The following is a 55,148-nucleotide window of genomic DNA, read 5'->3' as shown; positions in this document are numbered from 1 at the left end:
CGCCTCTCCTGCCGACAATCCGTACGAAGAGCCCCGTTCGGGGCGGCTGACCGCCTGGGGCAACGCCCTGCTCGCCGGGCTGGTGCCGCCGGACGACGCCGCCGCCGCGGTCCAGGGCGCCGACGAGAGCCACCGGGTGACCGGCCTGCCCGGGGACGGGCCGGCGGACCGGCACGGCCTCACCTGGGCGCTGGGGCGCCTGCGGGTGCTCGGCGCGAAGGGCCTGCGGCTGGCGCTGCCGTCCCCCGGCCACCCGCTGGGGCTGACCGGCCCGGCGGCGTTCAACGAGCTGGCGCTGGGCGCGGGCGAGGCGGTGCTCGCGGTGGGCGTGCCGCTCGGGCTGGTGCCGGAGGTCACCGTGTACGGCCCGGAGGGGGACCGCTCGGCCACCGTGCTGTGGCGCTGCGCCGAGGTCGGCGACACCCCGCCGGCCGACGTCCCCTCGCTGCACGAGGCCGAGCGGGAGCTGGCGGACGGGCTGCGCGAGGCGACGCTGCTGCTGACCCGGCTGGACGTGGCCGGCGCCGGGCCCGGGGCGCTGCGCGCCCTGGAGGCGTACCGCCGGCGCGGGCACGCCGAGCTGCTGGCGCCCGGTTACCCGCCGCGCGCGGTGCGGGTGCTGGAGTCGGCGCGGCAGGTGTCGGCGCTGCTGGCGATCGCCGCGGACGGGCACGGCGCGGCGGTGAGCGCCTCCGAGATGGCGGCCCGGCAGTCGGTGCTGGCGCCGCTGCGGCGCACCGCCCGGCGGGCGCAGGTGTCGGCGTACAACGCGCTGGTGGACGAGCGCGAGGCCCGCTAGGCGCTGCCGGGGCCGGCCTCGCCGTTGCGGACGGCCCAGAGCGCGGCCTGGGTGCGGTCGGCGAGGTCCAGCTTCATCAGGATGTTCGACACGTGGGTCTTCACCGTCTTCTCGGACAGGTGCAGGCTGCGGGCGATCTCCCGGTTGGAGCGGCCGTCCGCGATGTGGCCGAGCACCTCGCGCTCGCGCTCGGTGAGGGTGCCGCCGCGGCCCTGCGGGGCGCGCGGGCCCTCGTCGGAGAGCAGCGCCTCGGCCAGTTCGGGCTGGAGCAGCACGTGGCCGGCGTGCACCGAGCGGATCGCGCCGGCCAGTGCCTCCGGGTCGACGTCCTTGTAGACGTACCCGGCGGCGCCGGCCCGCAGCGCGGGGACCATGGTGCGGTGCTCGGTGAAGCTGGTGACGATCAGGATGCGGGCGCGGCTGCCCTCGTCCTTGAGGGTGCGCAGCGCCTCGATGCCGTCCACGCCGGGCATCTTGAGGTCCATCAGGACCACGTCGGGGTCGAGTTCGCGGGCCCGGTCGACGCCCTCGGCGCCGTCGGCGGCCTCGCCGACGACCTCGATGTCGTCCTGGACCTCCAGGAAGGTGCGCAGTCCGCGCCGGACCACCTGGTGGTCGTCGACCAGCAGGACGCGGATCGACGGCGTGCTGTCAGGCACCGGGGACCTCCATCTCGACGAGCGTCCCCCGGCCGGGGGCGGATTCCAGGGTGAGGGTGCCGCCCACGGCGGCGGCGCGGTCGCGCATCGAGGCCAGGCCGAGGTGGCGGCCGGCCCGGCGGACGGTGTCGGGGTCGAAGCCCCGGCCGTCGTCGCGCACCCGCAGGACGGCGCCGCGCGCGGCCGTCCCGGCCAGGGTGACGGTGACCCGGCGGGCGCCGGAGTGGCGCAGCGCGTTGTGCAGCGCCTCCTGGGCGACGCGCAGCAGCGCGGCCTCCTGGGCGGGCGGCAGGGCGCGCACGCCGTCCGCGGCGTAGGCGAGGTCGGCGGTGTGGGCGCGGTCGAGGAGCTGCACCTGGGAGGCGAGGGTGGCGCTGAGCCCGTCCTCCTCCAGGGCGGCGGGGCGCAGTTCGACGACGACGGCGCGCAGTTCGTCGGCGGCCTCGGCGGCGAGCCGGGCGACTTCGGCGAGTTCGGCGCGGGCCCGGGCCGGGTCGCGGTCGACGAGCTTGGCGGCGGCCTTGGCGGTGAGGCGCAGCGAGAAGAGCTTCTGCGAGACGGCGTCGTGCAGGTCGTGGGCGATCCGGGCGCGTTCGCCGGCCAGGGTGAGTTCGCGGCTGCGCTCGTAGAGGCTGGCGTTGGTGAGGGCGAGGGCGGCGTGCGCGGCGAGGATGCGCAGCAGTTCCTCGTCGTGGTCGGTGAACAGGCCGCCGCCGCGCTTGTTGGCGAGGAAGATGACGCCGATGACGGGGGGTTCGTCCTCGGCGGCGTCGGTGTCGAGGATCGGCATCCCGAGGAAGGCGTCCATCTCGGGGTGGGCCTCGGGCCAGCCGCCGAAGGCGGGGGCCCGGCGGACGTCGGCGAGCCGGGTGGGGACGGTCTCGTGGAGCATCTTGGCGAGCACGCCGTGCTGGCGGGGCAGCGGGCCGATCGCCCGCCACTGCTCGTCGGTGATGCCGTCGACGACGAACTGGGCGAAGCCGCCGTGGTCGTCGGGCACGCCGAGGGCCGCGTACTCGGCGTCGAGCAGTTCGCGGGCGGAGGCGGTGATGCGGCGCAGCACCTCGCGGACCTCCAGGTGGCGGCTCATCGCGAGCAGGGCGCGGCTGACGGCGGCGATCCCGGCGAGCGGGTCGCAGGCGGGCAGCGGGTCGTCCTCGGGGCCGGGGCCGCCGGTGGTGCTGGGCATACGGCCAAACTACCGCCGCCGCGGGGGCGGTCGCGTCCGTCCGGGGCCGCCCCGGGTGCGGGTCCACAGGCCTAGGACCTGCGGCCCAGGAGGCCCGCGAACGCCGGAAGGCGGCCCTCTCCACGGTGGGGAGGACCGCCTTCCGGCGAAGCGACGAACCGGGCGTCAGCCCTTCTGCATGACCTCGGGCTCGTGCCGGCGCTGGAGCCGGGTGACGATCACGCCGATGACGACCGAGATGGCGATCAGCGCGGCCGCGTCGATCGACCACTGGGCGACGCTCTGGTGCCACAGCGGGTCGTACTTGGGGTGCTCGAAGTCCTTGTTCCAGGGGCCCATCAGCTTGGAGAGGTCGAGCGTGGTGGCGACGATGCCGGTGCCCCAGCGGGCGGGCATCAGCCAGGCGGCCTGCTCCAGGCCGGGCTTGCTGAAGATCTGGAACAGGCAGCCGGTGAAGACGACCTGGACGATGGCGAACATGACCAGCAGCGGCATGGTCTTCTCGGAGGTCTTGACCAGGGCCGAGATCATCAGGCCGAACATCATCGCGGTGAAGCTGAGCAGGATCATGCCGATGGTCATCTCGATGATCGGCAGGTTCTTGACCAGCAGGCCGTGCTGGGGCAGCTTGCGCGGCAGGAAGCCGACGGCGGAGATGATGGCGCCCTGGATCACGCTGAACACGCCCAGCACGATGATCTTGGACATCATGTACGCCGAGCGGGAGAGCCCGGTGGCTCGTTCTCGCTCGTAGATCGCCCGTTCCTTGATGAGTTCTCGGACGGAGTTGGCCGCGCCGGAGAAGCAGGCGCCGATGGCCATGATCATGATGATCGTCGCGGCGCCGCTGTTGAGGTGCAGCTGGGTCTTCGGGTTCGCCGCCAGGCCGGCCTCGTTGGGGACGAGCACGCTGACCGCGCCGATGACGGCGGGTAGCAGCACCGACAGCGCGAGGAAGCCGCGGTCGGAGGCGAGGACGGACATGTAGCGGCGCATCAGCGTCCACAGCTGGGAGCCCCAGCTCTGCGGCTTCGGCGGCTTGACGGCCTCCTGGGCGACCTGGGCGTGCTGCACCTCGCCGGCCTCGACGGTCGGCGCGGAGTACTGCTGGTAGTGCACCGAACCGCGGTAGCGGCCGGCCCAGTCGTGGTCCGGGTAGTTCTCGAAGGCCTGGAAGACGTCCGCCCAGGTCTCGTAGCCGAAGAAGTGCAGGGCCTCGTCCGGCGGGCCGAAGTAGGCCACCGAGCCGCCCGGCGCCATCACCAGCAGCCGGTCGCAGAGCGCGAGTTCGGCCACCGAGTGGGTGACGACCAGGATGGTGCGGCCGTCGTCGGCGAGGCCGCGCAGCATCTGCATGACCTCGCGGTCCATGCCCGGGTCGAGGCCCGAGGTGGGCTCGTCCAGGAAGATCAGCGAGGGCTTGGTGAGCAGCTCCAGGGCGACCGAGACGCGCTTCTGCTGGCCGCCGGAGAGCGCGGTGATCTTGTTGTCGGCGCGCTTGTCGAGGCGCAGCTCGTACAGCACCTCGTCGATCCGGGCGTCGCGCTCCTTCGCCTCGGTGTCGCCGGGGAAGCGCAGCCGGGCCGCGTACTTGAGGCCCTTCCGGACGGTCAGTTCGCGGTGCAGGATCTCGGACTGCGGCACCAGGCCGATCCGGGAGCGGAGCTCGGCGAACTGCTTGTAGAGGTTGCGGCCGTCGTACAGCACCTCGCCGCGGTCGGCCGGGCGGTAGCCGGTGAGGGCGCGCAGCAGGGTCGACTTGCCGGAGCCGGAGGGGCCGATGACGGCGACCAGGGACTTCTCCGGGAGGCCGAAGCTGACGTCGTTGAGCAGGACCTTCTTGCCGCCCTTGTGCTCGACCTCGACGGTCAGGTGGCGGGCGGAGAAGGAGACGGCGCCGTTGTCGACGAACTCCTGCAGCTGGTCGCCGACCAGCTGGAAGCCGGAGTGGCCGACGGTCAGCCGGTCCTGCGGGCCCATCAGCTGACGCTGGACCCGCTGGCCGTTGAGGTAGATGCCGTTGTGGCTGCCGAGGTCGACGATCTCGTAGCGGCCGTCCGGGAGTTGGCGCAGCTCGGCGTGGTGGCGGGAGACCTGGAGGTCGGACACCACGATGTCGTTGTCGAGCGCGCGGCCGATCCGGACGGTCCGCATCGCGGCGGTCAGGTTGCGGATGACGGTCGGCTGCGGGCCGCCGCCACCGCGCTGCGGCGCGGACGGGAAGCCGTCCTGCGCGAAGGGGTCCGGCGTGAAGCCGGGCTGCGGCTGCCCCGGGTACCCCTGCTGGTGCGGGAACGCACCGGGCTGCGGCTGCGGCTGGTACGGCTGCTGGGGGGCCTGCGGCGCCCAGTTCTGCTGGACCGGCGGCTGCGCGTCCGGCACCGGCCCGCGGCTGGTGACGGCCTCGTGCACGGGGGTCGCCTGCGGGGCGGCGGCGGCCACGGGGGCGGAGAAGGCGAGCCGGGGGCCGTTCTCCGGGTTGCCCAGGTTGACCAGCGCACCGGGGTACAGCTGGGCCTGCATGGTGCGGGCGCCGGCCACGTACGTGCCGTTGGTGCTGCCGTGGTCGTCCAGCTGCCAACCGCTGCCGTTGAAGCTCATGGTCCCGTGGTGCCAGGAGACCCTGGCGTCGTCGAACGGGAAGTCCGACTGCGGGTTGCGCCCGATGGTGTAGGACCGCCCGGGCTCCAGAGTCCGCTGCTGTCCGTTGATCTCGATGACGAGTTGCGGCACTTCTTGCCTGCCCCGCTCTCTCGGTTCCCCCGATTTGTGGCCCCCGCCGGGGGTGCACTGTCCTGAAACTGACGGAGGAATCATTCCAGCCCGCCGACCTCGGGTGAAAGTCACCCCGGGTGACTGTGACCAGGCTGCTACCGAGGTGCCGGTCCGCGACGTGGGACGGGTGCCCGGGGGCCGCCGGCCGGCGGGTAGCGTGGGAGACACCATGAACGCATCGCCCCTGGCCGCTGAGCCCCTCCCCGCCGCCCAGCCCCGGACCTCGGACGAGCGCACCCTGCTCGTCAAGGTGTTCGGCAAGGACCGCCCCGGCATCACCGCCGGCCTCTTCGCGACGCTGGCCGGTTTCGGCGTCGACGTCATCGACATCGAGCAGGTCGTGACCCGTGGCCGCATCACGCTGTGCGCCCTGGTCACCCCGCCGTCCGCGCCGGGAGCCGAGGGCGGCCTGCGGGCCACCGTGCACCGCTGGGCGGAGGAGCAGAAGCTGCAGGCCGAGATCCTCTCCGGCATCGGCGACAACCGGCCGCGCCGCGAGGGCCGTTCGCACGTGACGGTGCTCGGCCACCCGCTGACCGCGGCCGCGGTCTCCGCGCTGACCTCGCGGATCACCGCGGCGGGCGGCAACATCGACCGCGTCTTCCGGCTCGCCAAGTACCCGGTGACGGCGGTCGAGCTGGCCGTCTCGGGTGTGGCCCCCGAGGAGCTGCGGGCGGAGCTGGCCCAGGAGGCGGCCACCCAGCGGGTGGACGTCGCGGTGGTGGCGGCCGGCCTGGAGCGCCGGGCCAAGCGCCTGGTGGTGATGGACGTGGACTCCACGCTGATCCAGGACGAGGTGATCGAGCTGTTCGCCGCCCACGCGGGCTGCGAGCAGGAGGTCGCCGAGGTGACGGCGGCGGCGATGCGCGGCGAGCTCGACTTCGCCGAGTCGCTGCGGGCCCGGGTGGCGCTGCTGGCGGGGCTGGACGCCTCGGTGACGGAGAAGGTGCGCACGGAGGTCCGGTTCACGCCGGGGGCGCGCACCCTGATCCGTACGCTGCAGCGGCTGGGCTTCCAGGTGGCGATCGTGTCCGGCGGGTTCACCCAGGTCACCGACCACCTGGTGGCGGAGCTGGGGCTGGACTTCGCGGCCGCCAACACCCTGGAGGTCGAGGACGGGAAGTTCACCGGCCGGGTGGTCGGCGAGATCGTGGACCGGGCCGGCAAGGCCCGCTGGCTGGCCCGGTTCGCCGAGCAGGCGAAGGTGCCGCTGGAGCAGACGGTGGCGATCGGCGACGGCGCCAACGACCTGGACATGCTGAACGCGGCCGGGCTCGGGGTGGCGTTCAACGCCAAGCCGGTGGTGCGGGAGGCGGCCCACACCGCGGTGAACGTGCCGTTCCTGGACACCGTGCTGTACCTGCTGGGCATCACCCGCGAAGAGGTCGAGGCGGCCGACTGCGCGCCGATCGAGTAGCGGCGCCGGACGTACGTGAGGGGCGCGCGGATCGGATCCGCGCGCCCCTCACGTATGGTCCGAGGATCCCCCCGTACGGCCCGAGGACCCTCCCGTACGGCCCGGGGGTCAGTCCTGCGGCGTGTGGTACGAGACCAGCTCGGCCACGCCCGGCTCGACGCCCTTCCAGGAGCCGCTGAAGCTGAGCACCGCGATCGCCGCGGTCGGGAAGCCGCCGAGCCGCAGCCGCTCCAGCGCGTCGCGGTCGCCCTCGTCCCCGGCCAGCACCTGGGTCAGCCCGAGCACGCCGGGGTTGTGGCCGACCAGCACCACGTCGGCGTACTCCTCCGGGACCTCCTGCAGGACGGCGATGATCTCGCCCGGGCTGGCCTCGTAGATGCGGTCCTCGTACACCGTCCTGCGGGCCCGCTTGGGCAGCTCGTGCGCCGCCAGCTTCCACGTCTCCCGGGTGCGCAGGGCGGTGGAGCAGAGCACGAAGTCGGGGTTGATGCCGGAATCGGCCATCCAGCGGCCGGCGTCCGGGGCCTGGTGGCGGCCCCGGTCGGCCAGCGGCCGCTCGTGGTCGTCCACGCCGTTCGGCCAGTCGGCCTTGGCGTGGCGGAGAACGATGATCCTGCGGGGCGTTTCGGCGCTCATACCCAGCAAGCTTGGCAGAAAAGCCGCCGGGCGGCGCGATGCTCCCGGATGCCGCCACCCGCGGGGGCGACGGGTGCCATCATGCGCCGTTCACCGGCGCGTCATCCGGACGGTGGCGGCCGGTCAGCCCATCGCGTCGGCGACGGAGGCGACGATCGCCACCAGCACCACGATGGCGGCGAAGACGAGGGCGATCCGGCCGAGCTGCTTGCGGCCGTCGGTGGGGTTCGGGTCGAGAACGGGCATGTCCGGGATTCTCCCATCCCGAACACGCCCGCCCGTCGTCGGCCCACGTCCCTTGGCCAGCCCTTGACCGTCAGCCCTTGACCGTCAGGCCCTGACCGTCAGGCGTTGACCGTCAGGCCCTGACCGTCAGGCGTTGGCCCGAGCGACGGGGAGCACCGCCTCGTCCTCGATGTGCCGGGCCCGCGCGGCCCGCAGGCCGAACAGCATCTGCGGCACCAGCAGCAGCGCCAGGAAGCCGAGCGGCCAGTACCACTCGCCGGTGACCTGGTAGATCCGGCCGATCAGGATCGGGCCCGGGATCGAGATCAGGTAGCCGACGCCCTGGGCGAAGACGGACAGCTGCGCCACCCCGCCGGCCGTCCGGGCGCGCAGCCCGATCATGGTCAGCACCAGCGGGAACGCGCAGTTGGACAGGCCCACCAGGACGCACCACAGCCAGGGCACCCCGGCCGGGGCGAGCGCCAGACCTGCGTAGCCGGCGACGCCGCAGGAGGCCAGCACCACCACGAACAGCCGCTGGTCGCCGCGCCGGGCGGCCAGGTTGGGCAGCACGAAGGACACCGGCACGCCGATGACCATGGTGACCGCGAGCAGCGCCCCGGAGGTGCCCTTGTCGATGCCGGCGTCCTGGAAGATCTTCGGCAGGAAGCCCATCACCACGTACGCGCCGGTGGCCTGCAGGCCGAAGAAGCAGGCCAGCGCCCAGGCCGTCCGGCTGCGGGTGATCGGCAGCCTGGTGTGGGCGGCGCCGCCGGGGGCCCGCTCGCCGCGCTCGCGCCGGACGACCAGGACCACCAGCCACAGCACCAGGGCGAGCGCGCCCAGGGCGGCCCAGGCGCCGAGGCCGTAGCGCCAGTCGCCCCCGAGCGCGTTGGTCAGCGGCACGCTGACCAACGCGGCCAGCGCGGTGCCGGCGGACAGCGCCATGGAGTACAGGCCGATCATCGGACCGACCCGGTCCGGGAAGTACCGCTTGATCACCACCGGCAGCAGCACGTTGGAGACCGCCACCCCGGCCAGCGCGAGCGCGGTGAGCAGCAGGAACACCGCGGTGCCGCCGGCGAAGGAGCGGGCCACCACGCCCGCCGTGATCGCGGCCATGCCGGCCGTGATCACCGCGATCGGGCCGATCCGGCGGGCCGCCGCGGGGGCGAGGAAGCCGAACAGCGCGAAGCACAGCGAGGGCACGGCGGCGAGCAGTCCGGCGAGCGTCGGGTTCATCCCGAGGTCGGCGCGGACCTGGTCGAGCAGCGGCCCGAGGCTGGTGACCACGGGGCGCAGGTTGAACGTCGCGGCGGCGATCGCGACGGCGAACAGCCAGACGCCGTACTTGGCGGCGGCGGAGGAGGAGGCAGGAGCGGAGGAGACGGGAGCGGAGGAAGCGGGCCGCTCGGTCTGCGGCCGGGCCCCGGCCCGTGCGGAAGCGGTGGTGTCTGCTGCGGGAGGCATGTGGGCCATCATAGAATGATGGGATGAATTGACGCACCTTTGAATTGGCATGATGGGCGGACCGCCCGTCCGCCGCCATCCCCCGGCCATCCCCCGGACACCATCCACCCGGCCCCACCCGAGCCGTAGCCGCAAGGAGACTTCCGTGGCGCTGTCCTCGCCGAGGCGCACCCCGCTGTCCGACCAGGTGATCGCCCAGCTTCGCGCCCAGATCACCTCCGGGGAGTGGCCGGTGGGCTCGCGCATCCCCACCGAGGCGGCCCTGGTCGAACAGCTCGGGGTGGCCCGCAACACCGTCCGCGAGGCCGTCCGCGCCCTCGCCCACAACGGGCTGCTGGACATCCGGCAGGGCTCCGGCACGTACGTCCTCGCCACCAGCGAGCTGGCCGGGGTGATGCACCGCCGCTTCTCCGACGCCGACCCGGCCCAGGTCGCCGAGCTGCGGGCGACGCTGGAGACCGCGGCGGCCGGCCTGGCCGCCGAGCGCCGCAGCGAGCGCGACCTCGTCGTGCTGGACGCCGCGCTCGCCCGCCGCGAGAACGCCTGGCAGTCGGGGGACGCCGAGTCCTTCGTCCAGGCCGACGCCGCCTTCCACCAGGCCGTCGTCGCCGCCGCGCACAACGACGTGCTGCTCGCCGTCTACTCCGACCTCGGCGAGGTCACCCGGGAGCACCTGCGCCAGGACGTCGGCCCCGAGCTGATCGCCGAGCGCTACGTCGGCCACGACACCATCCTGGAGGCCATCCGGGCCGGTGACGGCCGGCGCGCCTCGGTGGAGGCCGGCCGCGCCATCGGCGCCTGCGCGGACGCCTGACGGAGCCCGCGCCCGGCCGACGCCCGCCGGACGCGCGAACGCCGCTGCCCGGCACCCCCTGCGATCAGGGGTGCCGGGCAGCGGCGTACGGGCGGGGCGGGCGTCAGGCGCCGATGGCGTGCAGACCGCCGTCCACGTGGACGATCTCGCCGGTGGTCTTCGGGAACCAGTCCGACAGCAGCGCGACGATGCCGCGGCCGGCCGGCTCCGGGTCGCTCAGGTCCCACTTCAGCGGGGAGCGGTGGTTCCAGGTGTCGGCCAGCTCGGTGAAGCCCGGGATGGACTTCGCGGCCATCGAGCCGATCGGGCCCGCCGAGACCAGGTTGCAGCGGATGTTCCGCTCGCCCAGGTAGCGCGCCAGGTACCGGTTGGTCGACTCCAGCGCGGCCTTGGCCGGGCCCATCCAGTCGTACTGCGGCCAGGCGAACTGCGCGTCGAAGGTCAGGCCGACGACCGAGCCGCCGTCCTGCATCAGCGGCAGCAGCGCCGTGGTCAGCGACTTCAGCGAGTACGCCGAGACGTGCATCGCGGTGGCCACGGACTCCCACGGGGTGTCCAGGAAGTTGCCGCCGAGCGCGTCCTGCGGGGCGAAGCCGATCGAGTGGACGACGCCGTCCAGGGTCGGCAGGACCTCGCGGACCTGGTCGGCCAGGCCGGCCAGGTGCTCCGGGTTGGAGACGTCCAGCTCCAGCACCTTGACCGGCTTCGGCAGCTTGCGGGCGACCCGCTCGGTCAGGCTCGGGCGCGGCCACGCGGTGAGGATGATCTCCGCGCCCTGCTCCTGGGCGAGCCGGGCGGTGTGGAAGGCGATGGACGACTCCATCAGCACACCGGTGATGAGGATGCGCTTGCCCTCGAGGATTCCACTCATGATCAGTGACCCATGCCCAATCCGCCGTCCACGGGAATGACGGCTCCGGTGATGTACGCGGCCTCGTCCGAGCTGAGGAACCGCACGGTCGAGGCGACCTCGGCGGGCGCCGCGTAGCGGCCCAGGGGCACGCCGGCGACGATCTCCGCGCGGCGCTCGTCACTGAGCACGGCGGTCATGTCGGTGTCCACGAAGCCGGGGGCGACCACGTTGACGGTGATGTTGCGCGGGCCGAGCTCGCGGGCCAGCGAGCGGGCGAAGCCCACCAGGCCGGCCTTCGACGCGGCGTAGTTCGCCTGGCCCGCCGAGCCGGACAGGCCCACCACGGACGAGATCAGGACCACGCGGCCCTTCTTGGCCCGCATCATCAGCTTGGAGGCGCGCTTCACCACCCGGAACGCCCCGGTCAGGTTGGTGTCCAGGACGGACGTGAAGTCCTCCTCGGACATGCGCAGCAGCAGGGTGTCGTTGGTGATGCCCGCGTTGGCGACCAGCACCTGGACCGCGCCGTGCTTCGCCTCGATCTCGGTGAAGGCGGCGTCGACCTGGGAGGCGTCCGTGATGTCGCAGCGCACCGCGAGGACGTCGTACTTGGCCAGCGCCTCGGGCACCTCGCCCGAGCGGCTGGTGATGGCGACCTTGTCGCCCGCCTCGGCGAAGGCCTGGGCGATCGCGAGGCCGATGCCCCGGTTTCCTCCGGTGACGAGAACCGAGCGGCTCAACGATCCACCTCTCTCCCCTGGGTCTGCGCGTACGTCGGAATGCGTACGCAGTCTGTGACGCTATCGGGCGCCCGGCGACGGCGGCGCATCGGGCTCCGACAGCGCAGCACCGGAGGAACTGTCGCAATCCGACAATCCCGGCCACCGCGGCCGACTCCGCAGGTCGGCGCCCCGAAGGGTTGCGCGGACGCCCCTTTCCGGCCACTCTGCCGGGAACAACACGGACGGGCGCACCCGTTGCCCCCGTGGTGCGGACCGACCCGGGACCGACCGCACCGCCCCCGAAGGCGTCCCGGCGAGCAACGAAGGCAGCGCCCATGACCAAGGCCCGGCCCGGGAGCACCCACCGACCCGCACGACTGCTGGCCCTGACCGCCCTGGCGGCAGGCCTCGGCGCGGCCGCCTGGTCGCTGCGCGACCTGCCGGCGGCGTTCGGGCGGCGGCCGGACGCCGAGCGCGAGGAGCGCGTGCGCGACTCGCCGCAGTACCGCGACGGCGCCTTCCACAACGCCCCCTCGACGCTCGCCCGCGCCTCCGAGGCCCCCGGCTTCGACGCCGGCACCGCCCGCCGGATGCTGTTCGAGCGCGGCGGCCGGGTCCCCGCCCACCCGGTGCCGACCGTCCGCCCCGCCCCGACCCCCGGCCCGGCCCCCGAGGGCGTGCGGATCACCTGGTACGGGCACGCCTCCGCGCTGGTCGAGCTGGAGGGCTTCCGCGTCCTGCTCGACCCGATCTGGAGCGACCGCTGCTCCCCCGCCGCGCACGTCGGCCCCAAGCGGCTGCACCCGGTGCCGGTGGAGCTGGAGGAGCTGCCGCCGGTCGACGCCGTGCTGATCTCGCACGACCACTACGACCACCTCGACATGCCCACCGTCAAGCGCCTGGTGCACACCCAGTCCGCGCCGTTCGCGGTGCCGCTCGGCATCGGCGGCCACCTGCGCCGCTGGGGCGTCCCCGAGCACCGCATCATCGAGCTGGACTGGGACGAGACCTGCACCCTGGGCGACCTGGTGCTCACCCTCACCTCGGCGCACCACTTCTCCGGCCGCGGCCTGACCCGCAACACCACCCTGTGGGGCTCCTGGGTGATCGCCGGCCCGAACCGCCGGGTCTTCTACACCGGCGACTCCGGCTACTTCGAGGGCTACGCCCGGATCGGCGAGCAGCACGGCCCGTTCGACGCCGCGCTGGTGCAGATCGGCGCCTACGACGCGGCCTGGGCGGACATCCACATGACCCCCGAGGACGCCGTGCTCGCCCACCGCGACCTGCGCGGCGGCCTGCTCGTCCCGGTGCACTGGTGCACCTTCAACCTCGGCCTGCACCCGTGGGCCGAGCCGGTCGAACGGCTGCTCGCCGAGGCCAAGACCCAGGCCGTCCCGCTGGCCGTCCCGCGCCCCGGCGAGCGGGTCGACGTGGACAACCCGCCCGAGCTGGACGGCTGGTGGGAAACGGTCAGCTGACGAGGTCCGAACCCCACGGGCCGGCCGGCCGAAATGTGCTGGCCGAATACCCGGTGGACGGGAAATGATGCGGTGCGGGCACCCCTGTGCGGTGCCCGCACCGCCACCCCCGCGACCTGGGAGCCCGATTGCCTCCGACGACTCCTGCGGCCGACCGCGCCGTCGACCCGCTGTTCCTCGCCCTCCCGCTGCGCGCCCTCGCCGACGCCGCCCTCACCCGGGCCCGCGAACTCGGCGCCGCGCACGCCGACTTCCGGCTGGAGCGGGTCCGCAGCGCCTCCTGGCGGCTGCGCGACGCCCGCCCCGCCGGCACCTCCGACAGCCTGCAGCTCGGCTTCGCCGTCCGGGTGCTGCTGGACGGCGCCTGGGGCTTCGCCGCCGGCGTGGACCTCACCCCGGGGGCCGCGGCCAGGGTCGCCGAGCAGGCCGTCGCGGTGGCACGCCTGTCCGGCGGGATCAGCCGGGCGGCCGGCGCCACCGAGCGGGTCGAGCTGGCCGACGAGCCGGTCCACCGGGACGTCACCTGGGTCTCCGCGTACGAGGTGAACCCCTTCGAGGTGCCCGACGCCGAGAAGACGGCGCTGCTCGCCGAGTGGAGCTCCCGACTGCTGGCCGCGGAGGGCGTCTCGCACGTCCAGGCGAGCCTGCTGACCGTCCAGGAGAACAAGTTCTACGCGGACACCGCCGGCACCGTCACCACCCAGCAGCGCATCCGGCTGCACCCGGAGCTGGAGGCCACCTCCGTCGACGAGCGCACCGGCGCCTTCGACACCATGCGCACGCTGGCCCCGCCGGCCGGCCGCGGCTTCGAGTACCTGACCGGCACCGGCTGGGACTGGGACGCCGAACTCGCCGAGCTGCCCGGCCTGTTGGCCGAGAAGATGAAGGCCCCGAGCGTCCAGGCCGGCCGCTACGACCTGGTCATCGACCCGTCCAACCTCTGGCTGACCATCCACGAGTCGATCGGCCACGCCACCGAGCTGGACCGCGCGCTCGGCTACGAGGCCGCCTACGCCGGCACCTCCTTCGCCACCTTCGACCAGCTCGGCTCGCTCAAGTACGGCTCCGAGCTGATGCACGTCACCGGCGACCGCACCGCCGAGCACGGCCTGTCCACCATCGGCTACGACGACGAGGGCGTCGCCACCCAGTCCTGGGACCTGGTGAAGGACGGCATCCTGGTCGGCTACCAACTCGATCGCGGCATGGCCAAGTTGAAGGGCTTCGAGCGCTCCAACGGCTGCGCCTTCGCGGACTCCCCGGCGCACGTGCCGGTGCAGCGGATGGCCAACGTCTCGCTCCGGCCCGCCGCCGACGGCCCCGACACCACCGGGCTGATCTCCCAGGTGGAGAACGGCCTGTACATCGTCGGCGACCGCTCCTGGTCGATCGACATGCAGCGCTACAACTTCCAGTTCACCGGCCAGCGCGCCTACGCCATCAGGAACGGCGAACTCGCCGGCCAGGTCAAGGACTTCGCCTACCAGGCCACCACCACCGACTTCTGGGGCTCGATGGCCGCGGTCGGCGGCCCGCAGACCTACGTCCTCGGCGGCGCCTTCAACTGCGGCAAGGCCCAGCCCGGCCAGGTCGCCGCGGTCAGCCACGGCTGCCCGTCCGCGCTGTTCCGCAACGTCAACGTGCTCAACACCCAGCAGGAGGCGGGTCACTGATGACCGACCTGACCGCGAACCGGCCGCACGAACTCGTCGAGCTGGCGCTCGGCCTCTCCCGCGCCGACGGCTGCGTGGTGATCGCCGACGAGGAGTCCACCGCCAACCTGCGCTGGGCCGGCAACGCCCTGACCACCAACGGCGTCACCCGGGGCCGGCGCCTCACCGTGATCGCCACCGTGGACGGCGCCGAGGGCACCGCCTCCGGCGTGGTCTCCCGCGAGGCCGTCACCGCCGAGGACGTCGAGGCCCTGGTGCGCGCCGCCGAGGACGCCGCCCGCGCGGCCGGCCCGGCCGAGGACGCCCAGCCGCTGGCCGCCGACCGGCCGTCGTCCCCGGACTTCACCGAGCCCCCGGCGGAGACCTCGATCGAGGTGTTCGACGCCTTCGGCCCGGCCCTCGGCGAGGCCTTCGCCCGCGCCGCCGCCCAGGGCGAGCTGCTGTACGGCTTCGCCCGGCACGAGATCACCAGCAGCTACCTGGGCAGCTCGACCGGCCTGCGGCTGCGCCACGACCAGCCCACCGGCATGGTCGAGATCAACGCCAAGACGGCCGACCTGTCCGGCTCGGCCTGGGCCGGCGCCGCCACCCGCGACTTCACCGACGTCGACGTCGCGGCCCTGCACGCCGAGCTGACCAAGCGCCTCGGCTGGGGCGCCCGCAAGGTCGACCTGCCGGCCGGCCGCTACGAGACGCTGCTGCCGCCCTCGGCCGTCGCCGACCTGATGGTCTACCTCCACTGGTCCTCCGGCGGCCGGGACGCCCACGAGGGCCGCACCGTCTTCGCCAAGCCCGGCGGCGGCACCCGGATCGGCGACAAGCTCAGCGCCCTGCCGCTGACCCTGCGCTCCGACCCGCGCGAGGAGGGCCTGGAGGCCGCGCCGTTCGTGCTCGCGCACTCCACCGGCGGGGACGTCTCGGTCTTCGACAACGGCCTGCCGATCGAGGGCACCGAGTGGATCCGCGAGGGCGTGCTCAACGACCTGGTCACCAACCGCCACGCGGCCGGCCTCACCGGCCTGCCGCTGCGCCCGCCCGTCGACAACCTGGTGCTGGAGACGGCCGACCAGGCGGCGGCGCCGACGCTGGACGAGATGATCGCCCGCACCGAGCGCGGCCTGCTGCTCACCTGCCTCTGGTACATCCGCGAGGTGGACCCGGCGACGCTGCTGCTCACCGGCCTCACCCGGGACGGCGTCTACCTGGTCGAGAACGGCGAAGTGGTCGGCGCCGTCAACAACTTCCGGTTCAACGAGTCCCCGGTCGACCTGCTGAACCGGATCACCGAGGTGGGCCGCACCGAGCGCTGCCTGCCCCGCGAGTGGAGCGACTACTTCACCCGCACCGCGATGCCACCCGTGCGTGTCGCGGACTTCAACATGAGTTCGGTCAGCCAGGCCTCATAGCCACTGGCCAACGGGGGGATACGAGAGACATGACGGACGAGAAGCGCGTGGTCAAGGTCAGCAAGATGCTGTCCCGCATCCTGCGGCACGAGCCCGAGCGGGTCGGCATCGAGCTGGACGAGGCCGGCTGGGTCCGGGTCGACGTGCTGCTCACCGCCCTGGCGGCCAAGGGCAACCGGCTGACCAGGGCCGAGCTGGACCACGTCGTGGCGACCAACAACAAGCGCCGCTTCGGCTACTCCGCGGACGGTCTCTCGATCCGCGCCAACCAGGGCCACACGGTGGCGGTCGACCTCGGTCTGGCCGCCGCCGTGCCGCCCCCGGTGCTGTACCACGGCACCGCCGACCGCCACCTGGCGTCGATCTTCCACGAGGGCCTGCGCCCGATGGCCCGCCAGGACGTCCACCTGTCGGCGGACACCGAGACGGCCACCCGAGTCGGCGCCCGGCACGGCCGCCCGGTGGTGCTGACCGTCAACGCGGCCGCGATGACGGCGAACGGCCACGAGTTCCGGCTCAGCGATAACGGCGTCTGGCTCACCGACGCCGTCCCCCCGCAGTACCTCTCCCGGCGCTCGTAGGGCCCCCGCACACCCGACCGGGTGGGCGCCGCCCACCCGGTCTCGTCGCCGCACCGCCCCCGGCGTACCGTGAGGAAGTCGTGCGGCGAGGCGCGCGGACGCGTGGACGAGGGCGGTTGAGACATGAGCAAGAACGGTGGCGAGGTCTACCGGATCACCGGGGCGCGCAGCAGCCTCAGCGAGGACGTCCGGGGGCGGCAGCGCCGCTACGTCGTCTCGATGCTGCTCCGCACCGTCTGCGTCCTGCTCGCCGTGGTGCTGTGGGACGTCCAGCGCTGGCTGGCCTTCGGGGCGCTGGCGGGCGCCGTGCTGCTGCCGTACTTCGCGGTGCTGGTCGCCAACGCGGGCCGGGAGCGGGCCCCGGGTCTGCCGAGCACCTTCGACATCCCGGCCGACACCCCGCTGATGCTCGGCCCCGGCGGAACCGGTGGGGCGGGTGGGACGCCTGCGACGGCCGGTACGGGCGGGGCTCAGGGGGCGACCACCGATTCTTCACAGGACGTGAGCTGACTGCCCGTTTTGCACGGTTCTCTCCCGGCTTGAACCGCCGAAAGCTCAGAATAACCTCAGATTAATCATGCAGGACCTCCCCATCCGAGGCCCTCGGCGTGACATACTGCGTACGCGCTCCGCATCCCCCGTCGGAGCGACGGACCGACGCCGGGCGGCTCCCCCCGTGGCTGCCCGGCGTCGCCATGCCCGCAGCCTGACGGGCCGGGGGCGCGTGACAGACTGGCGGTGACGACGCACCCGCCAAGCACCGAGGACGGCCCCCGATGGACACCCCGATCTGCTCCGCCAAGGGCTGCCGGGCGGACGCCCGGTGGGTGCTGGTGTGGAACAACCCCGCGCTGCACACCCCGGACCGCCGCAAGACCTGGCTCGCCTGCGACGAGCACCGTGAGCACCTGTCGCAGTTCCTCGGCGTGCGCGGCTTCCTCAAGGAGACCGTCGCCTTCGCCGACTGGACGCCGGAACCGTCCGGGAGCTGAGCGCGGACGAACCGGATGAGCCGGACGAGCGGACGAACGGGGCGAACTAGCCGCCGATCGCCGACATCGGCCGGTCGGGCTGGTGGAACTCCGGGTCGTCGATCCCGGCGCCGGCCTTCTTGCCCCACATCGCCGCGCGCCACAGCGCGGCCAGTTCGGCGTCGTCCGCCCCCGAGCGCAGCGCCGTCCGCAGGTCGGTCTCCCCGGTCGCGAACAGGCAGTTGCGCACCTGCCCGTCCGCGGTGAGCCTGGTCCGGTCGCAGGCCCGGCAGAACGGGCGGGTGACGGAGGCGATCACGCCCACCCGGCCCGGGCCGCCGTCCACCAGCCAGCGCTCGGCGGGCGCCGCGCCGCGGCTGGCCGAGGGCTCCGGGGTGAGCGCGAAGCGGGCGCGGAGCAGGTCCAGGATCTCCCCGGCGGTGACCATCGAGGAGCGGTCCCAGCCGTGCTGGGCGTCCAGCGGCATCTGCTCGATGAAGCGCAGCTCGTAGCCGTGCTCCAGGCACCAGGCCAGCAGGTCGGCCGCCTCGTGGTCGTTGACCCCGCGCATCAGCACCGCGTTCAGCTTGACCGGCGCCAGCCCGGCCGCCTCGGCCGCGGCGAGCCCGTCCAGTACGTCCTGGTGGCGCCGACGGCGGGTGAGGGTGTGGAAGACGTCCGGGTCGAGGGTGTCCAGCGACACGTTGACCCGGTCGAGCCCGGCCGCGCGCAGCGCCGCGGCCGTCCGGGCCAGGCCTATGCCGTTGGTGGTGAGCGACAGCTCGGGGCGCGGCTCCAGCCGCGCGCAGGCCTCGACGATGCCGACCAGACCGGGCCGCAGCAGCGGCTCGCCGCCGGTGAAGCGCACCTCCCGCACGCCCAGCTCGCGCACCGCGAGGGAGACCAGCCGGACGATCTCCTCGTCGGTCAGCAGCTCGGGCTTGGCCAGCCACTGCAGGCCCTCCTCCGGCATGCAGTAGGTGCACCGCAGGTTGCACCGGTCGGTCAGGGAGACCCGAAGATCGACGGCCTGCCGACCGAACGTGTCCAGCAGCACGTAGACCCCTTCCCGAGAAATGCGACCGGCCCGGCCACCGTCGACGGCGGGGCCGGGCCAGCATAGTCATCGCGGAACGATCAATGGGCGCCCAGTCCGGTCAGCGAGCGGACCTCCAGTTCAGCGTACTTCGCCGGGTCGGGCTGCTGGCGGGACAGCAGGGTGCCGATCCACCCGGCGAGGAAGCCGACCGGGATGGAGACCAGGCCGGGGTTCTCCAGCGGGAACCAGTGGAAGTCGCTGTCCGGGAAGAGCGAGGTCTTGGCGCCGGAGACGACCGGGGAGAAGACCACCAGCACCACCGAGGTGATCAGGCCGGCATAGACCGAGCTGACCGCGCCGGCGGTGGTGAACCGCTTCCAGAACAGCGAGTAGAGCAGGGTCGGCAGGTTGGCCGAGGCGGCCACCGCGAAGGCCAGGGCGACCAGCGCGGCGGCGTTGAGCTTGTCGGCGTAGAGGCTGAGCACGATGGCGACGGCGCCGATCACCACGGCGGCCCACTTCGCCGAGCGCACCTCCTCCTTCTCGGTGGCCCGCCCGCGCCGGATCACGTTGGCGTAGATGTCGTGCGCGAAGGAGGCCGAGGAGGCCAGGGTGAGCCCGGCGACCACGGCGAGGATGGTGGCGAAGGCGACGGCCGAGATCACCGCGAGCATGATCGCGCCGCCGGTCGTCCCGGCGCCGCCGCCGAGCACCTCGGCGAGCTGCGGGGCCGCGGTGTTGCCGGAGGCGCTGGCGGCCTTGATCTCCTTGGAGCCGACCAGCGCCGCCGCGCCGAAGCCGAGCGCCAGGGTCATCAGGTAGAAGACGCCGATGATGCCGATCGCCCAGAGCACCGACTTCCGGGCCGCCTTGGCGGTGGGGACGGTGTAGAAGCGGACCAGGATGTGCGGCAGGCCGGCGGTGCCGAGCACCAGCGCGATGCCGAGGCTGATGAAGTCGAGCTTGGAGGTGTTGGTGGCCCCGTACTTCAGCCCGGGTTCCAGGAAGGCCTCGCCCTTGCCGCTCGCGGAGGCGGCCGCGCCGAGCAGCTCCGAGGGGTTGAAGTGGTACTTGGCGAGCACCAGGACGGTCATCAGCCCGGCGCCGGCGATCAGCAGCACGGCCTTGACGATCTGCACCCAGGTGGTGCCCTTCATGCCCCCTATCACCACGTAGACGACCATCAGCGCGCCGACCGCGACGACCGTCCAGCGCCTGGCGGCGTCCCCGCTGACCCCGAGCAGCAGGGTGACCAGCGTCCCGGCGCCGACCATCTGGGCGAGCAGGTAGAAGATCGACACCACGATGGTGGAGACGCCCGCCGCGGTGCGCACCGGGCGCTGGCGCATCCGGAAGGCCAGCACGTCCGCCATGGTGAAGCGGCCGGAGTTGCGCAGCGGCTCGGCGATCAGCAGCAGCGCGACCAGCCAGGCGACCAGGAAGCCGATCGAGTAGAGGAAGCCGTCGTAGCCGGACAGCGCGATGGCCCCGGCGATGCCGAGGAAGGACGCGGCGGACATGTAGTCGCCCGAGATGGCCAGGCCGTTCTGGAAGCCGGTGAAGCCGCGGCCGCCGGCGTAGAAGTCGGCGGCGCTGCGGTTCTGCCGCCCGGCCCAGACGGTGATGACCAGGGTGGCCAGGACGAAGACCCCGAACAGGGCCATGGTCAGGCCGCGGTGCTCCGTGGCGGAGCTGGCGAGCTCGGTCATTCGGCGGACTCCCGGGGGGCGTGGACGACGGCTCCGTGCGCCTCGCGGATCGCGGTGGCGGTCGGGTCGATCCGCCGGTCCGCGTAGCGGGCGTACCAGGCGGCGATGGCGAAGGTGGTGGCGAACTGCAGCAGCCCGAGCACCAGGGCCACGTTGACGTGCCCGACCACCTTGGCGCCCATCAGCCCGGGGGCGTAGCAGGAGAGCAGGACGTACAGCAGGTACCAGAGCACGAATCCGATGGTGACGGGGAAGGCGAAGCTCCGGAACGAGCGCCGCAGCGTGCGGAACTCCTCGCTCCTGTCGATGAGTTGGACGTCCGTGGGGGTCGTGGTGATCGGCGGCGAATCCACTCTTACTCCTCACCTCTTCGGCGTAGCGGTCACACGTGGGGAACGATCGAACGTGAGGGGCGTCACATTTCTCGTGCGCGCCGCGCAATGCTAGGAGCGTCGTGCCCAACCCGGAAGGGGTTGATCGCGATCGGCCAGTCGTTCACCCCCTCGCACCATCCAATTGGCCGAAAACCGCCACGACCTCCACAAGCGGAAGGGCCACACGCCGAAGGGGCGGCACCGCCCAGCGGTGCCGCCCCTTCGGGTCTTTGACGAATCGTCAGTCCTCGACCTCCGGTCAGAAGGCGATCCGGACCTTCAGTGCCGAGCGGTCGTCCATCGCCCGGTAGCCGTCCGGGACGCCGTCCAGGTCCACGGTCCGGTCGAAGACCAGGCCCGGCTCGATGGCGCCCGAGAGGACGTCCGGCAGCAGCTCGGGGATGTACGCGCGGGCCGGCGCGACGCCACCGTTCAGCGAAACGTTCCGCCCGAACATCTGGCCGATATCCACCCCGGCGCTGCCACCGTGCGGCACCCCGACGTAGCCGACCGCGCCGCCGTCCCGGGCGATCGAGATCGCCGTGCGCATCGACTCCTCGGTGCCGACCGCCTCCAGCACCGCGTGCGCGCCCTGCCCGCCGGTCAGCTCCTTCACCGCCTCGACCGCGGCCTCGCCGCGCTCGGCCACCACGTCCGTCGCCCCGAAGCGCCGGGCCAGCTCGGTCCGGGCCGGGTGCCGGCCCAGCGCGATGATCCGGCCCGCGCCCAGCCGCCGCGCCGCCAGCACCCCGCACAGGCCCACCGCTCCGTCGCCGACCACCGCGACCGTGGCGCCCTCGCGCACCCCGGCCGAGACCGCCGCGTGGTGCCCGGTGGCCATCACGTCGGACAGCGCCAGCAGCCCGGGCAGCAGCTTCGCGTCGCCCGCCGCCTCCTTCGGCAGCTTCACCAGCGTGCCGTCCGCGAACGGCACCCGGACCGCCTCGCCCTGCCCGCCGTCCGAGCCGACCTGCCCCCAGAACCCGCCGTGCGGGCAGGAGGTGTGCAGGCCCTCGCGACAGAACTCGCACGTCCCGTCCGACCAGACGAACGGCGCGACCACCAGGTCGCCCTTCGCGAAGCCGCGCACCTCGGCGCCGACCTCCTCGACCGTCCCCAGGAACTCGTGACCGATCCGCTGCCCGGCCACCCGCTGCGCCACCCCGCGGTACGCCCACAGGTCGCTGCCGCAGATGCAGGCGTTCAGCACCCGGACCACCACGTCGGTCGGATGCTGGATCACCGGGTCCGGGACCTCTTCGATCCGGATGTCGTTGGGGCCGTGGATCACGGTGGCGCGCATGGAATCTCGTCCTCACGGGAGCTGAGCAGAAACGGACCGGCTGCCGGAAAGCAGTCGGAACAGCAGTCCGAATTCCCCCGTCGACCACTCTATTCCCGGCGCTCGGCCCGAACACTTCGACCGGGCCCGCCGCCCCGCCCCTTATCCTGTTGGACCATGCAACCGATCCAGCCCGAGACGTACGGCGCGCCGCGGACCGCCCCGGTCCCCGCCCAGCGCTCCGCCGCCCCCGCCGAGGGCTTCGCGGTGGTCGACGTCGAGACCACCGGTCTCGGCCGCTCGGACCGCGTCATCTCCGCGGGCGTCTACCAGCTGGACCACGACGGCGAGGTCATCGACCACTGGTACACCCTGGTCAACCCCGAGCGGGACCCGGGCCCGGTCTGGATCCACGGCCTCACCGCCGAGCTGCTCGCCACCGCCCCGACCTTCCCGCAGGTCGCCGACGAGTTCGCCGAGCGGCTGCGCGGCCGCGTCCTGGTCGCCCACAACGCGCTCTTCGACTGGAACATGATCTCCCGCGAGTTCTCCCGGGCCGGCCTGCGCGCCCCGGTCGAGCAGCGGCTGTGCACCATGGTCCTCTCCCGCGACCTGCGCCTGCCGCTGCCCAACGGCAAGCTCTCCTCGCTCGCGGCCCACTTCGGCGTCCAGCAGCGCCACGCCCACAACGCCCTGGACGACGCCCGGGTGCTCGCCGAGGCCTTCCGCCCCAGCCTGCACCTGGCCCGCTCGGGCGGCGTCCCGCTGCCGCTGCAGAACTGCGTCGCGGTCACCGACCTCGGCGAGGACGAGCCCGCCGCCCCCGGCCGCGCCTCCTGGACCGGGTCCCAGTACCGCCAGTCCAAGAAGCGGCCGCCGTGCCCGTACCCCAACCCGGGCCGCTGGGAGGACGGCAAGCCGCTCGTCCAGGGCATGCGGGTGGCCTTCACCGGCGACACCGCCACCGACCGCGAACTGCTGGAGGACCGCGCCGTCGAGGCCGGCCTGCACATCGCCACCTCGGTGAGCCGGCTCACCAGCCTGCTGGTCACCAACGAGCCGAACAGCTGGAGCGGCAAGGCCCGCAAGGCCCGCGAGCTGGGCACCCCGGTGGTCGGCGAGGACGCCTTCCTGCAGCTGCTGCGCGAGGTCGCCCCGCACCCCGGTGCGTGAGCCGGTTGTGAGGTCGGCGTACCGTTCCGGTGTGTACCGTTTTCTGCTGACCCGCCAGTGGCTGATCACCATCCTGATCGCGCTGCTGCTGATCCCCGCGACGATCGAGCTGGGTTTCTGGCAGCTGCACCGCCACCAGGCGCGGGTGGCCAGGAACGAGCTGATCGGCCAGGCCCTCACCGCCGCACCCGTCCCCTACGACACCCTGTCGGCGGCCCCGGGCAGGGCCGTCCCCAAGGACCTCGTCTGGCGCGCGGTGACGGCCACCGGCCAGTACGACCCGGCGCACGAGTTCGTGGTCCGCAAGCGGACCGACTCCAGCGGCACCATCGGCTACTTCGTCGTGACCCCGCTGAAGCTCTCGGACGGCAAGGGCAGCGTCCTGGTCAACCGCGGCTGGGTCGCCTCCGCCGCGACCGCCACCGAGTACCCGGCCGTCCCGGCCGCCCCCACCGGCGAGGTCACCCTCACCGGCCGGCTGCGCCCCGACGAGACCACCGGCGGCAGCGAGGGCTTCGTCAAGGACCGGGCCGGCCTGCCCGACCGCCAGTTCAACCTGATCAACACCGCGCAGCAGACCAAGGAGACCGGCACCGACCTGCTCGGCGGCTACCTCGAACTCACCGGCACCAACCCGGCGCCGGCCGACCAGCCGCAGCTGGTCCCCGAGCCCAACCACTCGGACATCGGCCCGCACATGGCCTACGCCGTCCAGTGGTGGCTGTTCACCGGGATGATCCCGGTCGGCGTCTGGGTCCTCGCCCGCCGCGAGGCCAAGGACCGCGCCAAGCAGGCCGCCGAGGCCGAGCCCGAGACGGACGCCGAGCCCGTCACCGTCTGAGACCGGTCCCTGAGACCGGTCCCCGGGACCCGTCCCTACAGGACGTCCGCCAGCTCCCGCAGCAGCCGCGCCTTCGCCCGGGCGCCCACCACCGACCGCACCGGCTGCCCGTCCCGGAACACCATCAGCGTCGGCATCGACAGCACCCCGTACGCCGCCTGGGTCCGCGGGTTGCGGTCCACGTCCACGCTCACCACCCGCAGCCGGTGCGCCTCCTCCTTCGCGATGTCCGCCAGCACCGGCGCCATCATCCGGCACGGCGGGCACCAGTCCGCCGTGAAGTCCACCAGCACCGGCCCGTCCGCCGAGAGCACCTCCGCCGCGAACGTGTCGTCCGTCACCGCCGGCACTCCTGCGATCTCCACCATCGCCTACTCCTCCTCCGTGGTCAGCTCGCACAGCGGCGCCCGATCGGCCTCCGCCGCCAACGCGTCCCGCGCCCGCACCGCCCGCTCGAACTGCCCGGCGACCTGTTGCCGGACGGCCTCCAGCCGCGCGAGGCACGCGTCCAGCTCGGCCAGCTTGCGCCGGTACACCTCCAGCGACGCCGGGCACGAGTCCCCCTCCGGATGCCCCGCCCGTAGGCACTCCACGAACGGCCGGGTCTCCTCCAGTTCGAAGCCGAAGTCCTGCAGCATCCGGATCTCCCGGAGCAGCCGCAGGTCCGCCTCGTCGTACGCCCGGTACCCGTTGCCCGCCCGCCGGGCCGGGAGCAGACCCAGCTGCTCGTAGTACCGCAGCGCCCGCGGGGTGGTCCCCGCCCGCTCCGCCAGTTCCCCGATCCGCATTGCCGCCTCCCGTGCTTCCGGACACCGACCGTAAACCTTGCCCCGGACGTCAACGCCAGTCGTCGGACGGCAGGATGGTCCCCATGGATCTCGGACTCAAGAACAAGGCCTACATCGTCACCGGCGCGACCCGCGGCCTCGGCCTCGCCACCGCCCGCGAACTCGCCGCCGACGGCGCCCACGTCCTGGTGACCGGCCGCACCCAGGCCGCCGTCGACGCCGCCGTGGCCGAGCTGAACACCCTCGGCACCGCCCACGGCGTGGTCGCCGACAACGCCGACCCGGCCACCGCCGCGCGCCTCGTCACCGAGGCCCGCAACCGCTTCGGCCGCTTCGACGGCATCCTGATCAGCGTCGGCGGCCCGCAGGCCGGCACCGTCCAGGACACCCCCGAGTCCGCCTGGCGCGACGCCTTCGAGTCCGTCTTCCTCGGCGCCCTCCGGCTCGCCCGCACCGCCGCCGCCGAGCTCACCGAGGGCGGCGTGATCGGCTTCGTGCTCTCCAGCTCCGTCCGCCAGCCCGTCCCCGGCCTCGCCGTCTCCAACGGCCTGCGCCCCGGCCTGGCGATGGCCGCCAAGGCGCTCGCCGACGAGCTCGGCCCGCGCGGCATCCGGGTGCTCGGCCTGCTCCCCGCCCGGATCGACACCGACCGGGTCCGCGAGCTCGACGGCCTCGCCCCCGACCCGGCGGCCGCCCGCGCCGCCGCCAGCGCCGGCATCCCGCTGGGCCGCTACGGCACGCCCGAGGAGTTCGGCAAGGTCGCCGCCTTCCTGCTCTCCCCCGCCGCCTCCTACCTGACCGGCCTCATGGTCCCGGTCGACGGCGGCGCCCTGCGCACCCCGTAGCGGACGCTAGATCACGCGCGGATGCCTCCGTCGACGCCGGTGCCGCCGGTGCCGGTGCTCGACGGGCGCCGCCTGCAGCACCCTGATCCGCAGCTCGGCCGGCAGCTCCGCCAGCCCCAGGCTCGCCCGGGCGTCCGCCCGCGGCCCGTCCTCGAAGTGCTCGACCAGGCCGACCGGATCCCCGCCCGGCGTCAGCCGGACGGCCCCGCGCAGCCGCGGGTGCCGGGGCGCCCGCACCAGCCGCACCCCCGCCCGTTCCACCTCCGGCAGCACCGCCGTCCCCCGCTCCAGCGCGTCCTCCAGCGCCCGCGCCGTCACCCGCAGCCGCAGCCCGCCGGCCCCCGGCGTCGGGACGGCGATGCTCGACAGCCCGGTGCGCCGCAGCTGCGCCACCAGCCACCAGGCCATCCCGGCCACCAGCACCGACAGCCCGCCGATCACCGCGGGCCACCACCAGTCCCGCGCCACCCACCGCATCCGCGACCGCTCGCTGAGCAGCGGCCGGTCCGGCGAGACGAGCGGCCACCGGCTCGGCGGCTGGACCCCGAGGTGCCGGTACAGGTTCAGCCCGCCCGCCAGCACCAACGCCCCCACCCCGAGCAGCAGCACGCCCACCGCCCCGAGCAGCACCCGGTTCACCACCGCCCGCCTCACCCGGCCACCTCGCTCCGCCCGTCCCCGCCCACCGCACCGCCCGCCCCGCGCGCGGCCCGCACGTCCAGCCGCAGCGGCCGCGCCACCCCCACCCGGGCCAGCTCCTCCCGCAACTGCCGCTGCACCGACGCCGGATCGGCCGCCCCGACCAGCCGCACCCGCACCCGCCGCCGCCCGACCCGGATCCGCAGCTCCTCGATGCCGGTCAGCCCGGCCGCCCGGTCGGCCAGCAGGTGCGCGATCCCGCCCTTGTCGATCGCCGCGGTCGTCTCCCCGTACGGCCGCAGCGGGAGCCAGCGCCGCAGCCCGGGCGCCAGCGCCAGCCACAGCAGGCACCCCCCGAGCACCACGGCCACCCCGGCGCCGGTCAGCACCCACACGTCGTCGAGGCGACGGGTGGCCAGCTCGTCCGCCAGCTGCGCCCGCCACCGCCGGGCCGGCTGCCCGGCCCGCACCGCCACCACGTCGTACAGCAGCGCCCCGGCCGCCACCAGCACGGCGGTGGAGACCAGCGCCGCCGCGGCCGTCCGCGGCGCCCGCAGCCGCGGCACCTTCCCGTGCGGCGCCTCCTCCTCCGCGCCGCTCACGAGGCTCCCCCGCCGATCAACTTCTCGACCACGACGACCACGTCCGACACCCTGGTCCCGGTCAGCCCGAGGACCTGCGCCGCCACCCGCTCACGCACGCCCCGGGCGAGCGCCCCGAGGTCGGCGGGGAACGGCAGCTCCACCTCGACCCGGACGGTCACCGTGCTGCCCGGCACGCTCACCGACACGCGCGGCGGCGCCCCGCGGACCGACCGCCCCGCCCAGACGCCGGCCAGCGCCTCCCGGGCGGCCGCCCGGGCGATCCGGGCGTAGACCCGCTCCGCGATCCGCAGCCGCCCCGGGCCGCCGCCCGTACGCGCGGCGGCCGCGGTGTGCCCCGTCAACGACGCCGGTCCCGCCCGCGCAGCAGGTCACCGAGGTCCCCCAGCTCGATGTCCCCCTCCGCCAGCCGCCCGAGCACGAACCCCACCAGTCCGAGCGCCGCCACCAGCAGGAACGCCGCGAACCCGCCGAAGTACCCGGCGAAACCGAGGGCCATGCCCACCACCAGGCCGACGATGGCCAGGTTCATCCGCTCCTCCTCGTGCTCGACTGCCGAACCGTCCACCGCCGCGCGCTACTTGAGCCTGGGCCGCTGCCCCGGGGCGAGCAGCTGCTCTTCCTCCTCCTCGACCTCAGGCTCGTCGGGGAGGTGGACGTCGTTGACGGCGATGTTCACCTCGACGACCTCCAGGCCGGTCATCCGCTCCACCGCGTCGATGATGTTCTCCCGCACCTGGCGGGCGAGATCGGGGATGACCACGCCGTACTCGACGACCAGCGCGATGTCGATGGCGGTCTGCTTCTCGCCGACCTCCGCCTTGATTCCCCGCCCGACGCTGGACTTCCCGCCGGGCACCCGGTCCCGCATCGCGCCGAAGGTGCGGGCCAGCCCGGAGCCGAGCGCGTGGATGCCGGCGACCTCGCGGGCGGCCATCCCGGCGATCTTCTCGACCACGCCCACGGCCAGCGCCGTCCGCCCCCGCTCGGCGACCGGCCGCCCGCCGTCGCCGGTGCCGCCGGCCGGGCCGGTCCTCCCGGCGGGCGGCGCGCCAGGGGTCGGGGCGTTGCCGGCGTGCTTGTGCAGGGTCGCGGGCGTCGGAGTGTCAGGCATGGGGCGGGTCTCCCGTCGTACGGCTCCAGCTATATCGCAAACCACCCCAACTCTGACATCGCGCCACGTCCCCCGCCCGCCGGGAGCGTCCACCCATGCAACGGCGAAGGCCCGGCCCCGGGGAGTGGTCCCCCGGGGCCGGGCCCGAAACGTACGACCTCGGTCAGTCGCCGATGCCGGCGAGCTCCCGCAGCCGGCGCGCCTGCGCCGCCCGTTCGGCGGAGCGCTGCTCGTCGAAGGAGCGCCCGGCGGCGCCCTGGAGCAGCGCCTTGGTCTCGATCACGGCCCCGCGCGGGGCGGCCAGCAGGGCGGCCGCGAGGTCCCGCGCGGCGGCGTCCAGGTCGGCCGCCGGGACGGCCAGGTTGGCCAGCCCGATCGCGGCGGCCTCGTCGGCGCCGACCCAGCGCCCGGTCGCACAGATCTCCAGCGCCCGGGCGTAGCCGACGAGGTCGACCAGCGGCTTGGTCCCGGCGAGGTCCGGGACGAGCCCGAGCGAGGTCTCCTTCATCGCGAACTGCACGTCCTCGGCGACGACCCGCAGGTCGCACCCCAGGGCGAGCTGGAAGCCGGCGCCCACGGCGTGCCCCTGCACGGCGGCGATGGAGACCAGGTCGGCCCGGCGCCACCAGGTGAAGGCCTCCTGGTAGGCGGCGATGGCGGCGTCCAGCTCCTGGTCGCCGTAGGCGGCGAGCTCCAGGAAGGTGGGCTCGCCGGGGATGCCCTCGGGGGTGAACATCGCCCGGTCCAGCCCGGCGGAGAAGGAGACGCCCTCCGCGCGCAGCAGCACCACCCGGACGCTGCCCGGCAGTTCGCGGCCGGCCGCGACGAGGGCGCGCCACAGGGCGGGCGACTGGGCGTTGCGCCGCTTGGGCTGACAGAGGGTGACGACGGCGAGGTCGCCCTCGATCTCCAGGCGGACGCCGTCCCGCTCCCAGCTCGGGGCCTGCGGGTCGGTGGCGGGGGCGGTCATGCGGGAACCTCCGGTGGCGAGGGATGCGGCTACCGGAGAGTAACAAACCCGGACGCGCGGCGGCAGGGCCTCGCGCCGGTGAAGTGAGGACGAAGGGGCGGACCGATCCCGCCGCCCCGGACATGACGATCGGCGGCCGGTCCACTCGGCCCGGGGGAGGACGTACGGTCGACGACGACCTCGCCGCACCCTCGGCCGACGCCCTGCCGCCGCGCCATCGCTAGAGCTGACGGACCGTCAGGAACCGGCCGCGGCAGCCGCCTTGTTCTTGCCCCGCGTGGCACCTCCGCGGCCCCGGAGGATCACTCCGGACTCGCTCAGCATCCGGTGCACGAAGCCGTAGGAACGACCGGTCTCGTCCGCGAGAGCGCGAATGCTCGCCCCGGCGTCGTACTTCCTCTTGAGATCGGCCGCGAGCTTCTCACGCGCGGCACCGGTCACCCGGCTGCCCTTTTTCAGAGTCTCGGCCACCCGTGCCTCCTCATTTGCGTTGCTCGGTCAGATTCCCATGATCACCCATACACCGCGTCCTGGCCACCCATTCGACAAGGTCGATGTCGGGATTGCCCCGACCTACGGTGGTGATCCGAGCGCACCAGGGCGCTCACACAGAGTGCACGCCCCCGGGCGGATGCCGCCATCCGCCGGGAAAGGGCTGATCAGCAACGTCGGCCCGACCACGATCGAGTGGCGGGCCGACGGGAAGTCCTCAAACGGAATACCGGGCTACTTCATTCCCGGACACGCCGTGAGTACCAGTTTTTCTGGTCCGAATAGCGGAGAGGGCGTCTACGTCCGGTCAGGCCAGGTTGACCAGATCGGCGTAGGCCGGGCTCCAGAGGTCCTCCACCCCGTCCGGCAGCAGGATGATCCGCTCCGGCTGGAGCGCGTCGACCGCGCCCTCGTCGTGGGTGACGAGCACGACGGCGCCGGTGAACTCGCGCAGCGCGCCCAGGATCTCCTCGCGGCTGGCCGGGTCGAGGTTGTTCGTGGGCTCGTCGAGCAGCAGCACGTTGGCCGAGGAGACCACCAGGGAGGCCAGCGCCAGACGGGTCTTCTCACCGCCGGAGAGCACCCCGGCCGGCTTGTCGACGTCGTCCCCGGAGAACAGGAACGAGCCGAGGATCTTGCGGATCTGCACCAGGTCGGTGTCCGGCGCGGAGGAGCGCATGTTCTCCAGGACGGTGCGCTCCGGGTCCAGCGTCTCGTGCTCCTGGGCGTAGTAGCCGATCTTCAGGCCGTGGCCCGGGGTCACCTCGCCGGTGTCCGGCTTCTCCACCCCGGCCAGCATCCGCAGCAGGGTGGTCTTGCCCGCGCCGTTGAGGCCGAGCACGACGACCCGGGAGCCGCGGTCGATCGCCAGGTCCACGCCGGTGAAGATCTCCAGCGAGCCGTAGGACTTGGACAGGTCCGCGGCGGTCAGCGGGGTCTTGCCGCACGGGGCCGGGTCCGGGAAGCGCAGCTTGGCGACCTTGTCGCTCTGGCGCACCTGCTCCAGCCCGGAGAGCAGCTTCTCGGCGCGGCGGGCCATGTTCTGCGCGGCCACCGTCTTGGTCGCCTTGGCGCGCATCTTGTCGGCCTGCGCGTTCAGCGTCGCGGCCTTCTTCTCGGCGTTGGCCCGCTCGCGCTTGCGGCGCTTCTCGTCGTCCTCGCGCTGCTGCTGGTACTGCTTCCAGCCCATGTTGTAGACGTCGATCGCGGAGCGGTTGGCGTCCAGGTAGAAGACCTTGTTGACGACCGTCTCGACCAGGTCGACGTCGTGCGAGATGACGATGAAGCCGCCCTTGTAGGTCTTCAGGAAGTCCCGCAGCCAGGCGATCGAGTCGGCGTCCAGGTGGTTGGTGGGCTCGTCGAGCAGCAGCACGTCGGAGTCCGAGAACAGGATCCGGGCCAGCTCGACGCGGCGGCGCTGACCGCCCGAGAGGGTGTGCAGCTGCTGGCCGAGGATGCGGTCCGGCAGGCCGAGCGCGGCGGCGATGGTGGCGGCCTCGGCCTCGGCGGCGTAGCCGCCCTTGGTGAGGAACTCGGTCTCCAGCCGGGCGTACTTCTTCATCGCGTTGTCGCGGGTGGCGCCCTTGCCGTTCGCCATCCGGTCCTCGTTCTCGCGCATCTTCTTCAGCACGGTGTCGAGGCCGCGGGCGGAGAGGATGCGGTCCTTCGCGAGGACGTCGAGGTCGCCGGTGCGCGGGTCCTGCGGGAGGTAGCCGACCTCGCCCGAGCGGGTCACCGTGCCGGACGCGGGCAGGCCCTCGCCGGCCAGCACCTTGGTGAGCGTGGTCTTGCCGGCGCCGTTGCGCCCGACCAGGCCGATCCGGTCGCCGGCGGCGACCTTGAAGCTCGCGGACTCGATCAGGATCCGGGCACCGGCGCGCAGTTCGAGGGCGTTGGCGGAAATCATGACGGGGAACTTCTCCTGGGGCGTGGGCGGGCGGCCGGGCAGGTCCCGGGGCCGGGCGAGCGGAACGAGGGGCTTCGACGGCGGTCGGCGCGGCGGCAGGGGGCCGCCGCCCGCTATTGCCCGGAGAAGTTAGGCATGCCGGCAAGTCTACCGGGCCGCGCCGGAAGCCCCCGGGGCGGTACCACCCGGGGGTAACCGGCTGCCGGGGTTACGGCTGCGGCTGCGGCGTGCCCGGGGCGGGGGCGGGGGCGGTCTCCGGAGCGGCGGGAGCGGCCGGGCTCGCGCAGCCGGTCTGCGGGCGGACGGCGGCGAACGGCGCGGCGGCGCTGCCGCAGCCCGTCTCGGGCGCGGCCGCCCTGGTGTCGAACACCCGCGGCGGGACGACCGGGCCGTCCGAGATCTCCACCCGGCTGGCGTCCAGCACCTTGACGGTCGCCGCCGGCCCGGTGCTCATCGCCCAGCCGCTGCTGTCCAGCCGGTAGCCGGTGATCGCGCCGGAGACGGCCAGGCCGGCGCTGTTGGTGCAGGTGCGCGGGACGAGCACGGCGTAGCCGGTGTGCACGGTGCGCAGCGGGTCGTAGACGCAGCCGTTGGCGGGCTTGTCGTTGTAGCGCAGGTCGCCGTCCGCGTCGCGCAGGCCCATGGTCAGGCTCGGCGTCACCACGGCCAGCCAGGGCGAGCCGGCCCGCTGGACGGTGTGCAGCGCGGCCTTCGCCCGCTGCTTGGCGAGCTCCTTGCGCTGGTCGTCGGTCCGCTTGTCGGCGCCGGGCTCGCCGGAGCCGCGCAGCCAGTCCGCGAGGCCGGGCACCGCGCGGTGCCAGCGCACCTCGTGGTCGCCGGGGCGCACCGAGGTGAGCAGGCCGTCGTCCCAGACCACGATCGCGTTGTCGCCGGCCATCGCCAGGTACAGCGCCTCGGCGCCCTCCCGGCGGTAGGACCAGGCCTGCGCGCCGGTCTGCAGGTGGAAGGCCTCCAGGCCACCGCCGACCACCCGCAGGTCGAGGTCCGCGGCAGTGAGGGACTGCGAGCTGACGGGCGTGGCCTCCGCGTCGCCCGGCCCGGCCACCTTGTCGCCGAACGGCTCCGGCTTGTTGGCGTGCGCCGCCGCTCCGGCCGCAAGGACCAGCATCACCGCCAGGGCAGGCAGGATCGAGCGGGGGGTCAGTACACGCAGCGGCTTCCGGGACACAGCCGGAGCGTATCCAACGGCGGCCGGGCGAGTCAGCCGGGATTCGGCCGCCGCCCGGGCCGGCCACGGCGCGCGCGGCCGCGTGCGCCCTCCCCGCGCGCCCGCCCGCCCACCTGCATGGTCGGGCCCCGACCGGTCGGTGGGGCCTCGGGGCCCGGGGCGGGAGCGGCGCACCGGACCGTTACAGAGCTGATACACGACCCCCGTGGCAGGGACACGCCGAGCGACGCGGCCGCCGTTGCGGCAGACGGCGTTCGAATACCGCCCACTTTGGAGTGACATTCGGCTTTTCCGACGCCCGCCGGCCCTACTGTCGGCGAACGGGTCACCACGGTCCGTCCGCACCGTCGCCCGTCCGCCCGCCCCGCGCCGTCCGGAGGAGAGACCATGCGAATCGGCCGCCTGACGATGGCCGCCGCCGCCCTGCTGCTGATGGCCACGGCCAGCGTCCCGAGCGGTACGCCGCTCAGCCAGCCCGAGCGGCACAGCCTCTCCTCGGACGCCTTCGAGCCGCGCGGCGCCGCCCCCCGGCCACCCGTGCAGCGGCCGAAGCACGAGCCGCCGTTCGGCGCGTTCGTCGGCTCCTGGGACAACTACATCCCGCAGATCGGCCAGTACGCGCGCTGGCTGGGCGACGCCAACCTGCAGGTCGGCCACACCTACCTGGCGGGCAACGGCTGGGCCGACATCGAGGGCGAGCCGGTGGTGCTCGGCATGTGGTCGCAGTGGCGGCTGGCCGACCCGTCCCGGCTGCTCGTGCTCGGCGTGCCGATGCTGGTGCCCAACGAGGCGAACGTGCCGGACGGCGAGGTCGCCAAGCTGCTCGGCCAGGGCGCCCGCGGGGACTTCGACGTGCACTTCCTGCGGCTCGCCCGCCGGCTGGTCGCGCTCGGCGGCGCGGACACGGTGCTCACCCTCGGCTGGGAGATGAACGGCGTCACCTACACCCACCGCTGCAAGCCCGACCCGGCCGCCTGGAAGGCGTACTGGCGGCGGATCGTGGGGGTGATGCGCTCGGTGCCCGGGCAGCGGTTCCGCTTCGACTTCGCCCCCAACCGGGGCCTGGACGCGATCCCGTGGACCAAGTGCTACCCCGGGGACGACGTGGTCGACATCATCGGCATGGACAGCTACGACCAGCCCGCCGGGGCCGGCTTCGACGACTACGTGCGCGAGCCGTACGGGCTGCAGGACCAGGTGGAGTTCGCCGCCAGGCGCGGCAAGCCGGTCTCGTACCCGGAGTGGGGGCTGTTCCGCAACGGCGACAACCCCGAGTTCGTGCAGCGGATGGTCGACTGGATGCGCACCCACGACACCGCGTACCAGACCATCACCGACTACTGCCCGCACGGCTTCTTCCAGTGCGACCGCAACCCGCGCTCGGCGGCGCGGTTCCGGCAGCTGATGTCCGGCTCGAAGGGGGCGCCGGCGGCGGTGCCGACGGCGCCCCCGGCGCCGACCCCGACCGCACCGGCCACCCCGACCGCGCCGGTCACCCCGGCCCCGACCGCGCCGGCACCGTCGCCGTCGTCATCGCCCTCACCGTCGCCGTCGAGCACCGCCAAGCCGGCCCGGCGCTGATGGCCGGATCAGCGCAGGCCGCGCGCCAGCAGGGCCTGCTTGAGCCGGGGGAAGCGGGTCCGCAGCAGGTGCGCCGCCGCCTGCCGGCCGCGCACCAGGGCGGCCCTGACGGCGGCCGCCGGCGCCACCCCCGTGGGGCCCAACAGCAGCCACTGGTTGCGCAGTTGGTCGGGCCGCCAGCGCTGCTTGTACGGCTCCTGGCCGCGCAGCAGGCCGAACACCGGGATGCCCGCGCCAACCGTCTCGTCCTGCGCCGCGCTGAACAGCAGCCCGGCGACGTCCAGCCGCTCGCGCAGCACCGGGTGAACGCCGTACAGGTAGAGCCCGCTGGTGGCCGGGCAGAGCAGCAGCAGGCTCACCGCGACCAGCTGGCCGTCCAGGTGGAACTGGTGGACGGCGGCCCGGCCGGTGGCGACCAGGCCGGCGGTGGACTCGTTCAGGTGCCGGGCGAAGCGCTCGGTGCGGTGCTCGGGGGTGACACCGCGGTCCTGCCACTGCAGGAAGTGCAGCCGCAGCAGGCCCTCCAGGGCCTCCGGCACCTCCTCGACCGGCGTCGGGCGGACCCTCACCCCGGCCTCGGCGATCTTGCGCAGCTTCACCCGGCTGCGCTGCGCGGTCTTGCCGGACAGCCGCTTCAGCAGCCGGTCCATCGGGACGGCCGGGAGGTGCTGGCAGAGCGAGTCCTGGAAGCGGCGGCGACTGCCGCGCCAGTGCTCGTACACCTTCTGCACGGCCGCCTCCGGGTGCACCTCGCGCAGTTCCAGGAACTGCCAGGGGCGGGTGACCGGGAGGGCGGCGGCGAGTTCGGCGGCGGCCCGGTCGGCGCACTCGTCGTCGAGCAGCACGTCGGTGTAGTCGATCAGCCCGGCGCCGAGGCCGGTCAGGCCGCCGAGCCGGCCGCGCCGCCGGAAGGCGCCCGCGCCGACCAGCCGGCCGTCCCGGCGGACCAGCACCACCAGCAGCGCGCCCGGGTGGCCGTAGTGGCGCCACCAGGAGCGCTGCCAGGCCGAGGCCTGGAAGAAGGTGGCGGTGCGGCAGCGGGCGGCCAGGGCGTCCCACTCCTCGGCGAGGGTGTCCAGGGCGTCGTCCTCGCGGCGCAGCTCGGTGGTCCAGACGGCGGGCTCGGCCGAACCGGAGGTCTGCCGGGCGGGCAGGCCCGCGCGGCGGGTCTCGGTGCTCATCGTCCGCTCCCGGCCGTGGTCTTCTCCTTGGCCGGGGTCTTCGGCCCGGCCTTGGGGGCGTCCTTCGCGGCGAGCTCCGCCGCCGGCTTCGCCGTCTGCTCCTCCGCCTGCTTCTTCGCCGGCTGCTCGGCGGGCTCCGCCTCGGCCTCCGCCTCGGCCTTCGCGGGCCGCGCCTCGCCGCGCGGGCGCGGCGTGATCGGTGCCTCGGGCGTCTCGGGTGCCTCGGGCGTCTCGGGTGCCTCGGGCGTCTCGGGCACGTCGACGGCCTCGGCCGCCTCGGTGCCGGCGCGGCGGCGGGTCATCATCACCAGCGCGCCGAGCAGCAGCCCGGCCGCGCCGCCGACCGCGACGTCCAGCTTGCCCGAGGGGGTGGTCGGCTTGTCCGGCTCGGCGGCCGGGGCCAGCGTCACCAGCCGGACGTTGGTGTCCCGGCTGCTGGTGTTGGCGAAGGAGACCAGCGCCCGGGCCACCGCGTCGGCGGTCTGGGCGGCCTCCTGCGGGCGGGTGCCGGTGCCGGTGATCTCGATCATCGGCGCGTCCGGCGAGGTCGTGCCGTGCACCAGGGCTTCGAGGTCGGCGCGGCTGTGGCCGGTCTCGGCGGCCGCCACCGCCAGCACCTGCGGCTGGCCCGCCAGCCGGCCGTACGCCTGCGCGAAGTTGGTCGCCGTGGCGGCCTCCCCCGGGTTCTGCGCCACCACGAGCACGTAGGCGCTGGCGGCGTACGAGGGGTGCGAGACGGCGGCGTACCCGCCGCCGGCCGCGGCGCCCAGCGGCACCGCGAGCACCACCGGCCACCAGCGGCGGACCAGGCGGCGGGCGCTTCGGCGCGGTGTGGTCATGGGTGTTGCTCCTTGGATATGCGAGGGCGGTGCCGGCAGCGGGCGGTCAAGCGCGGGCCAGCCGGTCGTAGAGGGCGCCCAGGTCGGCGGCGACCCGGGCGATGTCGTAGTGGCCGACCGCCGGCGGGTGCGGCAGCGGGTCGGCGGTGTGGTCGTCGAGGTGCCGCAGGTCGCGCAGCGCGGCGGCGTACGCGGCCGGCTCGGAGGGGATCCGGCGGGCCTGCGGGGCGGCGCTGGGCGGCAGTTCGTCGAGGGCCGGGCAGGCGCTGTGCCGCACCGGCAGCCCGGCGGCCAGGCCCTCCAGCGCGCCGAGGCCGAAGGTCTCCGCGGTGGAGGGCGCGGCCAGCACGTCCATGGCAGTCAGCAGCTCGGGCACGTCGTCCCGCTCGCCGGTGAGCACCAGCCGCTCCCGGACGCCGAGTTCGACGGCCCGGCGCTCCAGCGCGGCCCGTTCCGGGCCCGCCCCGACCAGCACCAGCCGGGCGGCCGGGTCGAGCTCGGCCAGCGCCTCGACCAGCACCTCGAAGCGCTTGCCGGGGACCAGCCGGCCCACCCCGCCGACCACCCAGCTCCGTTCCGGCAGGCCGAGTTCGGCCCGCAGCCGGCGGCGGACGGCGGCCCGCTCGGCGGGCGGGCGGCGGAACCGGGCGGCGTCGATGCCGTTCGGGATCAGCTCGACCCGGGCCGGTGGGACGCCCCAGGAGTGCAGAGTCTGGGCGACCTGCCGGGAGACCGCGACGGTGGTGCTGCCGAGCCGCTCGGCCGCCAGGTAGAGGCCCTTGACGCCCCGGGTGACCGGGCGGCCCTCGATCACCCCGGCGTGCAGCGAGTGCTCGGTGGCGACCACCGCGCGCACCCCGGCCAGCCGGGCGGCCAGCCGGCCGTACAGCTGTGCCCGGTAGAGGTGGGTGTGCACCAGGTCGTAGCGGCCGGCCCGGACCAGCCGGACCAGCCGGGGCAGCGCGCCGAGGTCGCGGTTGCCGCGCATGCCGAGGTGGTGGACGGTCACGCCGTCCGCGCGCAGCGCCTCGGCGACCGTGCCGGGGTTGGTCAGGGCCAGCACCTCGCACTGCTGGTGGGCCGGCAAGTGCCGAAGCAGCAGGTGGAGTTGGCGCTCGGCGCCGCCGGAGGCGAGCCCGGTGACGATGTGCAGGACCCTCATCGCCCGGCCTTCCGCCGCAGGTCGGTCACGGTGTCGCGCAGCCGGTGGCGGGCCTGCTTGGCGCGCAGCCGCCAGGCGCCGTCGCGGTCGCCGACGTAGCAGCGGGGCAGCGCGAAGCGGCCGGTGAGCGAGGAGTGCGCGATGGCGCAGGCGTAGTCGTAGCCCGCGTCCCGCACGGCCAGGGTGGCGGCCAGGTCGACGGCGCCGTACGGGTAGCAGAAGCCGGTGACCGGGCCGCCGACGACCTCCTCCAGCAGCCGCCGGCTCTCCCGGGCCTGGACCTCCAGGGCCTCGGCGGGCAGGCCGGGCAGCGCCTGGTGGCCGAGGCCGTGCGAGCCGATCTCCCAGCCGGCGGCGGCGAGTTCGGTGACCTCCTGGACGGTGAGCAGCTTCTTGCGCGGGCCCTCGGCGTCCCAGCCGTTGTCCTGCCCGAGCAGGTCGGCGACCACGTACGCGGTGGCGGTGAAGCCGTACGCCTGCAGGATCGGTACGGCGTACCGCGCGAAGTCCGCGTAGCCGTCGTCGAAGGTCAGGCCGACCAGTCCGTCCGCGCGGCCGAGGGTGCGGGCGTGCATCAGCTCGCGGACCGAGACGCCGCGCCGGCCGCGCCGGTGCAGCCAGGCGACCTGTTCGGCGAAGCGTTCCGGGCTGACGGTGAGCCGGTACGGGTCCTCCTTCTCGACCGCGACCGAGTGGTACATCAGGATCCACGGCGAGGCGGAGCCGGGGGCGGTCGGTTCGCCGAGCGGGCTGCGGCTCCTGGGCAGACGCGCCCGGTTCGGTGGGGCGTTGGTGACGCCTGTCCTTGCCGAACGGACGGTTCCCCGTTCACTGTCCATGGGGGGTCTTCCCTTCGTCGGCGACGGTTGGCGGGTTCGGAACGGGCGCCCCGGCGGGCGCGAGGGCCGGCGCCGGCGCGCGCCGGACGGCCCGGACGGCGGCGAGGACGGGGCCGCGCACCTCGCGGGCCCCGAGGCAGGTGCCGAGGACGGCGAAGGCCAGCACCACGGCGAGGCCTCCGAGGAGGGTGTCGAGCAGCGGGTCGTCGACCGGGGCCGCGGCGGCCGCGCCGAGCACGGTGGCTCCGGCGGCGGCGGCCACCAGCCGGGCGTGCCCGCCGAGCACCCGGCGCAGCCGCAGCGGGATGCCGCGCAGCACCAGGCCGCGCAGCAGCAGCGCGGCCGTGGCGGTGATGCCCGCCGCGTTCCCGGCGGCGAGGCCGAGGGCGCCGAAGCGGGGCGTGGCGAGCAGGCCCACGGTGACGGTGACGGCGAGGCCGAGCAGCATCGCGGCGACCGGGTACCAGTCGAGCAGCCGTTTGCCGCCCGCTCCGGCCCCCGGGTCGTCGGCGCGGCGGACCACCGGGCGCAGCGAGAAGTACGGCCGGATTATCACGCCGATCAGCGCCTGGGCGGGCAGGCCGAAGCTGTAGACCCGGATGACCTCGGCGGTGGCCTCGGTGTCCCGCGGGCCGAAGGCGCCGCGCTGGAACAGCAGCGAGACCACCGCGGGGGCGCAGGCCATCAGAAAGGAGGTGCCGAGCAGCACGACGGCGGCCGCCTGGCCGAGGTCCTTCTCGACCCGGTCGCGGGCGGCGGTGACGTCCCCGGCGGCGAGCGCCCTGGCCACCAGCGGGAAGGTGACGGTGCAGATCAGGATGCCCGCCGTCATGGCGAGTTGGGAGACCTTGGCGGCGTAGTTGAGGTGCGAGATGGTGCCGGGCGGCAGCGCCGAGCCGAGGTAGCGCTCGACGAAGACCTGCGACTGGCGGGTCAGGGTGAAGGAGGCGACCGGCAGCAGCGCGAGCGGCATCAGCACCAGGGCGTTGCGGGAGCGGCGGCTGCGCCCCGTGCCGGTGCCGGCGGCGCCCTCGCGCAGCCGGCGCAGGAACGGGCCGACCAGCAGGCCGGCCATCAGCAGGCTGCCGAACGCGACGCCGAGGGCGGCCGAGCGCACGCCCAGGTACGCGTGGCCGGCCAGCAGGACGCCGAGGATGCCGAGGTTGTAGGCGACGTAGATGCCGGCCGGGGCGGTGAAGCGGTGGTGGGCGCGCAGCGCGGCGGCGAGGTAGCCGGCCACGCCGAAGGGCAGCACGGTGATCGCGGTGATCCGGGTGCAGGTGACGGCCAGGCCCGGGTCGGTCAGGCCGGGGGCGAGCAGGTCGACCAGTTCGGGGGCGCCGAGGGCGGCGGCCAGGGCGAGGCCGCTGAGGGCGATCAGCAGCCAGGGCAGGGTGGCGCGGACCAGCTGGCGGACCGGGTCGGGGGCGTCCGGGTCCTCCTCGCGCAGCACCAGGGCGAGGGCGAAGGCGGGCAGCATGATGAAGGACATGGCGTCCTCGATCAGCAGCGGCGCGGCCGTCTCCGGGACGGTCCAGGCGACCAGGAAGGCGTCGGTGCCCTGGTTCGCGCCGAAGTAGCGGGCGAGCAGCAGGTCGCGCAGCAGGCCGAGGCCGGAGCCGGCGGCGCTGAGCACGGCGGTGATGCCGAAGGCCTTGGCGAGGAAGCCGCCGCGCGGCGCCCGGCCCGGCCCGGGGGGCGGTTCGGGGGCGCTGCGCGGGGCCGGGAGCGGGGAGGCGAGGACGGTCGGCCGGTCGGCGGTCACGGGGTCACCTCGCCGGCGGCGGCGGAGGTGGAGGCGCGGGCGGCCAGGCCGAAGACGACCGAGGTCAGGACGGTGGTGGTGCCGCCGATGTCGGCGTACAGGAAGTCGACCAGCACCCAGGTGAGCAGGGCGAGTGCGGCCAGGCCGAAGCCCCGGCGGTTGCGCAGGCAGCCGAGCAGCAGGGCGAGGAAGAGCGTCGCGTACGCGGTGACGCCGATCAGGCCCTGCTCGCTGAGCACCAGGAAGTACATGTTGTGCGGGGAGAGCAGCGGCTCGCGCTGGAAGCCCATGGTGGGGTCGGTGGTGTCGCTGCCGGAGGAGAGCCGCAGCGGGGCGTGGCTGTCGCGCAGTTGCGGGAAGGCCTTGGGGCCGGCGCCGTGGACGGGGTGGTCCTGCCAGATCCGGCCGGCGGTGGCCCACAGGTCGTAGCGGTCGGAGACGGACTGGTCGGGGGCGGCCGAGACGGAGCCGATCGAGCTGATCCGCGCGGTGACGCCGGAGGCGCCGAGGCCGAGGCCGCCGACCAGGACGACGGCGGCGGCGAGGCCGAGGACGGTGCCGCGCACGAACAGCCGGGCGTCGGCGCGCAGCAGCAGCACGGTGGCGGCGACGCCGGTGGCGATCCAGCTGCCCCGGCTGAAGGAGACGGCGAGCGGGAAGGCCAGGAACGCGGCGGCGCCGAACATCGCCCGGCGCAGCCGGGGATCGCCCCCCGGCCCCCGCTCGCCGAGCGCCAGCGCGAGCGCGGCCAGCAGGCCGTAGCTGACCACGGTCGACATCGCCATGACGTCGAGGGCGCCGAAGGTGCCGATCGCGCGGATCGGCTGGCCGGTGTAGGAGGCGCCGGTGCGGGTGAGGTACTGGTGCGCGCCGACCGCGCCCTCGATCAGCGCGGCGAGCACGAAGGAGCCGAGGACGAGCCGCTGGTCGGTGCGGTCGCGCAGCGAGCACAGCACCGAGGCGGGCACCAGGACGAACACCTGGGTGAGCCGGACGAAGCCGGTGACGCTGGTGGCCGGGTCGATCGAGCCGACGGTGGCGACGGCGGCGGCGGCCACGATCCCGCCGAACAGCACGCAGGTGGTGCGGTCGAGGGCGGGCAGCCGCCCGCGCAGCAGGTTGACCGCGGTGAGCGCGACCAGCGCCAGGGAGGCGAGGTCGGCGGCGGTGATGTGGACGGCGGCCGTGACGTCCTTCTCGCCGGTGGGCACGCAGACCAGCAGTACGGTCGCGGCGGCCAACAGGCTGGGCCGGTCGGCGGCCGCCGCGAGGGTGTTCCGTAACGCTGTTACTCGCCCGCTCGCCTCCGGGGCGGGATCGGCGGGAAGGGTCAGGGCCACGCGGGTCAGCTCCCGTCCGGGTGGAGCATCAACGCCGCGGTGCGGCACAGGATCTTGACGTCCTGCCAGAGGCTCCAGCTCTCGATGTAGCGGTTGTCGAAGCGCGCCCGGTCCTCGATGGAGGTGTCCCCGCGCAGGCCGTTGACCTGGGCGAGGCCGGTGAGGCCGACCGGGACGCGGTGGCGGTCGGCGTACTCGGGGTAGGTCTGGCTGAACCGCATGACGAAGTACGGCCGTTCGGGACGCGGGCCGACCAGGCTCATGTCGCCGCACAGCACGTTCCACAGCTGCGGCAGCTCGTCCAGCGAGCTCTTGCGCAGCAGCCGGCCCACGGTGCCCATCCGGTGGTCCTGGGAGATGTTCCAGCGGGTGGCGGACTCGTGCTCGTTGCTCGGGCGCAGGGTGCGGAACTTGAGGACGGTGAAGACCCGGCCGTCCAGGCCGGTGCGCTGCTGGCGGAAGAGCACGCCGGAGCCGGTGTCGAAGCGGACGGCGAGCGCGCACAGGGCGAGCACGGGGGCGAGCAGCAGCAGGCCGAACGCGGCGGCGGTGATGTCCAGGGCGCGTTTGGCGGCCCAGCCGGGGCGCTGCAGCGCGGGGCTGCCCACCCGCAGGCAGGGGAAGCCCCACAGGTGGTCGGCGCCGGCGATCGGGGCGGTGGGCAGCGAGCCGTACTCGCGCAGCGCGGGGACGAGCCAGACCTGGCAGCCGAGTCGGGCGGCGTCGCGCAGGGCGGCGGCGGTCTCGGCCTCGTCGGCGGCGCCGGCGGTGGCGATCACGTGGTGGATCCGGTGCCGGCGGACCTCGCGCTCCAACACCTCGCGGCCGCCGAGGACGGGCAGGTCGGTGTCGCCGGCCAGCAGCGGCGGGTCGGCGTCGAGGAAGCCGACCGGGCGCATCCCGTACTCGCGGTGCTCGCCGAGGGCGGCGGCGACCTTGCGGCCGAGCCGGCCGGCGCCGAGGACGAGGACGGGGCTGGGCCGGCCGCGGCGGATCCGCCGGACGAGGTGGTAGAGGAAGCCGCGGCCGACGGCGGCGATCAGCAGCTGGGCGCCGAGCAGGACGGTGAGCCGGGCCGGGGTGGCCGGGCCGCAGTCGGGCCAGCGCCCGTCCAGACAGCCGGCCAGGGTGACGGCGAAGGCGGTGGCGACCGCGGCGCGGACGGCGAGGGCGGGCAGCTCGTCGAGGACGGACAGGGTCAGCCGGGTGCGGTAGAGGCCGCCGGTGAGGTTGAGCAGGAGCAGCAGCGGCAGGACGGCGGCGACACCGAGCAGTGGCGCGAGCGGGGCGGCCGGGTCGACGGCCCGGTTGGCGATGCCGGTGGCGGCGCACAGCGCGATCGCGTCGACCTGGAGCAGGGTGAGCGGCAGGGCGAGTCGGGAGCGGACCGGGCGGCGGTGGCTGCGGGGTGCCGGTACCGCGCGGGTGTGCGCGGACCTCGCTGGACGGTCGAGCAGCCCGGTGCCCGGCCGGTGCGGGCCCGCCAGGGGCCCGCCGGGTCGCGGCACACTGTCGTGGTCAATGGTCATCAGCGCACGAACTCCCCTGCTGTGTGCCCGGGGCGACGGCGCCCCGGCACCGGATGGCGGGGGGCGGCCGTCCCGGCCCGGTGGGCGCGGTCCTGACTGCACCTGCTGCCGCTGGCGGCTTTCGGTTCGCTCGCGAGGGCGGCGGTCGCAGTGGACTCGGTCGCGATTGGATCGATCGCGAATTCCCAGCGTGAAAACGAAATGAAGCAGGCAAAATCAGACAATACCGAACCGAACCTGACGGGCCGGAAGGTGACTTGCCGTTTCATTCCAGCCGCCCATTAATAGGTATTTCTGATTTGCCACCCCGCCCGAGAATCCGGTTGCGGGTGCGAATAGGACCACGCCTCGGCGGCGGGCATTCACGGCATGTGAAACGATCAGATCCGCTCCGGGACACGGGTCCGGCGCCGCCCGGCAGCCGGGCCGGCCCCCAGCAGATGGCGGTAGAGGCCGTCCACCTGTTCGACCACGGTTCGCACGTCGTGCCGCGCCGACACGTGCTCGCGCAGCCGGGAGCCGCGTCGCTCGCACTCGATCGGATCGGACAAGGCCTCGGCCATTCGGGTGGCCAGCGCCTCCGGATCATCCGCGCGGACGACCGACTGTGCCCGTTCGGCGGGCGGCAGGCACTCCCGCGCCCCCGGCACGTCCGTCAGCAGCACGGGGCGGGCCGCGGCCATCGCCTCCAGCGGGGCGAGCGCCATGCCCTCCCAGCGCGAGGGCAGCACCACCAGGTCGGCCGCCGCCAGCCACGGGCGCGGATCCGCCACGTCCCCGACCAGCCGGACCCGGGCCGGCTCGGCCGTCTCCCGGACCAGCTCCGCGATCCGCTGCTCCTCCGGCCCGCCGCCGACCAGCGCCAGCCGGGCCTGCGGCACCCGGCGCAGCACCTCCGGCCAGGCCGCCAGCAGCACGTCCTGCCCCTTCTGCCGGCACAGCCGGCCCACGCAGACCGCGAGCGGGGCGTCCAGCTCCAGGCCGAGCGCGATCCGGGCGGCCCGGCGGTCGGCGGGTGCGTAGTGGCGCACGTCCACGCCGTTGGGCACCACCGCCCAGTCGGCGTGCACCCCGGCGGCCACGCCGTCCGCCCGCTCCTGGACGCTGACGCACAGCAGGCGCTGCGCCCAGCGGGTCGCGAAGCGCTCCCAGCACAGGGTGGCGGCGGCCAGCGCGCCGTCCACGGCAACGAAGGACCAGGCGTGCGGCTGGAAGACGGTCGGCACCGCGCCGCGCACGGCCAGCCGGCCGGCCAGCCCGGCCTTGGCGCTGTGCAGGTGGACCACGTCGGGCCCGGCGGCCCGGACGATCCGGCGCAGCCGCCAGGCCTCGGCGGCGGTGGCCGGGCCCGGGGACCGGTCGGCGGGCCAGTCCCGGACCAGCGCGCCGACCGCGGCGGCCTCCGCGGCCAGGCGGCCGCCGCGCGGACAGGCGACCAGCACCCGGTGGCCGGCCTCCCGCTGCCCCCGGACCAGATCGACGACGACGCGGGCGACTCCGCCGTCCACCGGCTGCGAAACGTGAAGGATCGTCATATGCACGGCGGCGAGCCTAGGGTCGCTCCCCCGTGCCGGGCCGCCCTCGTCACCCGGAGGTGGCGGGCCGTCCACCCGTACGGCTTTCGGCTCGTACGGGTGGGCGGACCATTCGAATCCCCGAGCGAGCGGCGCTCCCCGCCGAACACGCCCGGGGGGAGGACCTCAGCGGACCTCGGCGGCCAGGTTCGCGAGCACCTGGTCGTGGATGCGGTTCAGGCCCTTGGGGGCGAAGGTGCGCTCGAAGAAGCCGCCGATGCCGGTGGCGCCCTGCCAGGTCGCGGTGACGGTGACCTTGGTGCGGCCCTCGCCCTCCGCCGCGACCGTCCAGGTGATCACCATGCTGGAGTTGGCGTCCTTCTCCACCAGCTGGTCGGGCTCCGGCGCCGACACGGTGAACAGGCAGTCGCGCACCCGCTTCTCGGTGGCCTGCAGCCGCCAGTGCACCTGGGTGCCGGCGCCGGTGCCGCCGACCCGGACCTCGTACTCGCTGTACTGCGCGGGCAGCAGCTTCGGGCGGGTCACCTGGTAGTCGGCCAGCGCCTCGTACACCCGCTCCGGAGCGGCGTCGTACGTCCGCTCGGTGGTGGCCTGCACCTGTCCCATGGCCTTGCTCTCCTCATGTGGGGGGTACCGCTGTCCGTACCGCTCTGCGGCAAGCCAATCACAGCGGTCGGCCCGTGACGCGGCGGGTAGGGTGGCCGGTGTGCTCGATCAGGTGACAGCAGTGCGCTACGTCGATCCGCTGCGGGCCGGCGGCTCGGTGCCCGGTGTGGTGGAGACCGACGACCTGGGCACCTACGTGGTCAAGTTCACGGGGGCCGCGCAGGGCCGCAAGGCGCTGGTGGCCGAGGTGATCGTCGGGGAGCTGGCCCGGCGGCTGGGGCTGCGGGTGCCGGAGCTGCGGCTGGTCGACTTCGACCCGGCGGTGGCGGCGGACGAGCCGGACACCGAGATCCAGGACATGCTCCGGGCCAGCGGCGGCCTCAACCTCGGGATGGACCTGCTGCCCGGGGCGCGGGACTACCGGCCGGGGATGGTCCCGGTGGACTCCGCGGAGGCCGGGCGGGTGGTCTGGCTGGACGCGCTCACCGGCAACGTCGACCGCACGGTGCACAACCCCAACCTGGTGGTCTGGCACGGGCGGGTCTGGCTGATCGACAACGGCGCCGCGCTGATCTTCCACCACCGCTGGGCCGGCGCCGAGGCGGCGGTCGGCAAGCGGTACGACCTGAGCGCGCACGCGCTGGGCTCCTCGGCCCCGGACGTCCGGCTGGCCGACGAGGACCTCGGGCCGCTGGTCACCGTCCCGCTGCTGGAGGAGGTGCTGGCCCTCGTCCCGGACGAGTGGCTGGCCGACGAACCCGGCTTCGACTCCGCGGACGCCGTCCGGCGCGCCTACGTGACGCACCTGGCGGCCCGCGCGGTGCTCTCCGAGCAGTGGCTGCCGGAGGGCTTCGCCACCCCCGAGCAGCTGCGCGAGGCCGAGCTGCGGCGCGCGGCCCGGACCAGGGCCGGGCGGCCGGCCTGGCTCCAGGAGGTGCCGGACCTGCACGGCAAGCCGGCGGTCGAGACGGTCTGGGAGCACCACTTCGAGTGACGGAGCCTACTGCTGGAAGATGCCGACGTACTCGATCGCGGTGCCGAGCAGCAGGCCGAAGCTGATCACCGGGAACACGACGTGCCGGGGGACGTCGTGCACCCGGGTGACCAGGAGCGCCAGGCCCAGGCCGAGCAGCGGGCCCAGCAGCATCAGCAGGGCGGCGGGCACGGCCACGACCGCCGAGGAGCCGGCGGCCATCCCCATCACCGCGATCACCAGACCGCCGGTCGCGAGCGTCGCCAACATCGGGGCGGCGAGAAGCAGTTGGCCGACGCCGAGGGCGAGACCGAGCGGGTTCCGCTTGCCGGAAAGGGTCCGTGCCATGTCGATCGACTCCTGTGACGACTCCGTTGGTGACGGACTCATCCTGGCCGGCGGCCGCGGCCCGGGCCTGAGTAGCCGTACTCAAAACCGAGCGGGGAGCGGGACCCAGTGGGCCCCGCTCCCCGCCTCAGTGTTCAGGTGTCGCCGCGGTCAGTGCGTCCGCACGTCGGCGACGTCAGTGCGTCGGCGACGTCAGCGCCACCACTGGACGGCCTTCTCGGCGTTGATGAGGCCGGCGCCGTAGAAGCCGTTGTCGTCCGCGCCGCCCTCGCAGGTGGCCTTCCACTCGCCGGCGCCGCCGGGGTTGAAGTCGCCGGTCGGGCACGGCTTGGACTCGGCCTGGCTGGTCAGCATCTCGGTCAGCTCCTCCGGGCTCGCCCACGGGAAGGTGCTGGCCAGCAGCGCGAGGACGCCGGTGGCGTGCGGGGACGCCATCGAAGTGCCCTGCATGTAGCCGTACTTGCCACCGGGGAGGGTGGACAGGGTGCGGCCGTTCTTGTCCGGGGTGTCCGGGATCTGGTAGCGGCGGTCGCCGCCCGGCGCGGTGACGGTGACGACACCCTTGCCGTAGCTGGAGTAGTAGGCCTTGTCGCCGTTGGCGCCCACCGAGGAGACGGCGATGACGCCGGGCAGCTCGGTCGGCAGCGACAGGCAGTCGTTGGTGACCGGGCGGGTGGTCTTGGTGGTGTCGTCCGGGCTGGAGACGTCAACGGTCTTGTGCGCCAGGTCGATGTTCTCGTTGCCCGCCGCGGCGACGTTGAGGACGCCCTTGCGCTGCGAGAAGGCGACGGCCTTGCGGACGGCGTCCGAGATGGCCGACTGGTCCTTGTCGTTCGGGCAGTTGAACATCCACGGGTCGACGTAGTAGCTGTTGTTCGTCACCTTGAAGTGGTGCTCACCGGCCCACACGAAGCCGCAGATGGCGTACTCGGGGTAGATGAACCCGCCGTCGTCGACGACCTTGACCGCGGCCAGCTTGACGTTCGGCGCGATGCCGACGATGCCCTTGCCGTTCTTGGCGGCGGCGATGGTGCCGGCCACGTGGGTGCCGTGGTCGCCGTCCGGGCCCGGCTGCCAGGCCTTCCAGTCGGTGTTCGGCTTGCCGCCGTCGATGCAGGAGACCGACTGCGCGGCGTCGATGTTGGCGGCCAGGTCCTCGTGGGTGCCGTCGATGCCGGAGTCCAGCACGCCGACCGTGACGTCACGGCTGCCGAGCGAGATCTTGTGCGCCTTGTCGACGCCGATCTGGCGCATGTCCCACTGGTTGGGCTCGTACGGCTCCTGGCCGGGGGCGGCGGCGTTGGTGCCGGTCGGCGCCTCGGCGACCTCGGCCTTGCCCTGGTCGGCGGCGGTGATGCCCTTGGTGCGGCTGGCACCGACCGAGTCGACGCCCTTGGCGAGGCGGAGCTTCTCGGCGAACTTGGTGTCGTTCGAGCGGGCGATGACGACGCCGATCTGCTCGTACGAGTAGACAACGGTGCCGCCGAGGCTCTTGACGGCCTGCTCGACCTTCTGCACCTGGCCGTGGTTGGCCTTGGTGTTGACGACGTAGCTGAGCAGCGGACCGGTCGTCGGGTCGCCCGCGGGGGCCGCGACGGCATTGCCGGCCGGCAGCGCGAGGGCGCCGGCGGTGGCGAGCACGAGGCCCACCGCCGCGTACCGGGTCCGGCTGATCCGAGAAACTCTCATAGGGGTAGGCCCTCCCGAGTCGTCATGCGGCAGCTGCGGTGGCAGGTGCACAGGGAATGACCGGGACGCTAATGAAGATTGGCTTATAAGCGCAAGAGGTAGTCATCTAATCGTCACATCTTGACCATGAGCACCCCAGGGAAGTTCGCAGGTCAACATGCGCAACAGAAAAGAAGATTGTTAAAAAGTGATGGTTCGCCGACGAGCCGACGCGGGATCCGGCACCGGCCGGGACGCGCTAGAGGGCGTACAGCCGGCGTGCGTTGTCGGCCGCGATCCGCTCGGCGATCCGGCGGGCGTCCGCGGCCGAACAGGCGCCGTCCGCCTGCCATTCGGCCAGCACCGCGCCCAGGCCGTGGCGGAACTGTTCGGCCCCGACCAGGAACAACTCGGGCAGCCCGTAGGCGTCGGTGGAGAACAACAGCTTCCCGAACGGCGCGAGTTCCAGCATCTCCCCCAGCACCGCCGCGACCCGGGGGCCGGTGTAGGAGGCGGTCAGCCCGAGGTCGGTGTAGACGGTCGGGAAGGCCTGGGCCAGCCAGCCGGCCTGCCGGTGGTAGGGGTAGCCGTGCAGCAGCACCAGCGGGACGCCGCCGGGCTCGGCGGCCCGTACGAAATCGGCCAACAGCGACGGGTCGGCGCGGTGCAGGTCGAGATCGGGGTCGCCGAAGCCGGTGTGGAGCTGCAGCGGCAGGCGCAGCTCGGCGCAGACGTCCACGGCCGTCCAGAGCAGGTGGTGCAGCAGCACCGGGTCGGTGAGCCGGGTGCGCCCGGCGCGCAGGCGGGCGCCGGCCGCGGCCACCACGGCCGCGCGGGCGGGCCGTTCGGCGGGCACGGCCAGGCCGTGCCGGTAGGCGAGCACCGACTTCACCGCGACGGCGCCGGTGGCGGCGGCCGCCAGCGCCTCGGCGACGGCCCGGGGCCAGTCCCCGGCGCCGGCCGGCACCGCCTCGGCGACCGTTTCGAGCCGGACCACCTCGCGCACCAGCGCGCCGGCGGCCTCGGCGAGTTCGCTCGGCGGCAGCAGGGCGTGGCCGGCCGCGGCGGTGAGGCCGGTGTCGACCAGGCAGGTGTCCAGCCGGGCGGCCGCGAGCAGCCGGCGGGTGGCCTCGGCGGCCCCCAACTCCCGGCGCCGCGCCAGGTACGCGGCCGCCGGGGCGTGCGCGGGCAGGCCGAGCGCGGGCGGGCACCAGCGCCGGACGGCCAGGCCGAGCGCGCTGTCGAAGGGCGAACAGCCGGGCGCCGGCGGGCGGTCGGACTCGGTGAGCAGCCCGGCCAGGGCGTCGTCGGCGAGCTCGGCCGCGACCACGCCGTGGCAGTGGTGGTCGACCAGCGCCGGTACCGCGAGCCCGGCCGCCGGATCGGGGCCCACCGCTCAGTACCGCCAGCGGGTGGCCGCGGCCACCTCCTCGGGCGCGGCCGCCGCGTACTGCTCGGCCTCGGCCCGGCGCACGGCGCGCACCGCCTCGTACAGCGGCTCGCCCAGCGCCTCGCGGAGCACCGCCGAGCGCTCGTACGCGGCCAGCGCCTCGAGCGCGCTCCCCGGCAGCCGGGGGACGGTGCCGGGCGGCGCCTCGGCCGGGTCCCCGGTCAGCTCGGGCGGCAGGGCGCGGGGGCGGTCCAGCCCGGCGAGGCCGGCGGCGAGCACCCCGCCGACCGCCAGGTACGGATTGGCGCTGGCGTCGAAGCACTTGACCTCGGCGTTGGCCGCCGCGGCCCGCTCCCCGGTGGAGCCGGTGACCAGGCGCAGCGCGGCCTCGCGGTTCTCCAGCCCCCAGCACCGGTAGGCGCCGGCCCAGTGCTGGGGCACCAGCCGCAGGTAGCCGGCGGGGCTGGAGCAGCCCAGCACCAGCAGTTCGGGCAGGGCGTCGAGCACCCCGGCGAGGAAGGCCTCGGCCTCGGCGGTGAGGCCGTGCGGGCCGGGGCCGCCGTGGCCGAGGTTGCGGCCGTCGCGCCAGAGGCTGAGGTGCAGGTGCCCGCCGTTGCCGACCGCGCCGGCCTCGACCACGGGGGCGAAGGAGGTCCGCAGGCCGTGCGCGGCGGAGACGGCCCGCACGGTGTGCCGGACCAGGACGGAGGTGTCGGCGGCGGCGACCGGGCCCTCGGGGGCGACCGAGACCTCGAACTGGCCCGGGGCGTACTCGGGGTGGACCTGCAGGACGGTCAGCCCCTGCTTGCCGAGGGCGCGCAGGACGTCGCGCAGGTAGTCGGAGAGGTCGGTGAGCCGGTGCATCCCGTACGCGGGGCCGTCCGTCGGGTACACCGGCGGCTCCGCCGGGCTCCCGGTGAGGGCGACCACCCACTCGACCTCGATGCCGGCCTTGAGGCTCAGGCCGCGCGCGGCCGCGGCGGCCTCCGTCCGGCGGGCGAACAGCCGCTGGCAGCCGGGGTGCGGCTCGCCGGCCTGGGTGTAGCGGTCGGCGGGGGCCCAGGCCCAGCCGGGCTGGGCGGCCAGCGGGACGGCCCGGTCGAGGTCGGGGTAGAGCCGCAGGTCCCCGGTGGGGCCGCCGATGTGGGTGCTGGTGGTGGTCGCGTCGTCGGCGAGGAAGACGTCGAAGCAGGGCGCGGCGCCGACGCCCCATTCGGCGGCGTGCCGCAGGCCGGCGAGCGGGACGGCCTTGACCCGGGCGATGCCCGCGTTGTCGATCCAGGTGAGGGCCACCGCCTCGACGGCGGAGGTGCGCAGCCGGTCGGCGGCGTCCTCGGCCCTGGCCGCGCGCTCGGCCCGCGGGGGCAGCGCGACGGCGGTCGCGGCGGCGGCCACGGCGGCGGCGGTCGCGGCGGCGGTCGCGGGTGCGGGTGCGGGTGCGGGGTCGGCGGCCCGGGCGGCCGACCCGGCGCTCGTTCCGGTGGTCATGTCACCCATGCTGCCCCGCTCCCCCGGGTTCGGTAACTCCCCTATCGAGTGGTCCAAACGGACGACCGTCCACCCGTTCACCCGTTCGGGGAGCGGACCATGATTTTCCAGGTCGGACCCCTTCCTACCGGTGAGTAGCTTCGCTACAGTGGCCGCACGCACCACCGCCGGGCTTCGGGAGCCGCACCGGCGGGATCCGCGTCGCCGTGCGTCCACGGCGCTCGCGCGGTGCGTCTTCACCGGCCGGTGCCGCGCACGGCGGCCGACCGGATCCCCGTCTCGTACCAGCGTCGCTTCCTTCACACCTGAGCGCCTGTACAGCACGGCACACCCCCTGTACGGCCGGAGCGGACCGGCCGCCGCCCGGGTGCGCCGGAACCGTCATCTCCCCAGCCCCCGCGCGTGGACCCTCCTCCGGCGGCGGCCGCGTGCCCGTTCGTCGACGGCGTTTCCGTCGACGGGGTGCGCCGGCCGCCCGCCGGAGCACGCGCGGGCCCTTCATGACTAGGAGTCAGGACATGGAGCGTCCCTTCCCCACGGTCGCGGTCGTCGGCCTCGGCACGATGGGTGCCGGTGTCGCGGTGGCCGTCGCCAAGAGCGGCCGCCGGGTGATCGGCATCGAGGCCGGCGAGGACTCCGCCGCCCGGGCCCTGGCCCGGATCGAGGAGGCGACCGCGCACGCCGTCGAGCGGGAGCGGATCACCGCCGAGGAGCGCACCGCGCTGCTGGCCCGGATCACCGTCGGGCACGAGCTGGCGGCCGCCGCCGAGGCGGACCTGGTGATCGAGGAGGTGCCCGAGCAGCTGGAGCTGAAGCGGGAGGTCTTCGCCGAGCTGGACCGGATCTGCCCGCCGTCCACCGTGCTGGCCACCGGCACCACCGCGCTCCCGGTGACCCGGATCGCCGCCGCCACCGCCCGTCCGGAGCGGGTGCTGGGCCTGCACTTCTTCAACCCGGTGCACAGCATGAAGCTGGTCGAGGTGGTCCGCACGGTGCTGACCTCCCCGCAGACCGCCGAGGACGCCGCCGCCTTCGCCCGCGACCTGGGCAAGGAGCCGGTGGCGGCGGGCGACCGGGCCGGCTTCGTGGTGAACGGCCTGCTCTTCGCGTACCTGAACCAGGCCGCCGCGATGTACGAGTCCAAGTACGCCTCCCGGGAGGACATCGACGCCGCGATGCGGCTCGGCTGCGGCCTGCCGATGGGCCCGCTGGCGCTGCTCGACCTGATCGGCATCGACACCGCGCGCACCGTGCTGGAGGCGATGTACGAGCAGTCCCGGGACCGCCTGCACGCGCCCGCGCCGATCCTCGGCCAGCTGGTCGCGGCCGGGCTGCTGGGCCGCAAGACGGGGCGCGGCTTCTACGCGTACGAGGCGCCGGGCTCGTCCAAGCCGGTGGACGCGGCGACCGGGCCGGCGCGGCCGAAGGGGCCGGGCCGCGAGGTGCGCACGGTCGGCGTCTGCGGCTCGGGCACCATGGCCACCGGCATCGTCGAGGTGTTCGCCAAGGCCGGGCACCCGGTGCTGCTGGCCGCCCGCAGCCAGGAGAAGGCGGACCGGGCGAAGGAGCAGCTGGCCAGGTCGCTGGAGCGCTCGGTCGCCAAGGGCCGGATGACCGCCGAGCAGCGGGACGCCGCGCTGGCGCTGGTCACCCCGGTCGGGCAGTACGCCGAGCTGGCGGACGTCGACCTGGTGGTCGAGGCGGTCGCCGAGGACCTGGCGGTCAAGCGGGAGCTGTTCGCCACCCTGGACAAGGTCGTCCGCCCGGGCGCGGTGCTCGCCACCACCACCTCCTCGCTGCCGGTGATCAGCTGCGCGACCGCCACCTCGCGGCCGCAGGACGTGATCGGCATGCACTTCTTCAACCCGGCGCCGGCGATGAAGCTGGTCGAGGTGGTCTCCACCGTGCTGACCGCGCCGGAGGTCACGGCGACGGTGCTGGAGCTGACCGCGAAGGTGCGCAAGCACCCGGTGGAGTGCGGCGACCGGGCCGGCTTCATCGTCAACGCGCTGCTGTTCCCCTACCTGAACGACGCGGTGCGGATGCTGCAGGAGCACTACGCGACGGTCGACGACATCGACACCGCGATGAAGCTCGGCTGCGGCTACCCGATGGGCCCGTTCGAGCTGCTGGACGTGGTCGGCCTGGACGTCTCGCTGGCCATCGAGCGGGTGCTGCACCAGGAGTTCCGCGAGCCCGGCCTGGCCGCGGCACCGCTGCTGGAGCACCTGGTCGCGGCGGGCTGCCTGGGCCGCAAGACCGGCCGCGGCTTCCGCGACCACGCGCGCCGGTGACCACGCCTCAGAGCGGCGCCTCGCCGTCGCCCGGCCCGGCCGGGCCGCAGAGCAGTGGCGCCGCCCACGGCAACGGCGCGGCGCCGCTGGGCGCCGCCCGGCCCGGCTGGGCCCCGGGCACGGTCTCCGCGCGCTGGCCGCGCCCGGCCGTGACCGGCCCGGTCGCGCCGGTACGGCGGGGAAGGGCCGCGGCCCCTGCGCCCGGGCCGTGTAGCGTTCCGGGCATGGATCGGGTTCAGTCAGCCACCCCGCAGCACCCCGCCGGCCCCCGCGGCGGCGACCGGACGGCCTCCGCGACCGGGGGCAGTGGACCGGACGGCGGGCCCGGCAGCCGCCGGGCGGCGGCCCAGCGCCAGCAGATGCGCCAGGACCTGGCCACGGCCGCGATGGACCTGTTCGCCTCGCAGGGCTACGAGGAGACCACGGTCGACCAGATCGCGGCCGCCGCCGGAGTCGCCCGGCGCACCTTCTTCCGGTACTTCCGGTCGAAGGAGGAGGCGATCTTCCCGGACCACGACGACACCCTGATCCGGGTGGCCGACCTGCTGGCCAGCGCCGAGCCGGAAGAACACCCGCTGGACGTGGTCTGCCGCGGCATCAAGGAGGTGCTGCGGATGTACGCCTCCACGCCGGGGGTGTCGGTGGCGCGGTACCAGCTGATCCGGCAGGTCCCGGCGCTGCGCGAGCGGGAGATCGCCGTGGTGGCCCGCTACGAGCGGCTGTTCACCCGCTACCTGCTGGGCCGCTTCGACACCGGCGAGCCGATCCCGACCGGTTGGCAGATCGGCGGCGAGGACGACTCGATGCTGGCCGAGGTGTCGGCGGCGGCGGTCGTCGCGGCGCACAACCACGTGCTGCGGCGCTGGCTGCGGGCCGGCGGCCGGGGGGACGTGGAGGCGCAGCTGGACCACTCCTTCGAGGTGATCCGGCGGACCTTCTGGGCGGCCAGCGCGCCGGGTGCGAGGCGCCGCGGCTCCCTGGTGGCACCGGGTGCCAGTGGGACCTTCGGGGAGGCGGTGGCGGAAAGCGCACTGAGTGCCAGCCCTGGAGGTGAGGTGCTCATCACAGTCGCCCGGACGGACGCTCCGCTGGACGTGGTGGTCGACAGCATCCGGGCCGCACTGAGCGGCGCCCGGGACTCCTGAACCCCACATAAGAGCAGGTCAGAGCGATATCGAGGGCCCGCGTCGAGCAGTCGACGCGGGCCTTTCGCATGCCCGTGCGACGCGCGTCGCGTGCCCTTCCAGGCCTCTCCGGGGAGTCGAAATTCGTGACACCCGGTGTCTTTACGCCTGGCACAGGGTGCCACTACCTTGTTACTCACCAGTCGCGGCGCCGCGGCTCCCCACCTCGGCGCGCCGTCGTCCGGCGTTCCCACACCCCGGGAGCAGTGCCAGTACCCGCCCGATCCACCCCGGGCACCCGAACTGACCAGCCCACCACCCGTCGTCCCAGCGAAGCCGGTGTCCGCTCCCGGCTCCCCCAGACGCCCTGTGTCCCTCACACAGGTACGCCTTCGGAGGCAGCCATGCAGGAAATCCTCGACGCGATCCTCAGCGCCGACGCCACGTCGGCGGACTTCGCGGCCATCAAGCTCCCCGAGTCCTACCGGGCCGTGACGCTCCACAAGGACGAGGAGCAGATGTTCGCCGGCCTCGAGAGCCGCGACAAGGACCCGCGCAAGTCCCTCCACCTCGACGAGGTGGCCCTGCCCGAACTCGGCCCCGGCGAGGCCCTGGTGGCCGTCATGGCCAGCGCGGTGAACTACAACACCGTCTGGAGCTCGATCTTCGAGCCGGTCTCCACCTTCGGCTTCCTGGAGCGGTACGGCCGGCTGTCGCCGCTCACCAAGCGCCACGACCTGCCGTACCACGTCGTCGGCTCCGACCTCGCGGGCGTGGTGCTGCGCACCGGCGCCGGGGTCAACGCCTGGAAGCCCGGCGACGAGGTCGTCGCGCACTGCCTCTCGGTCGAAC

The 55,148-nt window shown here is 74.2% G+C and carries 53 protein-coding genes (1 of these 53 running past the window's edge); 17 read left to right on the top strand and 36 right to left on the bottom strand.

Features of this window, described 5'->3' with window-relative positions:
• On the top strand, positions 1-799 hold the 3' portion of the coding sequence (locus tag VM95_RS21785; protein ID WP_045699460.1) for a hypothetical protein. The gene continues 5 nt to the left of window position 1, outside the view; the window shows 799 of its 804 coding nt (coding positions 6-804); its start codon lies off the left edge, out of view; its stop codon occupies positions 797-799.
• Here VM95_RS21785 and VM95_RS21780 read toward each other — a convergent pair.
• The 3 genes from VM95_RS21780 to VM95_RS21770 all read right to left on the bottom strand — a co-directional run bounded on the left by VM95_RS21780 (position 796) and on the right by VM95_RS21770 (position 5,380).
• A complete protein-coding gene (locus tag VM95_RS21780; protein WP_045699459.1) occupies positions 796-1,458 on the bottom strand; it encodes a response regulator in 663 nt (220 codons plus the stop codon). The genes VM95_RS21785 and VM95_RS21780 overlap by 4 nt on opposite strands.
• Positions 1,451-2,647, bottom strand: coding sequence for a GAF domain-containing sensor histidine kinase (locus VM95_RS21775; RefSeq protein ID WP_045699457.1), 1,197 nt, complete (start codon positions 2,645-2,647; stop codon positions 1,451-1,453). Before VM95_RS21775 ends, VM95_RS21780 begins: the two co-directional genes overlap by 8 nt.
• Positions 2,648-2,812: 165 nt before the next feature.
• On the bottom strand, positions 2,813-5,380 hold the full coding sequence (locus VM95_RS21770) for an FHA domain-containing protein (protein ID WP_045699455.1): 2,568 nt from the start codon (positions 5,378-5,380) through the stop codon (positions 2,813-2,815).
• A 211-nt stretch (positions 5,381-5,591) separates the two neighbouring features.
• On the opposite strand from VM95_RS21770, the gene serB reads away from it, so the two are divergent.
• On the top strand, positions 5,592-6,839 hold the full coding sequence (gene serB / locus VM95_RS21765) for a phosphoserine phosphatase SerB (protein WP_045699454.1): 1,248 nt from the start codon (positions 5,592-5,594) through the stop codon (positions 6,837-6,839).
• 108 nt (positions 6,840-6,947) lie between these two features.
• On the opposite strand, the gene VM95_RS21760 is transcribed toward serB, so the two are convergent.
• From VM95_RS21760 to VM95_RS21755, 3 genes are all read right to left on the bottom strand, one after another.
• Positions 6,948-7,475 carry a SixA phosphatase family protein gene (locus VM95_RS21760; RefSeq protein ID WP_045699452.1) on the bottom strand — a complete coding sequence of 176 codons (528 nt, stop codon included), beginning with the start codon at positions 7,473-7,475 and terminating at the stop codon, positions 6,948-6,950.
• A gap of 123 nt (positions 7,476-7,598) precedes the next feature.
• A complete protein-coding gene (locus VM95_RS45260) occupies positions 7,599-7,721 on the bottom strand; it encodes an SGM_5486 family transporter-associated protein (RefSeq protein WP_279616841.1) in 123 nt (40 codons plus the stop codon).
• Between the two features lie 126 nt (positions 7,722-7,847).
• Positions 7,848-9,170, bottom strand: a complete 1,323-nt coding sequence (locus VM95_RS21755) for a CynX/NimT family MFS transporter (protein ID WP_107073040.1) — start codon at positions 9,168-9,170, stop codon at positions 7,848-7,850.
• 145 nt (positions 9,171-9,315) lie between these two features.
• Between VM95_RS21755 and VM95_RS21750 the strand changes: the two genes are divergently transcribed.
• Positions 9,316-9,984, top strand: a complete 669-nt coding sequence (locus VM95_RS21750) for a FadR/GntR family transcriptional regulator (protein ID WP_045699450.1) — start codon at positions 9,316-9,318, stop codon at positions 9,982-9,984.
• Positions 9,985-10,087: 103 nt separating this feature from the next.
• Here the strand turns inward: VM95_RS21750 and fabI are convergent, their stop codons facing one another.
• Together fabI and fabG are read right to left on the bottom strand one after the other, a co-directional pair.
• Positions 10,088-10,855, bottom strand: a complete 768-nt coding sequence (gene fabI, locus VM95_RS21745; RefSeq protein ID WP_045699448.1) for an enoyl-ACP reductase FabI — start codon at positions 10,853-10,855, stop codon at positions 10,088-10,090.
• Positions 10,856-10,857: 2 nt separating this feature from the next.
• Positions 10,858-11,577, bottom strand: coding sequence for a 3-oxoacyl-[acyl-carrier-protein] reductase (gene fabG, locus VM95_RS21740; RefSeq protein ID WP_045699446.1), 720 nt, complete (start codon positions 11,575-11,577; stop codon positions 10,858-10,860).
• 317 nt (positions 11,578-11,894) lie between these two features.
• Between fabG and VM95_RS21735 the strand changes: the two genes are divergently transcribed.
• The 6 genes from VM95_RS21735 to VM95_RS21710 all read left to right on the top strand — a co-directional run bounded on the left by VM95_RS21735 (position 11,895) and on the right by VM95_RS21710 (position 17,692).
• Positions 11,895-13,040 carry an MBL fold metallo-hydrolase gene (locus tag VM95_RS21735; protein WP_045699444.1) on the top strand — a complete coding sequence of 382 codons (1,146 nt, stop codon included), beginning with the start codon at positions 11,895-11,897 and terminating at the stop codon, positions 13,038-13,040.
• Between the two features lie 128 nt (positions 13,041-13,168).
• A complete protein-coding gene (locus VM95_RS21730) occupies positions 13,169-14,713 on the top strand; it encodes a TldD/PmbA family protein (RefSeq protein ID WP_045699443.1) in 1,545 nt (514 codons plus the stop codon).
• Positions 14,713-16,119 (top strand): metallopeptidase TldD-related protein, encoded by a 1,407-nt coding sequence (locus VM95_RS21725; RefSeq protein ID WP_045699441.1) that lies wholly within the window; start codon positions 14,713-14,715, stop codon positions 16,117-16,119. The genes VM95_RS21730 and VM95_RS21725 overlap by 1 nt, the downstream gene beginning before the upstream one ends.
• A 29-nt stretch (positions 16,120-16,148) precedes the next feature.
• Positions 16,149-16,700 (top strand): RNA 2'-phosphotransferase, encoded by a 552-nt coding sequence (locus VM95_RS21720; protein WP_045699439.1) that lies wholly within the window; start codon positions 16,149-16,151, stop codon positions 16,698-16,700.
• A 123-nt stretch (positions 16,701-16,823) separates the two neighbouring features.
• Positions 16,824-17,210, top strand: coding sequence for a DUF3099 domain-containing protein (locus VM95_RS21715; RefSeq protein ID WP_045699437.1), 387 nt, complete (start codon positions 16,824-16,826; stop codon positions 17,208-17,210).
• Positions 17,211-17,476: 266 nt separating this feature from the next.
• On the top strand, positions 17,477-17,692 hold the full coding sequence (locus tag VM95_RS21710) for a hypothetical protein (RefSeq protein ID WP_045699436.1): 216 nt from the start codon (positions 17,477-17,479) through the stop codon (positions 17,690-17,692).
• Positions 17,693-17,738: 46 nt separating this feature from the next.
• On the opposite strand, the gene moaA is transcribed toward VM95_RS21710, so the two are convergent.
• From moaA to VM95_RS21690, 4 genes are all read right to left on the bottom strand, one after another.
• Positions 17,739-18,728 (bottom strand): GTP 3',8-cyclase MoaA, encoded by a 990-nt coding sequence (gene moaA, locus VM95_RS21705; protein ID WP_045699435.1) that lies wholly within the window; start codon positions 18,726-18,728, stop codon positions 17,739-17,741.
• Positions 18,729-18,808: 80 nt separating this feature from the next.
• Positions 18,809-20,419, bottom strand: a complete 1,611-nt coding sequence (locus VM95_RS21700) for a solute symporter family protein (RefSeq protein ID WP_045699433.1) — start codon at positions 20,417-20,419, stop codon at positions 18,809-18,811.
• A complete protein-coding gene (locus VM95_RS21695) occupies positions 20,416-20,772 on the bottom strand; it encodes a DUF485 domain-containing protein (RefSeq protein ID WP_045699431.1) in 357 nt (118 codons plus the stop codon). Before VM95_RS21695 ends, VM95_RS21700 begins: the two co-directional genes overlap by 4 nt.
• Positions 20,773-21,052: 280 nt before the next feature.
• Complete coding sequence (locus tag VM95_RS21690; RefSeq protein ID WP_045699429.1) at positions 21,053-22,096, bottom strand: zinc-dependent alcohol dehydrogenase family protein; 1,044 nt, start codon at positions 22,094-22,096, stop codon at positions 21,053-21,055.
• Between the two features lie 156 nt (positions 22,097-22,252).
• Between VM95_RS21690 and VM95_RS21685 the strand changes: the two genes are divergently transcribed.
• A complete protein-coding gene (locus VM95_RS21685; protein WP_045699427.1) occupies positions 22,253-23,248 on the top strand; it encodes a DEDDh family exonuclease in 996 nt (331 codons plus the stop codon).
• Between the two features lie 31 nt (positions 23,249-23,279).
• Positions 23,280-24,089, top strand: coding sequence for an SURF1 family cytochrome oxidase biogenesis protein (locus VM95_RS21680; RefSeq protein ID WP_045699424.1), 810 nt, complete (start codon positions 23,280-23,282; stop codon positions 24,087-24,089).
• Between the two features lie 35 nt (positions 24,090-24,124).
• Here the strand turns inward: VM95_RS21680 and trxA are convergent, their stop codons facing one another.
• On the bottom strand, positions 24,125-24,457 hold the full coding sequence (gene trxA, locus VM95_RS21675; protein ID WP_045699421.1) for a thioredoxin: 333 nt from the start codon (positions 24,455-24,457) through the stop codon (positions 24,125-24,127).
• 3 nt (positions 24,458-24,460) lie between these two features.
• Positions 24,461-24,877 (bottom strand): MerR family transcriptional regulator, encoded by a 417-nt coding sequence (locus tag VM95_RS21670; protein WP_045699419.1) that lies wholly within the window; start codon positions 24,875-24,877, stop codon positions 24,461-24,463.
• Positions 24,878-24,960: 83 nt separating this feature from the next.
• Here VM95_RS21670 and VM95_RS21665 point away from each other — a divergent pair, with 83 nt between their 5' ends.
• Complete coding sequence (locus VM95_RS21665) at positions 24,961-25,722, top strand: SDR family oxidoreductase (protein WP_045699417.1); 762 nt, start codon at positions 24,961-24,963, stop codon at positions 25,720-25,722.
• A gap of 6 nt (positions 25,723-25,728) precedes the next feature.
• Here the strand turns inward: VM95_RS21665 and VM95_RS43770 are convergent, their stop codons facing one another.
• From VM95_RS43770 to VM95_RS21620, 9 genes are all read right to left on the bottom strand, one after another.
• Positions 25,729-26,376: a hypothetical protein gene (locus VM95_RS43770; protein WP_045699414.1), complete on the bottom strand. Its 648-nt coding sequence runs from the start codon at positions 26,374-26,376 to the stop codon at positions 25,729-25,731.
• Positions 26,373-26,963 carry a DUF6286 domain-containing protein gene (locus VM95_RS21655; RefSeq protein ID WP_244178878.1) on the bottom strand — a complete coding sequence of 197 codons (591 nt, stop codon included), beginning with the start codon at positions 26,961-26,963 and terminating at the stop codon, positions 26,373-26,375. Before VM95_RS21655 ends, VM95_RS43770 begins: the two co-directional genes overlap by 4 nt.
• Positions 26,960-27,307, bottom strand: a complete 348-nt coding sequence (locus VM95_RS21650) for a hypothetical protein (protein WP_045699412.1) — start codon at positions 27,305-27,307, stop codon at positions 26,960-26,962. The genes VM95_RS21655 and VM95_RS21650 overlap by 4 nt, the downstream gene beginning before the upstream one ends.
• Positions 27,304-27,495 carry a hypothetical protein gene (locus VM95_RS21645; RefSeq protein ID WP_045699408.1) on the bottom strand — a complete coding sequence of 64 codons (192 nt, stop codon included), beginning with the start codon at positions 27,493-27,495 and terminating at the stop codon, positions 27,304-27,306. The genes VM95_RS21650 and VM95_RS21645 overlap by 4 nt, the downstream gene beginning before the upstream one ends.
• Before the next feature lie 45 nt (positions 27,496-27,540).
• Positions 27,541-28,077 (bottom strand): Asp23/Gls24 family envelope stress response protein, encoded by a 537-nt coding sequence (locus tag VM95_RS21640; RefSeq protein ID WP_078860316.1) that lies wholly within the window; start codon positions 28,075-28,077, stop codon positions 27,541-27,543.
• A 163-nt stretch (positions 28,078-28,240) separates the two neighbouring features.
• Positions 28,241-29,047, bottom strand: coding sequence for an enoyl-CoA hydratase/isomerase family protein (locus VM95_RS21635; protein ID WP_045699405.1), 807 nt, complete (start codon positions 29,045-29,047; stop codon positions 28,241-28,243).
• 237 nt (positions 29,048-29,284) lie between these two features.
• Positions 29,285-29,518: a helix-turn-helix domain-containing protein gene (locus VM95_RS21630; protein ID WP_045699403.1), complete on the bottom strand. Its 234-nt coding sequence runs from the start codon at positions 29,516-29,518 to the stop codon at positions 29,285-29,287.
• A gap of 328 nt (positions 29,519-29,846) precedes the next feature.
• A complete protein-coding gene (gene abc-f / locus VM95_RS21625) occupies positions 29,847-31,445 on the bottom strand; it encodes a ribosomal protection-like ABC-F family protein (RefSeq protein WP_045699401.1) in 1,599 nt (532 codons plus the stop codon).
• A 208-nt stretch (positions 31,446-31,653) separates the two neighbouring features.
• Positions 31,654-32,634, bottom strand: coding sequence for a PQQ-binding-like beta-propeller repeat protein (locus VM95_RS21620; RefSeq protein ID WP_045699399.1), 981 nt, complete (start codon positions 32,632-32,634; stop codon positions 31,654-31,656).
• 387 nt (positions 32,635-33,021) lie between these two features.
• Here VM95_RS21620 and VM95_RS21615 point away from each other — a divergent pair, with 387 nt between their 5' ends.
• On the top strand, positions 33,022-34,215 hold the full coding sequence (locus tag VM95_RS21615; protein WP_078860314.1) for a glycoside hydrolase family 26 protein: 1,194 nt from the start codon (positions 33,022-33,024) through the stop codon (positions 34,213-34,215).
• A gap of 8 nt (positions 34,216-34,223) precedes the next feature.
• On the opposite strand, the gene VM95_RS21610 is transcribed toward VM95_RS21615, so the two are convergent.
• The 9 genes from VM95_RS21610 to VM95_RS21570 form a co-directional block, all read right to left on the bottom strand.
• A complete protein-coding gene (locus VM95_RS21610) occupies positions 34,224-35,396 on the bottom strand; it encodes a GNAT family N-acetyltransferase (RefSeq protein WP_078860312.1) in 1,173 nt (390 codons plus the stop codon).
• Positions 35,393-36,235 (bottom strand): Wzz/FepE/Etk N-terminal domain-containing protein, encoded by an 843-nt coding sequence (locus VM95_RS21605; protein ID WP_052707492.1) that lies wholly within the window; start codon positions 36,233-36,235, stop codon positions 35,393-35,395. The genes VM95_RS21610 and VM95_RS21605 overlap by 4 nt, the downstream gene beginning before the upstream one ends.
• A 46-nt stretch (positions 36,236-36,281) precedes the next feature.
• Positions 36,282-37,397, bottom strand: coding sequence for a glycosyltransferase (locus tag VM95_RS21600; protein WP_045699397.1), 1,116 nt, complete (start codon positions 37,395-37,397; stop codon positions 36,282-36,284).
• Positions 37,394-38,236 carry a polysaccharide deacetylase family protein gene (locus tag VM95_RS21595; RefSeq protein WP_078860310.1) on the bottom strand — a complete coding sequence of 281 codons (843 nt, stop codon included), beginning with the start codon at positions 38,234-38,236 and terminating at the stop codon, positions 37,394-37,396. Before VM95_RS21595 ends, VM95_RS21600 begins: the two co-directional genes overlap by 4 nt.
• The gene (locus VM95_RS21590; RefSeq protein ID WP_052707491.1) at positions 38,226-40,001 is read right to left on the bottom strand and encodes a lipid II flippase MurJ; all 1,776 of its coding nucleotides are present in this window, start codon (positions 39,999-40,001) and stop codon (positions 38,226-38,228) included. Before VM95_RS21590 ends, VM95_RS21595 begins: the two co-directional genes overlap by 11 nt.
• The gene (locus VM95_RS21585; RefSeq protein WP_052707490.1) at positions 39,998-41,341 is read right to left on the bottom strand and encodes an O-antigen ligase family protein; all 1,344 of its coding nucleotides are present in this window, start codon (positions 41,339-41,341) and stop codon (positions 39,998-40,000) included. The genes VM95_RS21590 and VM95_RS21585 overlap by 4 nt, the downstream gene beginning before the upstream one ends.
• Before the next feature lie 5 nt (positions 41,342-41,346).
• On the bottom strand, positions 41,347-42,870 hold the full coding sequence (locus VM95_RS21580) for an exopolysaccharide biosynthesis polyprenyl glycosylphosphotransferase (RefSeq protein ID WP_045699395.1): 1,524 nt from the start codon (positions 42,868-42,870) through the stop codon (positions 41,347-41,349).
• A 380-nt stretch (positions 42,871-43,250) separates the two neighbouring features.
• Positions 43,251-44,405 (bottom strand): glycosyltransferase, encoded by a 1,155-nt coding sequence (locus tag VM95_RS21575; protein ID WP_045699394.1) that lies wholly within the window; start codon positions 44,403-44,405, stop codon positions 43,251-43,253.
• Between the two features lie 165 nt (positions 44,406-44,570).
• Complete coding sequence (locus VM95_RS21570) at positions 44,571-45,011, bottom strand: SRPBCC family protein (protein WP_045699392.1); 441 nt, start codon at positions 45,009-45,011, stop codon at positions 44,571-44,573.
• Between the two features lie 100 nt (positions 45,012-45,111).
• On the opposite strand from VM95_RS21570, the gene VM95_RS21565 reads away from it, so the two are divergent.
• Positions 45,112-46,005: a HipA family kinase gene (locus VM95_RS21565; protein ID WP_045699390.1), complete on the top strand. Its 894-nt coding sequence runs from the start codon at positions 45,112-45,114 to the stop codon at positions 46,003-46,005.
• A gap of 6 nt (positions 46,006-46,011) precedes the next feature.
• Here the strand turns inward: VM95_RS21565 and VM95_RS21560 are convergent, their stop codons facing one another.
• The 4 genes from VM95_RS21560 to VM95_RS21545 all read right to left on the bottom strand — a co-directional run bounded on the left by VM95_RS21560 (position 46,012) and on the right by VM95_RS21545 (position 50,878).
• Positions 46,012-46,332, bottom strand: coding sequence for a hypothetical protein (locus tag VM95_RS21560; RefSeq protein ID WP_045699388.1), 321 nt, complete (start codon positions 46,330-46,332; stop codon positions 46,012-46,014).
• A 192-nt stretch (positions 46,333-46,524) separates the two neighbouring features.
• Positions 46,525-48,021 (bottom strand): S8 family peptidase, encoded by a 1,497-nt coding sequence (locus tag VM95_RS21555; RefSeq protein WP_045699386.1) that lies wholly within the window; start codon positions 48,019-48,021, stop codon positions 46,525-46,527.
• 238 nt (positions 48,022-48,259) lie between these two features.
• Complete coding sequence (locus tag VM95_RS21550; RefSeq protein WP_045699384.1) at positions 48,260-49,393, bottom strand: amidohydrolase family protein; 1,134 nt, start codon at positions 49,391-49,393, stop codon at positions 48,260-48,262.
• A 3-nt stretch (positions 49,394-49,396) separates the two neighbouring features.
• Positions 49,397-50,878 (bottom strand): type I glutamate--ammonia ligase, encoded by a 1,482-nt coding sequence (locus tag VM95_RS21545; protein WP_078860306.1) that lies wholly within the window; start codon positions 50,876-50,878, stop codon positions 49,397-49,399.
• Between the two features lie 518 nt (positions 50,879-51,396).
• Here VM95_RS21545 and VM95_RS21540 point away from each other — a divergent pair.
• From VM95_RS21540 to VM95_RS21530, 3 genes are all read left to right on the top strand, one after another.
• Positions 51,397-53,172, top strand: coding sequence for a 3-hydroxyacyl-CoA dehydrogenase family protein (locus VM95_RS21540; protein WP_045699382.1), 1,776 nt, complete (start codon positions 51,397-51,399; stop codon positions 53,170-53,172).
• 224 nt (positions 53,173-53,396) lie between these two features.
• The gene (locus VM95_RS21535; protein WP_045699380.1) at positions 53,397-54,317 is read left to right on the top strand and encodes a TetR family transcriptional regulator; all 921 of its coding nucleotides are present in this window, start codon (positions 53,397-53,399) and stop codon (positions 54,315-54,317) included.
• 383 nt (positions 54,318-54,700) lie between these two features.
• The coding region (locus VM95_RS21530; protein WP_045699377.1) for an alcohol dehydrogenase catalytic domain-containing protein at positions 54,701-55,148 on the top strand (448 nt) is incomplete at its 3' end.

Source organism: Streptomyces rubellomurinus (genome assembly GCF_000961885.1).
GTDB classification, from domain to species: domain Bacteria; phylum Actinomycetota; class Actinomycetes; order Streptomycetales; family Streptomycetaceae; genus Kitasatospora; species Kitasatospora rubellomurina.
The sequence above is the reverse complement of the archived record's forward strand: the minus strand, read 5'-3'. Positions and strand labels throughout refer to the sequence as shown.

What these genes read in the sequence shown, in the direction of transcription:
- VM95_RS21640 (WP_078860316.1), bottom strand. Translation starts at nt 28,077, where the DNA reads ATGCCTGACACTCCGACGCCCGCGACCCTGCACAAGCACGCCGGCAAC.
- abc-f (WP_045699401.1), bottom strand. Translation starts at nt 31,445, where the DNA reads ATGATTTCCGCCAACGCCCTCGAACTGCGCGCCGGTGCCCGGATCCTG.
- VM95_RS21725 (WP_045699441.1), top strand. Translation starts at nt 14,713, where the DNA reads ATGACCGACCTGACCGCGAACCGGCCGCACGAACTCGTCGAGCTGGCG.
- VM95_RS21605 (WP_052707492.1), bottom strand. Translation starts at nt 36,235, where the DNA reads ATGACCACACCGCGCCGAAGCGCCCGCCGCCTGGTCCGCCGCTGGTGG.
- VM95_RS21570 (WP_045699392.1), bottom strand. Translation starts at nt 45,011, where the DNA reads ATGGGACAGGTGCAGGCCACCACCGAGCGGACGTACGACGCCGCTCCG.
- VM95_RS21555 (WP_045699386.1), bottom strand. Translation starts at nt 48,021, where the DNA reads ATGAGAGTTTCTCGGATCAGCCGGACCCGGTACGCGGCGGTGGGCCTC.
- VM95_RS21685 (WP_045699427.1), top strand. Translation starts at nt 22,253, where the DNA reads ATGCAACCGATCCAGCCCGAGACGTACGGCGCGCCGCGGACCGCCCCG.
- VM95_RS21560 (WP_045699388.1), bottom strand. Translation starts at nt 46,332, where the DNA reads ATGGCACGGACCCTTTCCGGCAAGCGGAACCCGCTCGGTCTCGCCCTC.
- VM95_RS21575 (WP_045699394.1), bottom strand. Translation starts at nt 44,405, where the DNA reads ATGACGATCCTTCACGTTTCGCAGCCGGTGGACGGCGGAGTCGCCCGC.
- VM95_RS21735 (WP_045699444.1), top strand. Translation starts at nt 11,895, where the DNA reads ATGACCAAGGCCCGGCCCGGGAGCACCCACCGACCCGCACGACTGCTG.
- VM95_RS21540 (WP_045699382.1), top strand. Translation starts at nt 51,397, where the DNA reads ATGGAGCGTCCCTTCCCCACGGTCGCGGTCGTCGGCCTCGGCACGATG.
- VM95_RS21720 (WP_045699439.1), top strand. Translation starts at nt 16,149, where the DNA reads ATGACGGACGAGAAGCGCGTGGTCAAGGTCAGCAAGATGCTGTCCCGC.
- VM95_RS21710 (WP_045699436.1), top strand. Translation starts at nt 17,477, where the DNA reads ATGGACACCCCGATCTGCTCCGCCAAGGGCTGCCGGGCGGACGCCCGG.
- VM95_RS21715 (WP_045699437.1), top strand. Translation starts at nt 16,824, where the DNA reads ATGAGCAAGAACGGTGGCGAGGTCTACCGGATCACCGGGGCGCGCAGC.
- VM95_RS21755 (WP_107073040.1), bottom strand. Translation starts at nt 9,170, where the DNA reads ATGCCTCCCGCAGCAGACACCACCGCTTCCGCACGGGCCGGGGCCCGG.
- VM95_RS21665 (WP_045699417.1), top strand. Translation starts at nt 24,961, where the DNA reads ATGGATCTCGGACTCAAGAACAAGGCCTACATCGTCACCGGCGCGACC.
- VM95_RS21690 (WP_045699429.1), bottom strand. Translation starts at nt 22,096, where the DNA reads ATGCGCGCCACCGTGATCCACGGCCCCAACGACATCCGGATCGAAGAG.
- VM95_RS21595 (WP_078860310.1), bottom strand. Translation starts at nt 38,236, where the DNA reads ATGGACAGTGAACGGGGAACCGTCCGTTCGGCAAGGACAGGCGTCACC.
- VM95_RS21580 (WP_045699395.1), bottom strand. Translation starts at nt 42,870, where the DNA reads ATGACCATTGACCACGACAGTGTGCCGCGACCCGGCGGGCCCCTGGCG.
- VM95_RS21635 (WP_045699405.1), bottom strand. Translation starts at nt 29,047, where the DNA reads ATGACCGCCCCCGCCACCGACCCGCAGGCCCCGAGCTGGGAGCGGGAC.
- trxA (WP_045699421.1), bottom strand. Translation starts at nt 24,457, where the DNA reads ATGGTGGAGATCGCAGGAGTGCCGGCGGTGACGGACGACACGTTCGCG.
- VM95_RS21670 (WP_045699419.1), bottom strand. Translation starts at nt 24,877, where the DNA reads ATGCGGATCGGGGAACTGGCGGAGCGGGCGGGGACCACCCCGCGGGCG.
- VM95_RS21645 (WP_045699408.1), bottom strand. Translation starts at nt 27,495, where the DNA reads ATGAACCTGGCCATCGTCGGCCTGGTGGTGGGCATGGCCCTCGGTTTC.
- VM95_RS21775 (WP_045699457.1), bottom strand. Translation starts at nt 2,647, where the DNA reads ATGCCCAGCACCACCGGCGGCCCCGGCCCCGAGGACGACCCGCTGCCC.
- VM95_RS45260 (WP_279616841.1), bottom strand. Translation starts at nt 7,721, where the DNA reads ATGCCCGTTCTCGACCCGAACCCCACCGACGGCCGCAAGCAGCTCGGC.
- fabI (WP_045699448.1), bottom strand. Translation starts at nt 10,855, where the DNA reads ATGAGTGGAATCCTCGAGGGCAAGCGCATCCTCATCACCGGTGTGCTG.
- VM95_RS21535 (WP_045699380.1), top strand. Translation starts at nt 53,397, where the DNA reads ATGGATCGGGTTCAGTCAGCCACCCCGCAGCACCCCGCCGGCCCCCGC.
- VM95_RS21545 (WP_078860306.1), bottom strand. Translation starts at nt 50,878, where the DNA reads ATGACCACCGGAACGAGCGCCGGGTCGGCCGCCCGGGCCGCCGACCCC.
- VM95_RS21610 (WP_078860312.1), bottom strand. Translation starts at nt 35,396, where the DNA reads ATGAGCACCGAGACCCGCCGCGCGGGCCTGCCCGCCCGGCAGACCTCC.
- VM95_RS21615 (WP_078860314.1), top strand. Translation starts at nt 33,022, where the DNA reads ATGCGAATCGGCCGCCTGACGATGGCCGCCGCCGCCCTGCTGCTGATG.
- VM95_RS21760 (WP_045699452.1), bottom strand. Translation starts at nt 7,475, where the DNA reads ATGAGCGCCGAAACGCCCCGCAGGATCATCGTTCTCCGCCACGCCAAG.
- VM95_RS21600 (WP_045699397.1), bottom strand. Translation starts at nt 37,397, where the DNA reads ATGAGGGTCCTGCACATCGTCACCGGGCTCGCCTCCGGCGGCGCCGAG.
- serB (WP_045699454.1), top strand. Translation starts at nt 5,592, where the DNA reads ATGAACGCATCGCCCCTGGCCGCTGAGCCCCTCCCCGCCGCCCAGCCC.
- VM95_RS21700 (WP_045699433.1), bottom strand. Translation starts at nt 20,419, where the DNA reads ATGACCGAGCTCGCCAGCTCCGCCACGGAGCACCGCGGCCTGACCATG.